Origin of the sequence: Polaribacter marinivivus (assembly GCF_042651285.1) — a bacterium.
Taxonomy (GTDB): Bacteria; Bacteroidota; Bacteroidia; order Flavobacteriales; family Flavobacteriaceae; genus Polaribacter; species Polaribacter marinivivus.
Map to the genome: position 1 here is coordinate 230,687 of NZ_JBHSCY010000002.1, position 57,671 is coordinate 288,357.

A 57,671-nucleotide genomic window follows, 5' to 3' on the forward strand; every position below is an offset into this window, starting at 1 on the left:
ATTTCATAGGATCTGCATTATTTACATATCTAAAATGTTCTGGTGAAAAACTTGGAATACCTCTAAAATTAAGTTCTTCACCTTCTGTTAATGTATCACCAATTTTAAAAGTACCTGTATCATGTAAGCCAACTATATCTCCTGGATATGATTCGTCTACTATTTCTTTTTTCTCAGCAAAAAAGGCATTAGGGCTAGAAAATTTTACTTTCTTTCCATTTCTAACATGTAAGTATGGTGAGTTTCTTTTAAAAGTACCAGAAACAATTTTAACGAAAGCTAATCTATCTCTATGTTTAGGATCCATATTAGCATGGATTTTAAACACAAAACCAGACATTTTTTGCTCTTTAGAATCTACTAAACGCTCTTCTGCTTTTTTAGGTTGAGGAGAAGGCGCAATTTCAATAAATGCGTCTAACAATTCTTTTACTCCGAAATTATTTAAAGCAGAACCAAAAAATACAGGTTGTAAATCGCCTTCTAAATATTCTTTTTGATTAAAAGGAGGATACACTTCATCAATCAATTCTAACTCTTCTCTTAATGTTTCTGCTGCAGTTTCTCCAACAACTTTATCTAATTCAGGATTTGATAAATCATCAAATTCTATTCCTTTAGAAATGGTCGTTTTTTTATCACCAGAAAATAAGTTTAATTTTTTCTCCCAAATATTATAAATTCCCTTAAAATCATAACCCATACCAATAGGGAAGCTCATAGGAGTTACTCGTAAACCTAATTTTTGCTCTACTTCATCTAATAAATCAAAAGCATCTTTACCTTCTCTATCTAGTTTATTAATAAAAACAAGCATTGGTATTTGACGCATTCTACAAACTTCTACAAGTTTCTCTGTCTGTGGCTCAACACCTTTTGCAACATCAATTACCACAATAACACTATCTACAGCTGTAAGGGTTCTAAAGGTATCTTCAGCAAAGTCTTTGTGACCTGGAGTATCTAGGATATTTATTTTTTTGTTTTTGTAATTAAATGCCAAAACAGAAGTAGCAACAGATATACCTCTTTGACGTTCAATTTCCATAAAATCGGAAGTAGCACTCTTTTTGATTTTATTATTCTTTACTGCACCAGCTTCTTGAATTGCACCACCAAATAAAAGTAACTTTTCTGTTAATGTAGTTTTACCTGCATCTGGATGCGAAATAATACCAAATGTTCTTCTACGCTCTATTTCTTTTAAAAAACTCATTTACAAAATTTGAGGTGCAAAGATAGGTTTTACAAAGACAATTATCAATCTAAAATTTCTATAGTAATTGGTATGTCATCAATAGGCCATTCATCTACACCTACTTTAACTCTAGAAATCTTATCCATTGTATCAAATCCAGAAATTACTTCACCAAAAACAGTATGTTCACCATCTAAATGATGAGCTCCACTTCTTTTATGAACCATATAAAACTCGAAAGGACTAGATAGTTTATCTGGATTGTTTTCCCATTCTCTAGCAGCTGCTAATGCTCCATATTTATGTGTTCTATGCTTTTTAAATTCTGGCTGCATTAAATAATTACCATACTTTCTTCTTTGTTTTTGAGTATACCAATTATCTGAATTACCTCCTTGAATTACAAAATTTTTTGCTACTCTGTAGATAACTGTTGTATTAAAATAACCAATTTTAGTAAGAAATATAAAGTTAGCTCTATGTATTGGCACATCTTCATATAAACGTAATTTTATATTGCCAAATTTTGTTTTTATAATAACTTTTGTTTCTGGGTTTTGTTTACCATATTCAGTTAAAAAAGCTTCAACATTAGAACTGTTTAAACTATCCCAAGATTTTTCAACCACTTTTTCTTTAACTTTTTTTATATTTTTTTCTGTTATTTGAGGTTGTATTTTCTGTTTCTGCTTTTCTTTTTGATGACAAGAACAAAGAATAATTAGAGATAGTAGTAGTGCTTTACTAAAAAATTTCACGCTTAGTATTTATTTGAATAGGTTTCAAAGATAGCCATCAAAACAAAAGCAAACAAAACAAATGGTTTTATAAAAATTTTAAGTTTTAAAGGTAAATGATTCTATATCTTTGCAACTTATGGAAGAACTTGTAGTTTTAGTTGATAAAAATGATAATCAAATAGGTTTAATGCCTAAAATGGAAGCTCATGAAAAAGCAGTTTTGCATAGAGCTTTTTCTGTTTTTACTTTTAATAATAAAGGAGAATTATTATTGCAACAAAGAGCAGCTCATAAATATCATTCACCTTTGTTATGGACCAATACTTGTTGTTCTCACCAAAGAGAAGGAGAAACTAATATAGAAGCTGGTAAGAGAAGATTACAAGAAGAAATGGGTTTTACAACAGAGTTAAAAGAAGTATTTTCTTTTATTTACAAAGCTCCGTTTGAAAATGGTTTAACAGAACACGAATTAGACCATGTTATGGTTGGTGATTTTGATGGTGAACCTAATATTAATAAAGAGGAAGTAGAAAGCTATAAATGGATGTTGTTAGAAGATGTTAAAAATGACATAGAAAACAATCCTGATATTTATACAGAGTGGTTTAAAATTATTTTTAAAGAATCTTATAAAAAACTAAAAAATGCCTAAAGTTACAGTTCATAGAAAAGCACATTTTAATGCAGCTCATAGACTTTATAGAAAAGATTGGTCTGATGAAAAAAACTTTGAAGTTTTTAGTAAGTGTAGTAACCCAAATTTTCATGGTCATAACTACGAATTAATTGTTTCTTTAACTGGCGAAATTAATGCTGAAACTGGTTATGTTTATGATTTAGGTAAATTAAAAGATATTATTAAATCTGAGATTGAAGATTGTTTTGATCATAAAAATTTAAATATTGAAGTGCCTGAATTTAAAGAACTAAACCCAACAGCTGAAAATATTTGTGTAGTAACTTATGATAAATTAAGAAAACATTTACCAGACAATTTAGATTTAAAAGTTACTCTGTATGAAACTCCAAGGAATTTTGTAAGTTATTCTGGAGATCATTAAACTTATCTTCTAACACCCGTTTTTCTAAAATTAAAAAAGTCTAAACTTTTCTTTAAATAGCTATAATTATAGTAAGTAAAGCCAGTAAAGTTTAATTTATTTTGGTCTGTATTTAAATAACTTAAAAGTTCTTTTTCTGCTTCATCTAAAGAGCTATATTTTAGAAAGCCACCCATATATCTTACTTCTGATGACAAAATTATAGAAAGTTCTATTTTAGCGTTATTTCTAATAAAAATATTTAATCTATTTTTTATGTTTTTAAATGCTTTTTTAGGAGAAGATTCATAAGAACTTATTAAAAGCCTGTCAACATTATTCGTTATATGTTTAATTTCTTTATTCTGATATTTTCCTATGTATGCCTCAACTTTTATTGGAGTATCGCTTTCTTCTGCGAGACAATTCATAATAGATAGTGTTTCTAAATAGTATTTATAACTACCTTCTCTTGTACAAGGAATACCATTTTTTCTTAAATAATTTTCACAATAATACCCACCCAAATCAGATTTGGTAGTTTTCCAATATTCATACTCTAAATTGTAAACATCAAACCTCTCTAAAGGGTCTTTTCTAGTTTTATTATATGCATCTATCTCATTAATAAAAAAACCTCCATTTTCACCAGAAGCACCAATTTCTTTTATTTTATAAACTGTTTTTGCTTTTTTTATAAAATTGATTAAAACATTGTTTTTAGTTGAGTCCGCTAAATGAAATAATTTTTTATCGATCTTATCTAAATCGTAAAGTATTAAACTTTTAAAATTGTTTTCGCTTGCAAGAGTAAGTAATTCGTTTTCTTTAGCTTTATTTCCTAAGATATCTATAAAACCATCAACATATAAAATTCTTTGTAGACCGTAAGAATTTATGGTACTAACAAAGATTATAAAGTACATTAACTTCTTCATAAACTGGGAGAATTTGATTTAAATATAATAAATTAAAAATTATTTTTGTTTTATTTTAATTATTATTTAACATTTTAATATCAAAAACTACCTAGAGGCTAATGTAAAATCTTGATTTTCTTTTTTGTTTTTATTAAAAGCTAAAGCTGATAATTTTTTGTAATATTTTAAAGATTTAGATAATTGGTTATAGTTATAATAAGTAAAATTTGTAAAATTAATTTTAGATAATAAGTGTCTATCTCTATTTTTCATAGTATCTACAAATATTTCTTCTCCTTTTTTTAATGAGTTAAATTTTAACCAACCTCCCATAAAAAGCGTTTCTGAAGAATATATTATAGAAACTTTAGGTTTGTTTTTTACTTCTGATAAATACTGTAACCTTTTATTTGCATAATTAAAACCACTTTTAGGGTTTCTTACATAAACATGAACCAATAATCTATCTACATAATTAGATATTTTCTGAATTTCGTGTTTTTTAAACTTTCCAACATAAGCTTCAACTTTAACAGGATGATTATTTTTATCAGCTAAAGTTCTCATGGTTTGTAATGATTTTAAAAAGAAACTAAAAGTTCCATTTCTATCACAAGATTTACCATTATTTTTTAGATAATTTTCGCAATAATAACCTCCATCTTTAGAGTCATCTTCTTTCCAATATTCATATTCTAAATTATAGGAATCAAATTTTTCTGCTGATATTTTTCTAGACTCATTGTAAGCATGAATTGCTTTTATAAAGAATTCACCACTTTCTCCTGAGCCTCCTACTTCCTTAATACCAAAGCTCTTTTTGGCTTTGTATATAAATTTAGCTAGTATACCATTTTTTGTTGCGTCAGCAAGCGGATAATCTCTATTTACCTTATGTAAATCGTATAAGATAATTTTATTAAATCCGTTAGAAATTGTAAAGTTTAATAAGTCATTTTCTTTGGCTTGGTTGCCTAATATAGAGTAGAACTGGTCTACATAAAGAATTCTCTCTGAGCTATATGTTTTAAAAATAGCACATAGCATTATGACTAGGATTGCTGGGGTTATCCTTTTCATTTTATAGGGGTTAAGGGGTTAAAAGTTATAGTAAAAGTATAAAAAAAATAATAAATCGATAAAAAACAAGTTTCTTTAAAAAATTTATTCAAAAAAAACGTTCTAGTTTTTTCTATAAGAGTAATAACTTAAAGATTTTTCTAAATCTGAATAAACATGATAACTGAAACTTTTTATGTTTACATTTTTTTCAATGAGTGAGTTATCTATATTCATTTCTCTAATAAAAAGAGATTCACCTTTGTCTAAGGAATCGAACTTTAACCAACGACCAAGATTAGACATTGTTGTAGAAAATAAAATTGAAGTTTTTATTTTGGATTTTGTTTTAAATAAATAATCTAAATTTCTTCTAGCTGAAGAATAACTTAATTTAGGATTTTTACCAAAAGCTCTTATTGATAATCTATCACAGTTTTTTATGATTTCTTTTATTTCATTAGGGGTGTAAAAAGATGCATAAGCTTCAACTTCTACTTTATGTTTACTGTTAGAGGTTAATTTTTTTAAATCTTTTAAATTATCGATAAAAAACTTAAAAGAACCTTCTCTTCCACAAGGAATCATGTTTTCTTCTAAATAATTAATGCAATAATAACCATCTATACCAGATGCTTTAGAAGACCAGTATTCATATTCTAAATTATAAATATCAAACTTTTCTTCTCGTTTTTTTCTAGATTTATTATAAATATCAATTTTATTTATAAAAAAAGAAGCAGCTTCACCAGAAGCGCCAATATTTGGAATTCCGAATTTAAGCTTAGCTTTTGAGATAAATTTAGCTAAAGTGCTATTTTTTATTGGGTCAGTTAAAGGGAACCTTTTATCTACTTTATTTAATTGATATAGAATTAGAGTATTGAAACTATTTCTTTCAGCAAACTTAAGTAGCTTATCTTCTTTCATTGGGCTACCAAGAATATTATTAAAACCATCTACATATAATGTTCTTTGTACAGCGAAACTGTGCAAAAATAAAAGAAAAAATATGCTAGTAAAAAGTTGTTTCTTTATCACTTTATCCCCCCAATAAATAGATGGTGTAAATATAACCAAAAATGCATTTTAAATAATGTTAAAAAACCAAGTAAAGTATTGATATTATTTAAAAATAACCTTAATCTTTCTTTTTACTTTTTTTGTACCCAATAATTAAACGAATTCCAAGTCTTGCAAACAATATTATTGCAATTATTATAATTATGTTAAATCCGTCCATATTGTCTTAGTTAATTATTTATACTGTATTTAACGTTCTATTTAGAAACTAAAAACCTGTTTTTCCATCACCATCAATATCTTTTTCTAGATAGTTTTCAAGAGCCATAAGTGTCTTTTTAAGAACTGTTTTAGTTTCTGATAATTCTTTCTCTAATATTAAAACTCTTTCCTCTAAATTTTTAGCTTTTTTGCTTTGTTCTTGAATTTCACTTTGTTGAATTAAATCCCAAAATATACCCATAGTTTCATTAATGTTAAATTATCTATTTACTTATATTTGTAGTAAATGTATGTAAAACGTTACACTAATGATCATTAATAAATTCATTAGTTTTATTAGTGATTTATATTTATAAACAATTGTTGCCTTATGGAAATTAATCAGTTACTGAAATTCGAACCTATACTAAAAGACAAAGTTTGGGGAGGAGAAAAATTAATAAAAACACTTCATAAAAAATCAAATAGAAAGGATATTGGAGAAAGTTGGGAACTGTCTGATGTTGAGGGTGATACTTCTATTGTTGTAAATGGTGATTTAAAAGGCACAGACTTAAAATCATTAATATCTGATTATAAATCAGCATTAATGGGTTCAAAAATTTATAATCATTTTGGAGATAAATTTCCTCTTTTAATAAAATTCATAGATGCAAAAAAAGCATTAAGTATTCAATTGCATCCTCATGATGATTTGGCTAAAAAAAGACACAATTCTTTTGGTAAAACAGAAATGTGGTATGTTATGCAAGCTGATGAAAAAGCTAATTTAATAGTAGGCTTTAAAAAAGAAGTTACACCTGAAGAATATTTACATCATCTAGAAAATAAATCGTTAACAGATATTTTAAATATAGATGAGGTTAACAAAGGAGATGTGTATTTTATTCCAACAGGAAGAGTGCATGCTATAGGAGCAGGAGTTCTTTTAGCTGAAATACAGCAAACATCAGATATTACTTATAGAGTTTATGATTGGGATAGACCAAACCCTGATGGAACTTTTAGAGAGTTACATACAGAAGAGGCCTTAGACGCTATTGATTATTCTGCACAAGAATCTTATGATACTAAATATACAAAAGAACAAAACACATCAACAGAAATAGTTTCTTGTCCGTATTTTACTACTAGTATATTGCCTATACATGGTAAAGTTGAGGTTAATCATGCTAATAAAGATAGTTTTGTAATTTACATGTGTGTAGAGGGTAAAGTTGATTTTTATTACAATAATCAAAAAGAAAGCTTACAAATGGGCGAAACTATTTTGGTGCCTGCTTGTATTAAAGAATTAGTAATAGAATCTGAAATTTCTTCAGAATTATTAGAAGTATTTATAAAATAAAGGTTCAGTAAAACTATTTCCTTTCTCATTTAAATTATAAAGAATAGTAATTGCTAATAGAATATAAAATAATTTTTTTCTAGTTAGTATAAAAACTAGATTAATAAAAATAAACTACATGAAATCTAATTGCTATCATGCTAAAAATAACTAGAATAGTGATTAGAAAAACAGCATTATAGATATAAATATTATCTTTAACGCATATAATAAAAAATCATTTATGAAAATAATTGCAATGATTCCTGCTAGATATCAAGCTTCAAGATTTCCAGGAAAATTGATGAAAGATTTAGGAGGTAAGCCAGTTATTTTAAGAACTTATGAAGCTGCTGTTAATACAAATTTATTTTCTGAAGTATATGTTGTAACAGATTCTGATATTATTTATAAGACTATAAGTAATTCAGAAGGTAATGCTATTATGAGTAAAAAAGAACACGAATGTGGTTCAGATAGAATAGCTGAAGCCGTTGAAAATATTGATGTAGATATTGTTGTAAATGTGCAAGGAGATGAGCCTTTTATAGATGAATTATCTTTATCTAAATTAATTGAAGTTTTTAAAAATGATTTTAAAAAAGAGGTTGATTTAGCATCTTTAAAAGTAGAAATAACAAATAAAGAGGATATAGAAAACCCTAATAATGTTAAGGTAATTACAGATGTAAATAATATGGCTATCTATTTTTCTAGAAGTGTAATTCCATTTCACAGAGATTCTTCTATAGACGTTAAATATTATAAACACAAGGGAGTTTATGCTTTTAGAAAACAAGCATTGTTAGATTTTTACAATACACCAATTACACCTTTAGAAGCAGCAGAAAAAATTGAAGCAATTAGATATCAAGAAATTGGTAAAAAAATAAAAATGGTTGAAACTTCTGTTGAAGCTGTAGGTATAGATACTCCAGAAGATTTAGAAAAGGCTTTAAAATTTATTAAAAATGTACAATAACATAAAAGTCATTGCTTTTGATGCTGATGATACTTTATGGGTAAATGAAACTTATTTTAGAGATGCAGAATTAGAATTTGCAAAATTGCTAGCTAAGTATGAAACTGCAAATAAAATAGATCAAGAGCTTTTTATAAAAGAAATAGATAATCTTAGATATTATGGTTATGGTATTAAAGGTTTTGTATTATCTATGATAGAATGTGCTTTAGAACTTTCTAACTATCAAATACATCCTAAAGCATTACAATCTATTTTAGATATTGGTAAAGAAATGATAGAAAAGCCAATAGAATTATTAAAAGGAGTTGAAGATACACTTCAATTTTTAGATGGTAAATATAGGTTGATAGTTGCTACTAAAGGAGATCTCTTAGATCAAGAAAGAAAATTAGAAAAATCAAATTTGCTTAAATATTTTCATCACATTGAAGTAATGAGTGATAAAAAGGAAAAAGATTACAAAAAATTAATAAAGCACTTAGATATAAAGCCATCAGAATTTTTAATGATTGGTAATTCTTTAAAGTCTGATGTTTTACCACTAATAAATATAGGTGCATCAGCAATACATATTCCATTTCACACTACTTGGATTCATGAAGAAGTAGATTTACAAGACTCAACTAAATTAGAATATAGGACACTAAATAATATAAAAGAAGTTTTATCACTTTTTTAAATATTTACCCTAAATTTGCAACTTAAAAGAAGTAATTATGGCAAGTATAAAAAACTTAAAAAAAGACATAAACTACGTATTGGGTGATGTAATAGATTATGCATTAAACGTAGCACATGCTAAAAACGAACCTAAAAAAGCAGAACCAATTATAGATGAAGCTATCCAAGCTTTTGATCATTTAATTGGTAAAGTAAATACAAAATTTTCTGGAAGTGCGAAGCAGCATTTTAAAGAAGTTAAAGCAGAACTAGAGACTAAAGCTAATGCAATTTTAGATAAAGCTAATAGTATTTAGTATTAACAATTTTTAAACATTATTTTAAGACCATCATTTTTTAAATGATGGTTTTTTTTGCTTAAATTTGAGATAATAAAAATTAATTTGTTACGTTTAATAAATTATAATTAATCATTAAAATTATGGCTAGAGCAATGTTTGAGTACACAAAAACTGTACTAACTAAAGTAAGTTTTAATTCAGAGTTGTTTTGCAGAGAGCTAGAGAAATCATTAAAAAGATTATTACCTTATGAAGTTGATGAATTAATCATTTGGTTAAAACAATTCACAGCAAACAAACCTGAATTGTACGTTTGTATGAATTTAATTAAATAAACAAAAAGGGGAGCTATTAAGCTCCCCTTTTTATTTTCTTCGTTTATACTTTCTCATTAGTTTTCTAGCAAACTCCATTTCTGCTATTTGAAGTTTTAGAATCTTTTTGTGAGATATAATTCTTTTTATTTTGTTTACAAAATCTCTTTGAGATTCATATAAAGCTTTATCATTTTTAAGTTTTAAAGAAATTAATCTTTCAGCATCTTTATCGCTTAAAGAGTCTAAATTGCCTCTTTGTTTTACAAGTTTTTTAATTTCATATCTATTTTTACCTCTTAAAGATCTTTGCACTTCATCATAAGCATTATAAATTGGCCAAAAATCTTGTGCTTCTTTTGCAGTAAGATTTAATTGCTCTGTAATATAGGCGATTTTTAGTGTTTTTATTTTTTCTCTACTTTCTTTATTTACTTGTGCAGATAATGAAAAAGAGAAAAATAATAAAAAAATTAAAGTAAGAATTTTACTATTCATAATCGTTTAGTTTATTTCGTTTAATAAAGAAGAATTATCAATTGAATTAATATATTCTTCGATGTTTTCATCATTTAAATTTGTTAAAGAAAAACCATTTTCTTCTAAAATATCATCATCTAAAACTAGTGCAACATCACTATCATGTATATCACTATTATTTAGCCAATATTCAATATCACTTTCTGTTAGATTATCTATGCTAATTTCATTATTCTGATTAAAGACAAAGGTGTTTAATCCAATAAAAAGTATAATTGATGCAGCTGCAGCAAAAGGAACCACTTTTAATATTCTATCTTTTAAAGAGATTACTTTAGTCTCTTTTTTTGTTGATGATACTTTTTCTAAAATAGAATCTTCTAATCCTTTAAAATAGTTTTCAGGTGTACCAAAACCACTTGAAACTGGGAGACTATCTTCATTAATTTTTGAGAAAATATTACTTTCTACATTGTTTAAATATCCTTTAGGTACTGAAAAAGGATTATTTTTCCCAATCTTAGAAATGATATAATTTTCGCTATTTTTTAATTCTTTATTCATCTTTAATTAGACATTAAAATTTATAAAAGGTTTAATGACTATTATTTTTTATATAATGTTCAATTTTTTTAACTGCATGAAAATAAGAGGCTTTTAGACCTCCAACTGAAGTTTCTAATATTTCTGAAATTTCCTCATATTTTAATTCATCAAAATATTTCATATTAAAAACTAATTGTTGTTTTTGCGGTAAAGTAGCTATGGCTTTTTGTAAAATAACTTGAATTTCATCACCTGTAAAAAAATCATCACTTTCTATAGTACTAGCTAAATGTTGTTGATAATCTGAAATATCTAGATTTCTTTCTTTAGCTCTTTTATTAATAAATGTGATAGACTCATTTGTAGCAATTCTATACATCCAAGAAAACAGTTTACTTTGCTCATTAAACTTATCTATATTGTTAAATATTTTAATAAACGTATTTTGTAAAACATCATCAGCATCATCATGAGAAACTACTATTTTACGAATATGCCAATATAATCTCTCTTTATATTGTTTTATTAATTCGCGAAATGCAATTTCCTTTGTTTGCTTATTCTTAAGTTGCGCTACTAATGTGATTTCTGCTACCAAAAAAACATGTTTTTTAATAAGACAGAAAATTATGAAAAAGGTTTAATTAAAAATAGATTTTTAATTGTTTTTAAATTTAGAGCGTGTATAACCAAAAAGACGTTTTTGTTTTATGGTTTCAGAAATTCCTTCTGGTAACATTTCTTCCCATCCATTTTCACCATCTCTAATCATTTTTAAAACAGTTCTAGAAAAAATATCTAAAATATCTTTATCAAAGTTTTTAATATCTAATACTCTTCCATTATTTTTAAAGAACTTGTATAGTTCTTTCATTCTTGGATGAACTTTAAGATTTTCACTATTAATATATTCATCTGCTTTCTGGTCATGATAAGGATACATGTAAACTTTTAAATCTCTGTAGAAAAGTTTTCCAAAAGCTTCTAAAATACCACCACTTAAATCTCTATAATATTTCTCATCAAAAATTTGAATTAAGTTGTAAACTCCCATAGCTAAAGCCATTCTTTCTTTAGTAAATTCACTAAAATATTCTACTAACTTAAAGTATTGTTGGAAGCTTGTAATCATTACATTTTGACCAAGAGAACATAATAATTCTGCTCTATCTAAAAAATCTCTTTCGTTAATTTTACCTTCTGCAGATAAGTTACTTAAAGTTATTTCAAAAATGATTTGTGTTTTAGATTCTTCAACTTTATTTTCTTCTAAAAACATTTTTTTAGACTGTTTAAACATATCCATGTTTACTTTAGTCACAGGCCTAAAACTACCCCTTAAAGCTAAAATGTTTTTCTTATAAAGAACTTGTGCAGGTAATAAGTTGTTTCCATCTGGTCCAAACATAACTGCATTAGTCATACCGTTTTTAAGTAGTTGTAGACTCATTAGTCTATTATCTACATACATAAAACGAGGTCCAGAGAAATTAATCATATCAATTTCTAATTGATGATTTCCTAAATTATCGTAAAAAGATTTTACTAATTCTTTAGGATTGTCATTTAAATAAAATGCCCCATAAATTAAATTCACACCTAAAACACCAAGAGTTTCTTGTTGTAAACGTGCATCAGTTTCTTTAAATCTAATATGAATTACAATCTCATTATAATCTTCTAATGGATCTAATTGAAAACGAATTCCAACCCAACCATGACCTTTAAATTTACGAGCAAAATCGATAGTAGTAACCGTATTTGCATAACTAAAAAACAATTTATTTGGGTGTTTTTCTCTGCTTAATCTATCTTCTATTAGATCTATTTCATGACCAAGCATTTTCTTTAAACGAGATTCAGTTACATAACGTCTGTCTTGCTCAATACCATAAATAGCATCAGAGAAATCTTTATCGTAAGCACTCATTGCTTTTGCAATGGTACCAGATGCTCCTCCAGATCTAAAGAAATTTCTAGCTGTTTCTTGGCCTGCACCAATTTCAGCAAAAGTTCCGTAAATGTCTGTATTTAAGTTAATTCTAAGTGCTTTACTTTTAGTAGTAGGTACACTACTGATTTTTTGATCTCCTTTTAAAGAAATGGCCATATATGCTTTGTTTAAAGTAACAACAAATGTACTAAATAAGAGTGCTATCAGTCAATTTTTATCTTATTTTTGTTGTAATGAATTCTAATAAAAAACTGTTAAAAATAACTTTTTTAGGTACAGGTACTTCACAAGGTATACCAATGATTGCTAGTAATGATCCTGTATGTTTATCTGAAGATAGTAAAGATAAAAGATTGCGTTCTTCAATACTTTTTTCTTTAGATAATAAAAATTATGTAATTGATTGTGGTCCAGATTTTAGACAACAAATGTTGCGTGAAAAAGTTCAATTAGTAAATGGAGTGTTATTTACTCATGAACATTCAGATCATACTGCAGGTATAGATGATTTAAGACCCTTCTGTTATAAAATTGGGGAGATGCCTATTTATTTAAATAAGAGAACTTTAGAAAGCTTAGAAAAAAGATTCGAATATATCTTTAGTAAAGAAAACAGATATCCAGGTGCACCAAGTGTTATGCCTACTATTGTTAATGATGATTCTTTTTTTATTGAAGATCTAAAAGTGATACCAATAGAAGTTATGCATGGTAAATTACCTGTTACAGCTTATAGAATTGAAGATTTTGCATATTTAACAGATGTTAAATCTATTACTTCTATAGAAAAACAAAAACTAATGAATTTAGAGGTTTTAGTAGTAAACGCCTTAAGAATAGACGAACATCCTACTCATTTTAATTTAAAAGAAGCTTTAGATTTTGTCAAAGAAGTAAATCCTAAAAAAGCATACTTTACCCATATAAGTCATAAGCTAGGTTTTCATAAAGAAATATCTAAAATACTTCCAAAAAATGTTTTTTTAGCTTACGATGGCTTAAAAATTGAAGTCTAGATTTTTAAAATATGTTTTTTAGTGTATATTTGTTTGTATAGCTATTATTTTCAGCAGTTTAATAAATGTTAGCTTAAATATCAATAATCAATAAAAAATTCATGGCAAAAAAATCTGAGGAATCAAATAGCAATCAAGTAGATAGTAGAATTGCTGCAGTAAGAGATTTAATTTTTGGAGAAAATATTCAGCAGTATAATACTGAGTTTTCTGATTTATATAAGAAAATTGAGAACTTACAAGAAGAAACTAGAAAAAGTTTATCTGATTCTGTAATTAACTTAGAAAACAAATTGGCTGATTTAGAAAGTCTTATGGAGCATAAAATTCAAGATTTAACAGAAGACTTAGATAAGAAAATTGCAGATTTAGATGATGAAAAAACAGATAGACGCAAATTAGGTAAGGCGTTAGAAAAAATAGCATTGATGTTACAAGAGTAAATGAGAGAAACGACTGTAGATAATAAAAAAGACAATCGTTTTGAAATACTCAAAGAACTTTTACTTACAGATGATAGACAAAAATTTGAGTCTTTAAGAGATCAGTTTTTAGAAAAAGACAAGATTCGTGAAAATATAAATCCTGTCGTAGATGAAAAAATTGATGATTTAAAAGCTAATTTCCCCGAACATTTTGGAGATCAAATAACAGAATCAATTAAAGTTCAGATCAGAGAATCTCAAGACGAAGTTGTTGAAGCACTATACCCAATTATGGGTAAATTGGTGAAGAAGTTTATTATTGCAGAAATTACTAAATTAACAGAGTCTATAAATCAAACAATAAATGATAAATTTTCTTTAACTCAAATTTTAAAAAGATTATTTAAAGGTAAAAGAACAGATGCAGATGATGTTTTACAAGAAGTTTTTGAACCAGTTATAGAAGAGGTTTTTGTTATAGGTGAAAAAACGGGTTTATTAATTGGTAGTTACAGTAGAGGTAATATTGCAGATAAAGATATGGTTTCTGGCATGCTAACAGCAATTAAATCTTTTGCAGAAGATGCATTTAAAAAAGAAGGGCAAGATTTAGAAGATATAAAATTTGAAACATTTCAGCTCTCAATGGTAAATTATAACTCAATATATATAGCAACTGCAACATCAGGTGTAATTACATCAGAATTTAAAGAAGAATTGTCCGATAATTTGAATACATTAGCAGAAAAAATTTTAAGAGATAGAACTTATCTAAATGATGAGGATAAATTAAACAAATTAATAGAAGATATCTTAATTTTAGATTAAGGTTGAAGAAATCGATTTAATGATAGCGAAAAAAGTTTTATTGATTGGTAGTTTTGGGGTAGGTAAGACCTCTTTAGTAAGAAGATTTGTTTTAAATGAATTTTCTGAAAATTATATCAGTACAATTGGGGTTAGAATTAGTACCAAAACTGTTGCAATAGAAGATGAAGAAGTTAAGCTAATGATTTGGGATGTAGCTGGTACAAGTGAAGAAGAAAATGTTCCTAAAGCGTATTTTTTAGGATCTAGTGCAGCTATGTATGTTTTTGATTTAAGTAGAGAAGAAACTTACTTAAATTTAGATAAAGAAATCGAATCTATTAAAAATCTTTCAGGTTTAGATGAAGTAATCATTGTTGGTAATAAACGAGATTTATTAAGCGATGATGAAATTTTTGAAATTAGAAAAATTGTACCTGTAACTATAGACTTTATTACTAGTGCAAAAGAAAACGCTAATGTAGAAGGCGCGTTTAATTTACTTACTCAACAATCTTTAAAATAAAATAAGTTTGGGGCCTACCAAAATTGAAAATTTATACATAGAATTTTTAATAGATTTAGAAGGAAAAGTCTTAGAAATTATTTCTGGTAAATTTGCTATTAATGATTTCTCTGTTGGAGAATCTATTTATGAAGTTTGTCCTTTTTTAATTGGTACAATTGAAGCATTACCTTTAAAAAAATCTTTACTTATAGAAGGTATGTTTATCAACTATGAAGATAAAGAATACAATGTAGATTTAGATTTATACAGGAATGATACAGAAATCAATGTATTACTACATGATAGAACAAACGTATATAAGTTTGTTAATTACTTAAATCAAGGAAGAAACGACTTATATTTTTTAAAGAGAGAATTAGCAAGTAAAAACAAAGAACTTGTAAAACTTAGGCAAATTGCAGATCAAGCAAACGAACAAAAGTCTCGATTTTTAGCGATGATGAGTCATGAAGTTCGTAATCCATTAAATGTAATCTTAGGGTATACAGAACTCATAAATAAAGAAGAGACATCTTTAATGGTTCAAGAGTATTTAAAATATTTAACCATTTCTGGACGTAATTTAAAGGTGATAGTTGATGATATTTTAGACCTCTCAAGAGTAGAAGCAGGTAAATTACAATTGGCAAAAGATCCTGTACATATACCTGATTTAATTGAGCAGATCGAAAATAATTACAAAAGCAGTCATAATGATTTAGATATAAAGCTAGTCTTTGAAGTTTCTGATGATATACCAGAGTTTGTCTTAGGAGATGATGTAAGGCTTATTCAAATTGTAACCAATTTAATCAATAATTCTATAAAGTTTACTCCTAGAGGTTCTGTAACTACAGTTGTTAAAGTAAATTCTTACAATAAAAAAGAAGCTACAATTTCTTTTAGTGTTAAAGATACTGGTAGAGGAATGACAGAAGAACAGGCTTCAAAAATGTTCGAAGAATATCAGCAAAATAGACTAAGTGATAATAGATTACATAAAGGGGTTGGTTTAGGATTATCAATAGTTAAACGTCTTGTTCAAGAAATGGGAGGTAAGATAACAGTTGATAGTTTTGTGAATTATGGAACTACAGTAATTGTTGAAATTCCGTTTATTATTCATAAAGAAAATGATGAAGATGATATTGAGAATTCTGAAAACTCAGGTTACAAATCAATAGAAGGTAAAAAAGTTTTAGTAGCAGACGATAATTTTTTAAATCTAACTATAGTTTCTCATATTTTAACAAAAGAAAAAACAGATTTTACTTTAGTTAAAGATGGTGTAGAAGCTTTAAATGCTTTAGAAAAAACTAAGTTTGATATTGTTTTGTTAGACATAAATATGCCTAATTTAACTGGTGAAGAATTAATAAAACGAAAAAAAGAATTAAATCAAGATAATTCTAAAACTCCTTTTTTAGCTTTAACAGGTAATAATTCTAAAGATGATATTGAAGGCTATAAAAATATTGGTTTCGAAGATGTTATACCAAAACCATTTACTGCAGTTCAATTTGTAGAAACTATTAAAAAGTATCTTTAATACTTTCTAAGATTCCTTAATTTTGTCTTTTAAAAATTATTTTTAAATAATGAAAAAGATAATAATCGTTTTACTGCTATTTCCAAGTATTGTTTTTAGTCAATTAAATGAAAGTGATACATTAAACTTTAAGGCAAGATTATCATTAACAGGTTTTTGGCAAGGAGGTAATGTAGAAACAATAATATTTAGAGCTACTTCAGATATTAGCTTTAAACCTTGGGAAAATGCTGTTTTTAAGACCAAAAACTCTTACGTCTATCAAGAGTTTGGAAAGGTAAAAGCAGATGAAGATATTTTAAGTTTAAATTTTTTATATCTAAATCCGAAGAAAAAAATTTATCCACTTATTTTAGGTTTTATTAGTACTAACTTCAGAAGAGAAATAGATTTAAGGTATTTGTTTGGAGCAGGAGTTACTTTTCAAGTTTTAAATAGTAAGAAAAACTGGTTAAAGTTTTCGGTTACGAGTGAATATGAGAACACAAATTTTTCAAAAACTAATTTTAATGACACTTCATATAATGGAGATGCTACAATAAATACAATGAGAGGAACAATATGGATGAATGGTAGATATCATTTATTTAAAGATAAATTAATATTAAACCACGAAAGTTATTATCAACCTTCATTAGAACAAAGAGGTAACTATAGGTGGCAGGCAGATGTTAGTTTAGAATTACCTATCTGGAAGTTTTTAAATTTTAAAATAAACTATTTACACACTTTTGAAAGTGTTGTTATAGCAAATCAAAAACAAGAAGATAGATTTTTAACTTTTGGTTTAACACTAAAAAGTTACTAAAAATTATAACCTTTCTTCAATCCAATTTTTAAAATGGTAAAAATTCTGAGGTGCAACTCCATGACCTACAGGATATTCAGAATACACGTTTTGTAAACCTAAGTTATCTAAAAAAGGTTTAGATTGTCTTGCCCAATCAATTGGTAAAACCTGATCTACAGTACCATGAGAAGTATAATATTGAGTTTTTATATTATTTACTATTTCTTTTGGTAGCAAATCTTTATTTATATAACCACTTAATGCTATTACATAGTTTACTTTATTTGGATAATGAAAACTTAATGCATAACTTAAAATGGCACCCTGACTAAAACCTAGTAAGAAAGTTTTGTCTTTGTTTGTGTTATACTTTACTTTAATTTCATCAATAAAACTGGCAATAGTATCAATAGAAGATTTAGCTTGATTTATATCTGAAAACTTTCCATTTACATCATCAAAATTAATAGCATACCAAGCATAACCTCCAAAACCCATAGAGTGGGGTGCTTGTGCACTTATTATTAAAAATTCTTCAGGCAATTCTTCTGCAAAAGAAAATAAATCTTGCTCATTACTTCCATAACCATGAAGTAAAATTAAAAGAGGTGGATTTTCAGTTTTTTTTAAAGGTTCTCTTACTAAATAGTGTAAACTCATAAAAGATTTAAATTATTTTAAATTCCTGCAAACCATTTTTGAAAGTACTCTCCAACAAAAGGAGCTTCTTTTTCTTCACCTTGTATAGCTCCAATAAAACCAACTATCCATAAAAAAAATAGAAACACACCAAAAATCCAGCCAGCTGTTGCTCCTAGCATATCATAAACAACATATTTATTTACCATAGAAAGTAGAAATAAGCCTATCATTTGTCTTATATGAAAACTAGCAAACGAATTCTTTTTACCAGCATTTAATATATATGCTATAATTGTTCCAAAAATAGTAATATAAGCAATAATAGCTGCTGTTTTACCTTCGTTTACAGTTTGGTTTTCCATGGTTAATTTATTTTAAAATTAATTGATTGTTAGCAAAAACTCCATAAACTTCTCCTTTTGTTTTTTTATTAATAAAAGGACTGTTGTTAGAAGTTGATAATATATGTTCTTGAGTAAATTTACTTTCAATTTTTGGATTGAAGAGAGTTATATCTGCTTTATTACCTTCTTCAATAACATTATCTACTAAGCCAAAAACAGTTTTTGGTTTGTTAGTTAGTAATGGAATAAACTCTTCTAGTTCTAAAAGATTATTTAATATACCAAATGCAGATTCTAAACCAATAACTCCATCTTCAGCTTGACTAAATTCTACTTTTTTATTTTCGATATCAATTGGGTTGTGATCAGAAGTAATACAGTCTATTATGCCTGATTTAACTCCTTTTATAAGCGCTTTTCTATCTTTCTCTGACCTAAGAGGTGGGTTAGTTTTAAAACGACTATCAAAGCCATGTAATTCATCATCTGTTAATGCTAGGTGATGCACAGCAACACTACAAGTTACTTGTAGTCCTTTTTTCTTTGCTTCTTTAATTATTTCTACAGATTTTGTAGTTGTAATTGTTGGTATATGTAGTTTGCCTCCTGTATATTCTAATAAAAATAAATCTCTTACTATTTGAATATGTTCTGCTAAAGCAGGTATTCCTTTTAAGCCTAATTTTGTACTGTTTATCCCTTCATTAGCAATACCAACTCCTGCAATTTTATTATTTTTTGGAAAACTTAATACTAAACCATCAAAATTCTGAGCATATAACAATGCAACTTTCATTAGATTATCATTCTCTATTGGTAAGTTGTAATCCCCAAATGCAATGGCTCCAGATTTTTGCATATCATACAATTCTGCAAGTTCAATACCTTTACTTTGTTGTGTTAATGCTCCAATAGGATAAAGAGAAGTTGCTGTATTAAAAGATTTACTTTTTAAATATTCTACATCAGACTTAGAATCTACAATTGGGTTTGTATTAGGATTAACTGCAACTTTAGTAAAACCACTTTTTGCAGCTACTAATAGTCCGTTTTCTAAATTTTCTCTTTCTTCATAACCTGGCTCACCTAAAGAAACACTACTATCAAACCAGCCACAAGAAACATGTAAATTATCTAATTCAATAACTTTAAAATGGTCTTCTGTTTTAATGGTTTCAGCAATTTTATGAATTTGCCCATCAATAATTAAAATGTCTTTTTTTTGAAGATGATATTGACTAGAGTTGTCAAAAATGGTAGCGTTTTTTATAAGCGTACTCATGGTTTGTAGAACTTTAAAATTAAAATTTCTAAAAGCAAAGATACAATTGCCAAAGCTAAAAACCATTTCCAAAGCCAATGAACTTCATTTTTTTTGTTTTGTTCTTTAAAATAATCTTCGACAGAAGTATAAAACACAACATTTTTATTTGTAAAACTTGTTGTTTTTACATCTAAAAATTCTAATAAGCTTTCACTCTTTGGTGGGTTTAAAGCAAGTGTTTGAATGGTGTCTGTATCTTTAGTTACATAAAAGTAATCAGGCTCTAAATCAAGATTATTTAAAGATAGGACTACTTTATTTTGATAGGTTTGTTGTTGAGGTATGAAGGATGAATTTTTATTCTTAATTGATACTATTTCGTCTTTATTGAGTTTAACATTAACATCTATTTGGTTTATTTTACCAATTTCATAATATAGTTGTGTGTTTTTAAAACTAAGTTTTGCAAAATTGTAAAAAACAGGAACAATTAAAGGTGACTTTGAGAAATTAGAAATATTATCTGTTAAACTATTAGCAAACCAGTATATTTTTTTTCCAGTACTATTTATTTGTCCTATAAATGGTGTATTGTTTTCAAAACTAATAATTGATGAAATATCTCTACTATTACTATTAAAATATTCTTTAGTACTTGGGTATTGAAAATTATTAACTTTTTTAGAAAAAACATTTTTAAATATTGGATGATCGTAATTGATAGATGTAATTTTTAAAGAATCTGTTTTTTTAGTTTGTATTTTAAACGAAGATACTTTTCTAAAAAAAGAATTATAAGAACTAATATTGATTATAGTATTTGGTATAATAACTACTGAACCTCCTTTATTTGAAAAATCAACTAAAGTATTTGCTAAAGTTGCAGGTATATTTTCAATCTCATTTAATATGATTAATTCTTGTTTTGATATTGCGTTATAATCTAAATTTTGAAGGCTAGAAAATGTGAAGTTAAATTCATTTTTTACATAAATTTTTGATAAAAATTTGTTTGTTTTACCAATGCTTAAAATATTTATTTTTTTAGCTCTATTTAAAGTGAAAATTTTAGAGTTGTCAAATGGAAAAATATCGCTATAAGTTATTTTAATTTTACCTTCTAATTCAGTTGAGTTTTGTAAAGAAAACGAAAGGGTAGTGGTTGAGTTATTTTCTATAGAGAAAGATTGTTTGTTTATTAGTTTCTCCTTATCATATAATGCAATTGGTATGCCTTCTTTTTTCTTGCCTTGATTTTTTACAATTGCATTAACAGTAATAATATCGTTTGTGTTTTTAGAAATGTAAATACTGTCTAAAGAAATGTTATTTTCTTTATTGTTTCTAAGTTTTATTGCACTAAAACCAGCTGTTACATTTGTAAACATATTTTCATAAGTATTCTGAAAATCAGATATTAATATTGACTTATGTAAACCTTTTATTTTATTATTTTGAATTTTGCTTATTTTTAGTAAAATTGACTCAAAATCAGGTGAAATTGATGAATATTTTACTAAGAGTAACTTATTTTTTAATTCTTCATAAGACAAATTTTCAAAGAATTCTGTATTTGTAAGTAAAGAAAAAGTTTCTTCAGCAGATGTGTTTTCTATAATTTCTTGAATTGCATTTTTTAGTAAAACTCCTTTTTCACCCTCTGCAATTGTACTTAAAGAATTGTCTAAATAAATGAAATTAGTTAATTTTTTGGTCGTGTTTTTATTACTAAAATAAGGTTGAGAAAAAGCAAAAAGTAACGATAAAAATAACAACAGTCTTGTAGCTAAAATCAACCATTTTTTTACCTTAGAACTCTTTCTATTTTCTTGAAATATTTTTTGTAAAAAAGCAACATTTGTAAATGGTACTTTTACAAACTTTTGTAATTGAAAAAGATGTACTATTATAGGTATAATTAATAACCACAAAAAATAAAAAATGGAAGGGTTTTGAAAATGCATTCAATTAATATTTTGCAGCCTTACCATTAGACAAACTATTTTGTATAAATGTTCTTAAATCGTCATTTGCTTTTTGTAAATCTTCGTTTCTAAGATACATCATATGTCCACTTCTATACCCTTTAAAATAAAATCTATCTTTCATTTTTCCACTTGGGTCTGTTTTCCACATGGTATATTTTGCTCCAAAATAAGTTGTAGCACCATCATAATAACCAGATTGCACTAATACTTTTAAATATGGATTTTGTGCCATCGCTTTTCTTAATCCTTCTCTGACATTATTATTTCTATTGTCCCAAGGACCTACAGGTCCAAAGACATTGTATTTTACATCTGTTTTAAAATTTAAATGTTCTCTTATATAATAATTAATAGCAGGTGTAAAAGAGTGTAACCAAGAAGTTATTTCTGGGTTAAAATCTGTACTAATACCTACTTCTTTTTTATCTAAGCCTAAGTATCTTGAATCTAATCTTCCTATAGTCTGCCCTGTTTTCTCTCTTAATAATTCCTTCCAAAAATAGCCAGGAGAAACTTCTAAATTATTTTGCAATATTACCTTTTTACTTAAACCTGAATATTTTGCAAAGTTTTCTGCAACTTTATTTTTTTCATATTCTGTGATGAAACCACCTTTTGCTATTGCTGGTAAAAGATTATTTATTGCATAATTTTCAGCTTCTGGTAATATTTCTAATAAATCTTTTTGTTGAAGCTCATTAGGTAACATCTTATGATACCAAGCTGCTGCTGTAAAATAAGGAAGGTTGATAGCATAATCTACAGACCCTTGTGTTCTTAAAACTTTATAATCAGCAGGAGATACCATGATAACTCCATTTAAATACATCCATTGGCTGTTTTGTAATTCAGCTGCAAGCCCCATAACTCTTGTACCTCCATAACTTTCGCCAATAATATATTTAGGAGATTTCCATCTGTTGTTTCTCGTAATAAAAGTATTTAACCAACTAGCCAAGTATTTTACATCTGCATTTATTCCAAAAAACTTTGATTTATCGAGTTTTTTACCTTTTGCAACTACAGGTCTAGAATATCCTGTATTCACTGGATTTACATAAACAATATCTGCAACATCTAAAATAGAATTTGGATTGTCTTTAACTCCATAAGGTTGTACAGGGTAACCTTCATCATCAATTTTTAAAACTTTTGGTCCAGTATACGCAATATGCATCCAAACAGAAGCAGAACCTGGCCCTCCATTAAAAGACATAATAATTGGTCTATTTTCATCATTTTTAACATCTGTTCTCTTATAATATGTATAATATAAAGATGCAATTATAGTTCCATTATCATCCCAAACAGGTTGCATACCAGTTGTAGCTTTATAAGGTACAGTTTTACCTTTTATTACAACAGAGTTTGTGGTAACAACAGTAGTGTCTAAAGGTATTCTATGATCTTGAGCATAAAAAGAAATTGCAACAAAATAAATAAGAATTAAAATGCTTTTTTTCATGATAAAATATTTTTCGGATGTCTAATTTATCATAAAAAAAGGAAATATTTACAAGTTGTTAGTTTCTATTTAAAACTTTTCGAAAACTCCTAATCCAAACAGCGCAAAATCATATTTCACAGGATCGTTTTTGTCCATTTTTCTTAAATTGAAATCAAGTTCTTCAAGAGCCTTCCAATCGTTTTGTTTTCTTTTTAAAAGTTTTAATTTTCTAGCTACATTACCTGAATGTACATCTAAAGGACAAGATAAATTTGCAGGGTTGTGTGTTTTCCAAATACCAAAATCAACTCCTGTTTTATCATTTCTAACCATCCATCTTAAAAACATATTAATTCTTTTTGCAGCAGAATTTTTTAATGGGTCTGATACATGTTTTTGTGTTCTTTGTTGGTGATTAATTTCAAAAAACTTTAATTTAAATTCGTGAATGGCTTTTTGATAAGTTTTTGAATTATTTTTTACTGATAAACTTTCCTCTAAACCACCATGATTTTTGTATATATGTTGAGTAGACTTTATAAACTGCTGTAAATCAATATGATTAAAGGTTCTATGAACAAAGCTATTTAGATGTTCTAAATCTTTATTAGTGTGATTTAGAACAAAATCATAAGGAGCATTGTCTAAAAGTTTCATCAATTTTGTAGCATTATTAATAATCATTTTACGATTACCCCAAGAAATGGTTGCTGTTAAGAATGCAGAAATTTCTATATCTTCTTTTTTAGAAAATAGATGAGGAATTTGAATAGGATCTGACTCAATAAATTTTGGATGGTTGTATTGTAAGACTTTTTCGTCTAAAAATTCTTTGAGTTCTGTTTTATTCATACTAACTATCAAAAATTAAAGCAATGGATAAAAAGAAAATATTGTAGATGCAATGAAGAAAAACTGACCATCTTAACCCAAAACGAATTCTTAAAAAGCCTAGAGCAAAACCTGCAAATAGTTGTGGTAAAACTAAAATTGGTGTTAATAATAGTACTGTAGAAGTAATTTCGAAATTGGTAATATGAATTAACCCAAAAACAATAGCAAAAAAGTAAAAAGCTATTTTAAAAGATTTTGGTTTTTTAAATAATACAATAGGTGCTCTAAACATTAATTCCTCTATAAAAGGGATTAAAATACCACCCACTAAAATTACAGCATAAAAGGGTAAATCTTTAAAAACTTCTTCTACTTTATGGGAATCTAAATCTATCCAACCTAAGTCTTCTAAAAGTGTAAACAGTGGAGTAATAATAGATGCAAAAATGGCACAAAATAAAAACATATGAACCAATACTTTTAAACGATGGTTTAAAGTAGTATTAGTATCTTTTTCTAAAATAGGGTTTTTTAAATAATTTATAAACTCATAAAAAGTTTCTTTCATAGTATATTTTTTCAATTAATTGCTTTTAAAATAATTATATAAATTAAATTATTTTACCATCTTTCATGGTTAATTTTCTATCTGCCATATTTGCTAATTCTTGGTTGTGAGTTACAATAACAAACGTTTGCTGAAATTCATCTCGAAGTTTAAAGAATAATTCATGTAAATTTTTTGCAGAAGTACTATCTAAATTACCACTTGGTTCGTCAGCTAAAATCACAGAAGGTTTATTAACTAAAGCTCTAGCTACTGCTACTCTTTGTTGCTCACCACCAGAAAGTTCATTTGGTTTGTGATTTTTTCTATGAGATAAACCTAAATAATCTAATAGTTCATTAGCTCGTTCTTCTGCTTCTTTTTTAGATTTTTTTGCAATAAAGGCAGGAATACAAACATTTTCTAAAGCAGTAAACTCAGGTAATAATTGATGAAATTGAAAGATAAAACCTATATGTTGATTTCTAAAGTCTGATAATTCTTTATCTGTAACATTTTGTAAAGATGTATTATTAACCAAAAGCTCATAATTATGTTCTTTATTTGGTTTATCTAATGTTCCAATAATTTGTAAAAGTGTTGTTTTTCCTGCTCCTGAAGGACCAACAATAGCAACTATTTCGCCTTTTTTTATCTCTAAATCAACACCTTTTAATACTTCTACATCACCATAATATTTATGGATATTCTTAGTTTCTATCATCCTTTTGAAAATCTTAGTACGAATTTATAAAAAAACAGATACACTTTGATAAGTATATCTGCTTAATTAAAAGTGGGGGAAATAAATTAAAAAATATTTTTTAGTTTATTATAATCTATAAAATACACAAATCTTACAGAAATTGTATGCCTTTGTGATTGTTCGAATAAATTGTCTAAATTTTCGAAAAAATTAAGATTTGCATTATTGTTGAAATTAAAAATAGAATTTCTGTAAAACGCAATTAACTGACTGCCAGGTGCAAATTGCCAAATGTAGTTTAAATCTAAATTCCAGCTATTAAAGTTTACATTATCACCCACGTAAGAATTATTTGGATCTAAGCCTCCTTCAGCATTTAAATTGTTGAAACTGTTATAACTTACAGCTTCCCAGAAATGTCTAAAACTCAATGATATTGATGAGTTTGTGCTAAAACTATATTTACCAGATATTGTATTTGTATAGCTTTTACGATCTCTAAAACCAAAAATAATATTGTTAGCAGTTTGATCTACAAAGCCTTGGTCATCATTTGTATTGTTAGAACGTAATCTATAACGTAAAGAAAATTGATTATTAAATCTATGACGTAAGCCTATACTATAGCCAAAACCTTCTTTAGGGTTATTACTAAAACTTGTGAAATAAGCATTACCACTTAATTCAAATTTCTTTTGTGAGTTTGTTTCGAACCAACCATTAAAATTAATTCGTTCTGGTTGTAGAAAAAATACGCCACTTGTAGTACCTTGTCTAGGTTCAAAAAAGTCTTTTTCTTCTGTTCCATAATTTAAATTACCTCCAAAAGAAAATCTACTTCTTGTTTGTGCACTACCACCAATACCAGTAAAATAGCCAGTATAGATGCCAGAGAAGTGCTGAAAATTCAAGTTATGGTAAGAGTTTACCCAAATTCTATTAAAATTTTTAGTGGGCTGTACAGTTCTCCAACCTACATTACCATAAATTGTTTGTTGATCATTAGTAAAAAGTATTCCTAAATCATTTGGGTTAAAATCTTTGCTTTCAAAATTATAACCAACTTCCCAAAACCAATTTCCAGAATTGTAACCAAAACTATTGTCAAAAGTCCAACCAGTATTTGGGTTGTTTGGATCATCAGAAATATTACTCATTCTCACAGATCCATCTGCATTATATCTACTATCTTTAGTTTCTATATGCCAATCTAAGGCAGTTACATTAGCATCTCTAAAACTACCATTTCTAGTAACATTTGTATTGATCAATGAGACAGTTGAATTTTGGTTAAATTGTTGGTCTAAAACAAGAATATTAAAATTTGTAAAAGGATCTATGACTTCTTTTCTAATATCTCCTGATTGATTATCTCTAATAGTTGCTTCTGTTTTTTGAGTAATAGCATTAAAAAAACCAATACCTAAACCTTTTTTAGTCCTACCAGAAACTTTTATGGCGTTAATCATGGTAGTTTTACTAGGATAATCAATAACTTCTTCATTAGCAGATAAATTTCCATAGACATCAAATTGATCAATAGGAGGGCCTCCAATTCTTCTCGAATAAAATAAATTAGCAATATTAAATAGCTCTGTACCTTCTGTAAAAAATTGTCTTTGTTCTGTGAATTGTTGTTCAAAAGGGCCTAAATTTAAGACTACATCATCAAAACCAACTTGACTAAAATCGGGTACTAAAGTAGCATCTAAAGTAAAATTTTCTGATAGCCCATATTTAATATCCATACCAACATTCCAATCAAAATCTGTTTGACCCTGGAAAACATTGGTGACTGCAGATGCATAAGGATATAGGTTTAATCTAGTTGGTGGTTTAATGTTGGCTAATTCTGTAATTAAACCATCATATTGTGTCCATCTACCTACTGTATTATCAATATGAGTCCAAGTGTGTTGTTGATTTAAAAGCTCTAATCTTCTATGAAAATTAAATCCCCATTCTTGTATATCTCTATTAGCAAAACGTAAAGCTCTGTAAGGTATTTCTATTTCAACAGTCCAGCCTTTTTCATCAATTTTTGCAGCACTGTCCCAAACAGCACTCCAATTAAAATCTTCATTACCATTAGAAACTTTAGCATCAGCTTGGTTTCCTGTAGATTGTACTATAAATTCAAATGGATTTTGCCCATCGTCATTTGGGTTAATTGTAACTAGAAAGAAATCTGCAATTGCAAAATTATCTCTAACAGCAAATTCTTTTGGAATTTCAGAAGGATTAGGATCATTCATTTGTGCAGAAATAAAAATGGCATTATCATCATAAACAATTCTAACTGTTGTCTGATAATCTTCTGTTACTGCTTGTCCATTTTCTGGTCTAAAGATAACAAAGTCTGTAGCCAACTCAGCATTTTTCCAAGCTTCATCATCTAATACACCATCTATTTTTGGTTCTTTAGTAATTCTGATAGCTTTAATTTTTTTTCGTTCTTTTTTATCTTGAGAAAAGCTTGTATGCAAACAACATACAGCCATAAATAGAAGTGAAATTTTTTTTAACATGTAGCTTTTGGTTGATTATGTTTAAAAAACACTCTGCTAAAATATCTTGTATTATAGATGTAAAATCACAAAGTGTTGTTAATTAATAGTAAAGACATCATAAAATTTAAAGCGTTACAGATTAATACTGTTAATAAAATCATAAAACCTTTAACTTTTTTTATAGGGAACTTTTGTTTTTGATGTAATTAAATGTTTTATAGGATGTTGAGACAAATTCTAGTTGATTTAACTCTCAATTTTTGATTCATAATTTTTTACTATTTATTTATAAAAATTCTTCTTTGAATTCGTATTTTTGTCAACGTTTAAAAATTAGAACACAAATGAATTTACACGAATATCAAGGAAAAGAAATTTTAAGCAGTTTTGGAGTAAGAATTCAAAGAGGAATTGTTGCAAGCACACCAGCAGAAGCAGTTGATGCTGCCAAAAAATTAACTGAAGAAACTGGCACAGGTTGGCATGTGATTAAAGCTCAAGTTCATGCTGGAGGACGTGGAAAAGGTGGAGGAGTAAAATTGGCTAAAAATTTAGAACAAGTAGAAAGCATTTCTGATGATATTCTTGGAATGATGTTGGTTACACCACAAACTTCTGCAGAAGGTAAATTAGTTAACCAAGTTTTAATTGCAGAAGATGTGTATTATCCTGGAGATTCTGAACCCGATGAATTTTACATGTCTGTATTATTAAACAGAGCAACTGGTAAGAATATGATTATGTATTCTACAGAAGGAGGTATGGATATCGAAACTGTTGCTGAAGAAACTCCGCATTTAATTTTTACTGAAGAAATAGATCCATTATTAGGGATTATGCCTTTTCAAGCACGTAAAGTTGCCTTTAATTTAGGGTTAACTGGAACTGCTTTTAAAGAAATGACAAAATTTGTTACTGCATTATATACAGCTTACATTAAGTCTGATTCTTCTATGTTCGAAATTAATCCAGTATTAAAAACATCTGATGATAAAATAATGGCTGTAGATGCTAAAGTTACTTTAGATGATAATGCTTTATTTAGACATAAAGATTATGCTGCAATGCGCGATTTACGTGAAGAAAACCCAATTGAAGTAGAGGCTAAAGCTGCTGGTTTAAACTATGTAGATTTAGATGGTAATGTTGGTTGTATGGTAAATGGAGCTGGTTTAGCAATGGGAACTATGGATTTAATTAAAGAATCTGGAGGAGAGCCTGCAAACTTTTTAGATGTTGGTGGTACTGCTGATGCACAAAGAGTAGAAACTGCTTTTGGTATTATTTTAAAAGACCCAAATGTAAAAGCTATTTTAGTAAATATTTTTGGAGGTATAGTAAGATGTGATAGAGTAGCACAAGGTGTTGTAGATGCTTACCAAAGCATGGGAGATAAGATTACTGTACCAATTATTTGTAGATTACAAGGTACTAACGCTAAAGAAGCTAAAGAATTAATTGATAATTCTGGTATGAAAATTATTTCTGCTACTGAATTTCAAGAAGCAGCAGATAAGGTTGCTGAAGTTTTAGCAAGCTAAGAATTTAATAATATAAATAAAAAGCCTCGCAATTTTGCGAGGCTTTTTTTATGCTTTATGAATAAATATATTATTCTTTTTCTTCAGCTTTATCTACTACTATTCTTGCTTCTCTATTAGCAACTTCCCAAGCAGTATGGAATACTAAACGTGCTCTGTTTTCCATTAAATCATAGTTGATTTTATCTGGTGTGTCACTGATTTTGTGATAATCATCATGTGTACCATTAAAATAAAATATAATTGGAATGTTGTTTTTTGCAAAGTTATAATGATCACTTCTATAGTAAAAACGATTTGGATCGTTCTCATCATTATAAGTGTAATCTAAAGCAATGTTAGTAAACTCTTTATTAACTTCTTCAGAAATGTTATGTAAATCTGTACTTAATTTATCACTACCAATTAAATAGATATAGTTTCTATCTCCTTCACGTTTTGGATCAATTCTACCCACCATATCAATATTTAAGTTTGCAACAGTATTTGCTAATGGAACTAATGGCTCATAGTCTGTATAATAACGAGAACCTAATAATCCTTTTTCTTCTCCTGTTACATTTAAAAAGATAATAGAACGCTTTGGACCATGACCTTTGTCTGCAGCAGTTTTAAAAGCTTCAGCAATTTCTAAAATAGAAACGGTTCCAGAACCATCATCATCTGCTCCATTAAATACATTACCATCTGCATCCATACCTACATGATCTAAATGAGAAGAAATAATGATGTATTCTTCTGGCTTTTCAGATCCTTTTATAATAGCTGCTACATTTTCTGATGGTTTAAGTTCAGTAATGCTAGTATAGCTCATTTCTAATTGAGTTTTAACTACAGCAGGTTTTTCTGATTTGTCTATGTTGTTAACCATAGATTTTCCCATTTCTTCACTAGCTAAGAAAAAGTAAATTTCTGCAGGTTCGTCTTTTTTAGTTGGTAGAGACAATCTGCTACTACCACCTCTTTCTTCACGACCTCTATAAAAATCTGAATATCTTTTAAATAAGGCATCATCTATAAAGAAAACAGCTTTGGCACCATTGTCTTTTGCAGCATCTCTTTTAGATGATAATGCTTGACGACCATTAGACCATTTAGAAACAGTTTTAGCACCAGTAATCACATTGTTACCAGCTTTGTCTTTAGGTTCGCCCATTTTTACTACAACAACTTTTCCTTTTACATCTAAATCTTTGTAATCAGAATACTTTTCGTCATCTATACCATAACCAGCATAAACAACCTCTGAAGCAGATAATGTACCTGTTTCTGCAGCTGTTAAAGAAATGAAATGATCAAAATAAGTATAAGCTTTACCATCGATTTTCATATCAATCTTTGGTGTTTTTACAATATTTAAAGGTACATTTTGAAAGTAGTTGCCTTCTATAACAGGAGGGATACCTAATTTTTCATATTCCTTTTTAAGATATTCTACAGCTTTCTTTTGTCCTGGGTCGCCAGTATTTCTTCCTTCGAATTCATCAGAAGCATAGATGTAAAGATGTTCTTTTAACTCTTCTTCTGTTATCGTTTTTGCATAATTTACAATATCTTCTTTAGAGGCCTCTTTTTTACAAGAATAAGCAACAAACAAGATACTTAATAATAAAAGTGTTTTTTTCATTGGTGTATGTTTGATTTGAATAAGCAACGAATTTACAAAAATGAAAGTAAAAGTTTTTGTTAATTCTTAAAATCAAAAAAATTAATCAGGTAAAGTTCTACCAGAAATTTCAACTTTAGCATTAGATAATGTTGAATTAGGTGTATTGTTTGGTAATGTTACATTTTCTGATTGCTGTACACCACCTTCTGGAGTCCAATTTGCTGTAATACTTAAAGATCCTTGATAGGGTATGTCTCCAAATGCAGCAGCTTCTAAACCTAGGCCAGCTCTTACATTTAAATTAATTGTCCAAGGTGAACTAACATTATTCAATTCAACAAGGTCTCCTTGACTATTTCTGTATGAAACTTTGTTAATAGTAGCGCCATTAGATGCTACAACACTATATGTAATATTATACATTAGTCTATCTTGATCATCACTACTAGAGCAAGATAAAAACAATACTGTGATTGCTAGGAATAAAATTTTTTTCATTTAAATTGAATTATAATTTCAACTAAAATAATAAATATAATTCAGATAAGTTTTTATTTTTTTGTAGAAGCTTCTTAATAAAAATGAGCTTTTAGAGTTTTTTATTTTAAACCTTTTAAGGTTTCCAATTTAAATCTATTGGTTCCATTTTTCCAATATAGCCAAAATTAAAAGTTATCCCTTTATTATTTTCACCAATTTTTAAGCAAAATAACATGAGAAAAATTTCAGACAAATATTCTAAACTTTTAGTAATGATTGTTGTTTTTCCTAAAAAAATAGCTTCATCTATTGCAGCAATTTGAGTGTTATTATAAAAAAGCGATTTTTTATTTCCTTTATGGAGTTTTAATTCAAATATATTTTCATCAATTTTTAATACATAAATCGAATGCTTTTTATTTTTACCATAAATTTCTAACGATTTCCCCCACTTATCTGTTATAAAATAATTTACTTTAAGTTTCCAAATATTAATTTTCTTTTTGATTAAAAACAACTCATTACCTTTATAATCAAATATTTTTCCTTTATAATTACCAAATAACATTGACCATTTTCCATACATGATCATTCTAGAATCTCCTTTTTTAGTTAGTGTTAAATTATTGATATAATATTCCAAAATGAGAATTATAAATTTACTTTAATTGTTATTTTGTAGTTAATTACTTAATTAAATGTATAAAAAAACTTTATACTTTCTCTTTTAAAACAGCTATTTCATCACGTAATTTTGCAGCTGCAATAAAATCTAATGCTTTTGCTGCAACTTCCATTTGTTTGCGTTTTTGCCTTATGCGTTTTTCAATTTCTTCTTTTGGTAAGTATTCTAAATCTTGCTCAGCTGCCACTTGCTTTGCATTATCATAATGAAAACTAGAAACAGCAGATTTAGATAAAGTATTGTCTATTTTTTTATTAATTTGAGTAGGAGTGATGTTGTTAGTTGTGTTATAAGCAATTTGCTTTTCTCTTCTTCTATTGGTTTCATCTATAGTTTTTTGCATGCTATCTGTTACTTTATCAGCATACATAATTGCTAATCCATTTACGTTCCTAGCAGCCCTTCCTACAGTTTGTGTTAAAGATTTATTGTTACGTAAAAAACCTTCCTTATCAGCGTCTAAAATAGCAACTAAAGACACTTCAGGTAAATCTAATCCTTCTCTTAATAAGTTAACTCCTATTAAAACATCAAATAGACCTTTACGTAAATCTTGCATAATTTCTACACGCTCTAAAGTATCAACATCAGAATGTATGTATCTACAACGTATATCTACTCTAGTAAGATATTTAGTTAATTCTTCTGCCATTCTTTTAGTAAGTGTGGTTACTAAAGTACGTTCATCTTTTTCGACTCTAACTTGTATTTCCTCAATTAAATCGTCTATTTGATTTAAACTTGGACGTACTTCTATAGGAGGATCTAATAATCCTGTAGGTCTAATAATTTGTTCTACAAACACTCCTTCTGATTGTTGTAGCTCATAATCTGCAGGAGTTGCAGAAACATATATCACTTGATTTTGTATGGCTTCAAACTCATCAAATTTTAAGGGTCTATTATCCATAGCTGCAGGTAATCTAAAACCATATTCTACTAAGTTTTCTTTTCTGCTTCTATCTCCACCATACATAGCATGTGTTTGTGGAACAGTAACATGACTTTCGTCAATTACCATCAAATAATCATCAGGAAAATAATCTAATAGACAGAATGGCCTTGTACCTGGTTCACGACCATCTAAATAGCGTGAGTAGTTTTCTATACCAGAACAATAACCTAATTCACGAATCATTTCTAAATCGAACTCTGTTCGTTCTTGTAAACGTTTTGCTTCTAAAGGTTTACCAATTTCTTTAAAATAGTCTACTTGTTTAACCATATCATCTTGAATTTGATGAATGGCATTTTGTAATACATCTGGAGAGGTAACAAAAAGGTTTGCAGGGTAAATAGTTAGATGCTCAAACTGTTCTATGACATTATTGTTTTCTAAATCAAAAGATTCGATTTCTTCAATTTCATCTCCAAAAAAATGAACTCTATACCCATGATCTCCATAAGATGGATAAATGGTAACAACATCTCCTTTAACCTTAAATTTTCCACTTTTAATTTCAATTTCTGTTCTAGAATATAGACTTGTTACTAGTTGATGTAGAAAAGTAGTTCTTGATATTTGTTGACCAACATGAATTGGAATCACATTTTTCTTAAATTCTGTTGGATTACCTATACCATATAAACAAGAAACTGAAGCAACTACTAAAACATCTCTTCTGCCTGATAATAAAGAAGAAGTAGTACTTAATCTTAAACGTTCTATATCTTCATTAATAGATAAATCTTTTTCGATATAAGTACCTGAAACTGGAATGTAAGCTTCTGGTTGATAATAATCGTAATAAGAAACAAAATATTCAACTGCATTTTTTGGAAAAAACTGTTTAAACTCAGAATATAATTGTGCAGCTAACGTTTTGTTATGTGCCAAAACTAAAGTTGGTCTATTTACATTTTTAACCACATTTGCAATGGTAAAGGTTTTACCTGAACCAGTTACACCAAGAAGTGTTTGATATTTATCTCCAGAAACAATTCCGTTTGATAATTCTTTTATTGCTTGAGGCTGATCTCCAGTAGGAGAGAAGTCAGATTCTAATGTAAAATTCATGTAGTAAAAATAGCTATAATCTTATCAAATATCAATTTCTAAGAAGGCTAAAATTACCAGATTTACTCATTACATTATCATTTTTATCAATAATTTCTGATGTAAACCAATAGTTATTTTCAGGTAAAGGCTTTCCATTATAATTTCCATCCCAACCAAGTGTATTAAAATCAGTAATTGTGGCTACAGTTTTTCCAAATCTATCAAAAATAACAACATTTACAGATTTAAAATTAGCTGCATCTAAGCCTTTAATATTCCAGAAGTCATTTTCTCCATCACCATTAGGTGTAAAGTATTTTTTAAAACCAATTACAGAAACATTGGTTTGAATTGGTTGCTCACAATTATTAATATCTTTAACGTAAACCGTTTGTAAACCTGCTTCTACATTAGAAAATGTATAAGAAGTTGAGTTTCCAAAAAAGTTAATATTATCTAGAGAAAATTCATAATTACTATTTCCATTAACATTAATTGTCACTATGTTATTTGTTTCATCTTCAGTATTTACGATTATATCAGAAAAAGAAGGTGCTTCAGGATTTATTACAGTAAAAGATTTTGAATTAGAACATTCAATTCCGTTTTCAGATTTGTAAACAGTTAAAGAAAAATTACCTATGGTAGCTAAGATAAAATCTTGACTTGTACTTAAAATGTTACCAGTAGCATCTTTCCATTCAAAACGATTAAAAGTGCCATTTGCAGAAACAACAACTGGAGGTTTTAAAGAAGGATCAAAACAAATGGTATACAATTCTTCTAAATTTATAGTTAAAGCAGCGTTTACAATAACTTCAAAAGATTGAATTCCTGCACAAGATAAATCTGCTTCTTGACCTTTTACAAATAGGGTTGAAGTAGCAGATGTAAAAGTGTTTTCTAAAGGATTTGTATTGGTTTGTGCATCTAATCTTGTTCTGTAAAAAGACAATGTAGTACTCGAAGGTATATTTAATTGAACTCTTATAGAAGTTTCAATATCTGAGGCATTAAATTGGCCAATATTATTACCAATAATCCCATCTGAATCTTCACAAGTATAAAAATTACTAATGTTATTTAGAGGTACAAATTTAGCAGAAATGAAAAAAGAAGTTGTTTCAAAACAACCATTTTCATTCACAACTTTTACAAATATTTCTTGGTTTTGAGAAGAGTTTTGAAAATTTTCAGGATTAGGAATTTGAATATCATTATTTAAATCATCTAGAGTTAAATAAAAAAACAATTCTTCATCTAAAATTGGGTTTGTTATTTTACTTCTTATTGAAAAGAGATTAAAAATGGTAGATCCATCAGCATCATCATCACATTCTACAAGTTCTTGATTGCTTGTTAAAACTGGTAATTCATAAGCTGTAACTGTTTTATAAATTCTTGTTTTGGTATTGTTTGATAAAGTTAACAATGCTTCTACAACATAATTTCCTGGAGCAGAATACGTGTGGTTTACATTAACACCAGATGCAGAATTACCATCACCAAAATCCCAATCTATATTAATAATATTTACATATGATGCTGCTGAGAATGAAAATGGATCTACATAACATTGATTTTCACCAGAAATTTTAGATGCAAAAAGATTTGGAATAAAATTAGGCAAACCTCTAGAAACTGATAAGGGAGTTAAATTTAAGTCTGCTCTTTGGAAGTCGCATTCTATGCCTAAAACATTTGGAAAATTTATAACAGCAACTGTATTTGAATTGGTTTCATCTTCATCACTAAATGCTTTTGCCATATAAATTTTTCCATTAGAAGCTAGTTGTAGTGATCCATAATTTTCGCTAGTAGAACTAAATATATTTGTGGGTTCACCAGTTGCTTCTAAAGGAATTTGTCTTAACAAACTACTATTTCCAGAATTTAATGTGCCTGTATAATATAATATTTTAGAATCTTGAGAAAATTCTAATCCATAAGGAACTGTCCATACACCAGGACCAATATTCATAGAAAGTTTTCTTCTATATGTGATAGCTCCATTTGTTCTATCAAAATCAAATAAGTAAATTCCTTCTCGATCTTCAAAATCATAGACAGCTAAAGCAATTGTTTTTCCATCTGGAGAAGCTTTCATTACACCTTTAGACGTTGGGCTACTTGCTTCAGAAACTTCTATAGTTTCTCTTCTCGAAACTCCAGTTGCATCAACTTTATAAACACTTAAGGTATTAAATGGTTCGTTGTTTTCACTATTTTTTGTACCAAAAGCAATAACATAAACAGTATTACCATCAGCACTATACACTGCAGTAATCTTTTCTGTATAAAATATATCTAAAGGTGCATTTTTGGTAATAACTTTACCTAAAGGAAAAGTTGTAGAAATTTCGATTTCTGAATATTTTAAACCAGCAACATGACTGTTTGAATTTTCTCTTCTAGCTGTAAATAAATAATAATTAGTAGAACTACCAGGTTTTGGCACAACTATAGAATTTTGAGTATTAGAGGTTTCACCTGATAAATTATTACCATTTTCCATAACCTCATTGTTTCTATTCCAAACAGTTTCTCCATTAGAATAAAATAGAACTTGTCTGTCAACATCAGAAAAGGCAGTACAACCAATTGTAGCTTCTATTTTACTTCCATTAGAAATAGAAACAATTGTAGGCCTAAATTCTAAACCAGATTCTGAACCAAAAAACCAATTATCAGTTTGAGATTGACCAAAAGAAATTATAGGTAATAGAGATACTATTAAAAATACTATTAATATCCTCATTACCTATAATTAATTACTTTCTTAATAAAGAAAAGTTACCTCTTTTATTGATAGTCGGTTTAGTTATGTCTGAAGGAACTAGGGTAACATTGTACCAATAATCATCAGATGGTAAAAGAGTACCATTATAAGTTCCATTCCAGCCTGGACCATCAATTTGTATTTGTGCTACTAGTTTTCCATATCTATTAAATATGTTAATACTACTATTAGGGTAAAAAGTTCTATTTGCTCCTTTTACAACCCAAGTATCATTTTGTGTATCTCCATTTGGTGTAAAGAATTTTGGAAATTGTAATACAGAAACTAATAAAGTTGTATCTGGTGAACAACCATTTTTATCATTTACAATGATTTGATAAATACCACCTTCTAAATTTTCGAAAAGTGGCTCGTCTTGAAAACCTACAAAAGGTGTTCTTGTGTTTGTATCTGTATTAAGTATTGCAAATTGATAATCTCCAGGTCCTAAATCATTATTAATAGTATCTATAGAAATTGATAAATTACTTTGACTTCCTAAATTATTAGCTTCGTCTACAACAGTAACAAAACTAGGATCTAATGTTGCTACATTAGAAGGGTTTACAACAATTGTTTCTTCTCTTTCACAAAATGTAACATTATCTGTTGCAATTACTTTATAAGTACCTGCTCTTGCTACATCTAAATTATCATTAGTGCCTAAAACAGCACCAGCTTCATCTAACCATCTGTAAGAATAAACATCTCCAGGATTTTCTACAAATATGTTTAAAGGAATATCATTTAAACAAATAATTTGAGGTGTAGTTACTGTAAAATCTGGAAGAGAATTTATGATTAACTCAAAAGATTCATTAGCATTTACACATAAACTTGTTTTGTTCTGAACTCTAACAAATATAGTTTCTGTTCTATTAGAATTCGTATATGGAGAAGGTAAAGCATTAGCTGAAGAGCCAGTTTGTGCATCTGAAGCTGATAAATAGAAACTAACATTATAATCGTTTACATTTCTATTAGATCCTAAGATTTCTGGTATTTTTCCGTTTAAATCTATATTCTGAATAATTCCGTTTGTATCATCTCCATCATCATCATTGTCACAATCAGAATAAACAGATATTGGGCTTACAAATGGTTCTGGATATACTAATAATTGAAATGTTGAAAATACAGAAGGACATTGTAATCCGTTTTCATCAACAATAATAAAAAAGATGGTCTGTATTCCAGGATCGTCTGTATTAAAGTCTGCAGGAAAAGTAGTTTCTGCAGTTGTATTTTGGAAATTTGTAGGGTCAGAAATCACATTAGTTCTGTTTTCAGCATCTTGTTGAGTGATATAATATTCAACTCTAAGACCAGTTCTACCATTTAAAATTTCTGCATCTCTAGAAGTTAAATCTATATTTTGTGCAATTCTATTTCTTGGATCTGCATCTGTAACAGTAACCACATCACAAGCAATTAAATCTGTAATATTTGCTGGTACTGTTGGTATAGGCTGAATTATTATTTTAAAACTAGTATTGGCATTATAACACATGCTACCAGTTCTGTTTTCTACTCTTACAAAAATGGTTTGCTCACTTGTTGTTCCTGGTGTAAAACCAGCAGGAGCTTCATTTGTATAGTTGGTATCATTTACAATAATATCTGTGTTATTCATAGCTCCACTTTCTGTGGTATGAAAAGTTACACTGTAATCTGTTTCAGATTGGCCTAAACCTAAAATTTCTGCAACTTTACTTCTTAGATTTAAATTTGCATTTCTTCCATCAGAAGTAGTACCAGATAAAGCATCATCACATTCTTCTATATCTGTAACTGTATTTGCATTTGGTACACTATGTATTTGTAAATAAAATTCTCCTAATCCTTGGCAATCATTATTAATTGTACTAATTATTTTATAATAAATAGGAAACTGAATTCCTTCTGGAATAGTAGTGATGTCTATTTTATTTATATCGTTTCTATAATTTGTAATATCAATTTCATTTAAGTTATTATTTCTATCACTTGAATTTTCATAAAAGAAAACCTGAGTATTTGCAGGCGGATTTATGCTATTGATTATAGCAGTTCTATCCAACATAAAATTAGTGATAAAGTCTGTATCATCGTTTGCACCAGGAGTATCATTACCATCTGCATCTAATAAATCATCACAAACAGGAGGTTGTATATCATTGTAAGGATTATCTGGAGTTTGACCAACATTTATTCTTAATTCAACTAATTCATTAGAACATCCTTGGTCTGAAATTACTTTTACATAAACTACTTCAACAGTATTAACTTGAACAGGATAAGATGTAGCATCTGTAATTTGATTAGTACCATTAACATCTGTATAGTACTCGAATGTAATACCTGTAGTTTCAGAAATATTACTTTCTGCTGTGGTTAGATTTACTGTTGGATTTGTATCATTAGCATCTATACATTGGTCTATTTCTGCAGGGTTATTTTTTATAATTGGTAAAGGATTAACAGTAAGTGTAACTGCATTAGATTCTTTTTCTATACAAGTATTACCAGCTTTACTTAATAGAACTCTAAACTGATAATTATTAAAGCTTAAAGGAGTGTCTGTAATTTGTAAGTCTTTTGTAGTAACTCCATTGTAAACTGCGTCATCAATTAAATTGGTCCAATTTGCTCCATTGTCTGTAGATAACTGCCATTGAAAAGTATCTGCATTAGAATCTATAGACATTATTTCTGTGTTTAGTTCACAAAAAATAGGGTCTACAAAACTATTAATAACAATAGGTGCACTTGTAATATAATCTGCATTTGGAGTTGTATATCCATCTGTATTATTTATTACTTTTCCTTGTGCATTAACAGCAAAAGGATTAGCAAATAAAATACCAGATCCATTACCTGTAAATCCAGCCTCTATAACATCAAAACAATCATCACCATCTGCATCTAAATCTACAAAATCGAAAAAGTTATCTTGATTGGCAACTACTACAGAAGTTGCATCAGAATTTCTTAGAGCAACAGCTAATACACCTGAGTCAGGAGAAGTTTCTAAAGCATCTAAAAGTCCATTAGTACCTACATTAGCTGCAGTTGCATTGTCAATTATACCATCGTTATTGGCATCTGTTACAGTAAGTCCAGATTCAACTAAATCGTAAATACCATCATTATCTGAATCTAAATCTATAGAGTTTGGAACACCATCATTATCAGTATCTGTATTTAATGTAAAAGAATCAAAAACATCATCTAAACCATCTAAATTATTATCTGTATTAAGTAAAGTAATGGTCTGATTTGCATTTTCTAATAAGTCAGGAATTCCATCATTATCTGAATCTAAATCTAGAGCATCTTCAATTCCATCTCCATCAGTATCTCTTGAAAAGCAAGTTAATTGAATATTACCACTAAATGTAGTAGGGTTTGCTAACCCATTTGATTTAAATTCAATCGAAAATTGATTTACTTGATTTGCTACAAATTGATAAGTAGCAGTACCTGATGTAAAGGTTGGGTTTATTTTAAAATGGATTTCTGAAGCAGAAAGGTTTGTAACTCCTGGTTCAAAAGCGCCATCAAAATTTGTGTCTATTAAAAGTTGATCATCTGGATCTACTAAAGTGATATTTTTTGAATTTGGCCCAATTTTTACAATATAAAATACGTCATCGTTATTAGTAGCATCTGCAGTTTGTGTAAATTTTACATTTACATTTTGTGTAAAATCTAATTGATACAATAAATCTGAATCACTAGCATCTGGTTCTATTGTTGCTACAAAATCACCTGTATTTGTGCCTGTAAAAGAACTTGTAACTAGAGTAGAAGTCTGAGTTGCAGAGATTATTGCACTATTAGTAGTGTTATCTTGAAATATAATACTAGGACTGGCACTAGTAGTCAAATCAATATTTGCATTGCCTAAAGATTCATCACAATTTAAAATACCATCATTATCTAAATCTACATCTAAATTGTCTATTATTAAATCTCCATCAAAATCGTCTGGACATAAACTTACAGGGATTTCTGTAGAAAAGAATTGTGCACCTGTACAATTAACTGTACCTATTAATCTATATCTACCAGGTTCATTTGAGGTAGGTTTGTAATTAGCTGTTGTACTTCTTTGTTCCCAAGTATTTGTGTTTTCATTAAAATATTGCCATTCAAAACTATCAAACAAATCTGTATTTGCAGCTTCTAAAGTAACATTTGGTATACAGCTCCCTAAGGTTGCAACAGTTGTATTAAAATTTATTTCTGGTGCTGATGGAAAACCTGAATAAAATGCGCCTGTAGTTGCAAATACATTTGCATTAAAATATGCACAATATAATTCTTGATCACTAGTTACTTTAATATTACCTGATAATCCCCCGATTTTATATGTTACATAATTATTGTTACCTATTACATTAAAAGGACCAGAGACATTATTAATATTATTAATTGATTGGCCATTAATTTCTACATTAGCACCAGTATTTGTAACTATTGAAACTGTACCATCAAATATTGCATTATCAATGCTGTTTATAAAAGGAATATTATCAACATTACCCTTATTCTCACAGCTTAATGGCGGAACAAAGAATAAACTTTGGTTTGCTCTACTTCCTGTTCCTCCAATTCCTTGATATACAAAAACAGGTTTTGAAGTAGATACATACATATTACCATCAGTGCCATAACTTTCACCTTCAATAACTTGGTATTCACCTGCATTTATATTTGTAACAAAATTCCCATTAATATTTATTGCAGTATTATCTTCATGACCAACGACTAATACGTTTTCAATTTCATTAGTACCACTTCCTCTTACTAAAATATATTCAGTACCAATTTTATCAGCTCCAACAATTTGGTCAAAACCATAATCTTGGCCACCTTGAGGAGGTCTATTTATACCAAAACTTCCAGTAGCAGAACCAGAATTTACAACTATTGGTTTATCACTAGTTAATAAGGTACCATACAATGTAGCTGGATCTTCATTACCACCCATAGCTATAATAAAGCTTTCACCTTCATTTAGAGTTACTGAATTAGGTATTGGGTCGCCTGTAGGATATTGAGAACCAGTTGGGAGTCCTGAAATTAAGACAGTTGTATTATCTTCAGTTGCCATAAAAGAACCAAAAGAAGTGTGTGCAGCAGGAATATCTGGTTCATTAACCATGCCACCAAGCCTAAATACTGTTCCTAAAGCTGAACTCCCTTTACTTACAAGAGCACCAGCGTGAACAGGTATTCCATTATTTAAAGCAGAGGTTCTAACTCTAATAGAAACATAAATTACATCACTAGCTTCTATAATAAAACCTTTATCAGTAATAACACTAGAAATACCTCCATTGGTTCTGTTAATGTGTAATTGAGTATTAGGGTCAATATCTATATTACCATTAGAATCTAATATAGGTTGTTCAACTGGGTTTGAGTTAGATACTGTTCCACTATATGCTGGTAAATCAGGATTTCCAATAGGTGTTATTTTATAGGATATAGCATTAGCCTTTGGTGTTGAAATATAAATGAATTGCTCTCTAAAATTATCTCCTGAAGTTAAAGGAGGTATGTAATGTTTTTTACTAAGTTGGCTATAGGTAGATGCAAAAAAAAATATTGAGAATATAAAAAGTAAGTGCTTAAATTTCATGTTGACGTTATCAAAATCTTAATAACGTCAAATATATTTAAAAAGTATTACAAATCCCTCTTTTTTAACAATGCATATGACAAGTAAATAAAGATAAATGTCCAAACAGAAACCACCAATATTGTTGTAAATTCTACAGAGTAACTTTTTGTAAAAGTTTCACCCATAGTATTAGCTGCAGACCTTACTGCACCTAATCTAGAGAATGGTTCTTTAATAAGGTTTGTCATAGCTTCTAAAGGTAAAAATTGCATAATACTATCAACTCTATCACCTGTGTTTTCTATGTCTTTAAATTGCCAATATAAATAGCCTTTAAACATACTTTCTGCAATTAGCCAAACAAACATTGCACCTACTGCAAATGCAGAACGTTTTACTAAAATGCCCAAGAATAATCCAAAAGAAAAGAAACCTACTAATTTTATAAAAAAGGCTAATAAGTATTCTAAGTCAGATGTAATTATTGCCAATTCATTATAATCTGAATAAATTAATCCTAAAACTAATGAAACAATAAAAACAAACACTGTAGATATTGCAGCAAATGCAATTACTGTGTAAAATTTAGATAATATAAATTCTTTTTTACTTAAACCATCTATTAAATTTTGTTTTAAAGTTTTGTAACTATATTCATTAGACATCATAGAAACAATAACCAAAAGCAAAAAGAATTTTAATATGGCAGCAATGTAAGTATTAAAATGCCAGATATATGGAAAATTAAAAATCCCTGCATCTGCTAGATGTAATTTAAAATCACCAAATTCAAATTTAATGGCTGCTATTAATGCAATTGAAGTTAATAAGCCAAAATAAATAATAGATAAAACTTTACTAGCTTTATTGTATTTTAATTTATGAAATTCTATAGTAAGTAGTCTAAACATGACTTTATTTTTTGTTGATTAATTGTTGTTGGTTAAATCTAAGAATTGCTGTTCTAAGCTTGGTTTACGTTTTACTAAATGCGATAAAACAAAACCTTTTTCAAACAAAAATTTATTAATTTCTGTTGCAGTAATCTCTTTACCTAAAGTAGCAATAACAGTTTCTTGTTCTTTGGTAACTTTACTTATAGCTTCATGTGTTTCTAAAAGCGCTATTAATTTTTCTTCATTAACATCAACTTTTAGTTCTAATAAACCATTAGAAGCTGTCATTTCATCAACTCTACCACTATATAATTTTATGCCTTTTCTAATTACAACAACATGAGAACATACTTTTTCTACTTCATCTAATAGGTGAGAGGCTAATAAAATAGTGGTTCCATTTGCTGCAATTTTTTTGATGATTTGACGAATTTCATGAATTCCTTGTGGATCTAAACCATTAGTTGGTTCATCAAGTATTAAAATTTCTGGATCATTTAACAATGCAGATGCAATTGCTAAACGTTGTTTCATACCTAAAGAATAGGTTCTAAACTTACTATCTCTTCTTTCAAAAAGGTTTACAATCTTTAATTTCTCATCTATCTTATCTGAAGAAACTCCTTTAATTTTACAAATTAAATTTAAGTTTTGAACAGCAGTCATGTATGGATAAAAGTTAGGACGCTCTATAATTGCACCTACTTTTTTTAAAGCTTCATGCGTAGATAATTTACCATCAAACCAAGAAAACTCTCCTGATGTTCTATTTACCACATTTAAAATGATACCTAATGTGGTTGATTTTCCACTTCCATTAGGACCTAAAATTCCATACACATTTCCCTTTTGTATGTCAAAAGATAAATTGTTTACTGCATGAACTTTACCGTATTTTTTATCTAAATTTTTGAGAGATAAGATTGTTTCCAAAGAAATTGATTTAGTCAGTTATACAATGTAAGACGACTAATTTACAATTTTGTTACGAAAAAGCTGAATGTTTGTTGCAGGATGTTTGGAGCTGAATTTTGATTGATAAAAGAAAAATGTTAGCTACACTAATAAAGAAATATGATTTTATTGCAAACTTTATTTTTGAGTATAGATTTTAAAAAATATAATGAAATTTTCACACATCACACATCACACATCACACATAATTAATACTCATTAAAATCAAAATCGTCAAAATGGTCAAATTCGTCATTTAAATCATCTTCCTCTTCTAAACTTTCGGCTTTAAATTCCTTTTCTGGTGCAGTTTCTGGTACTTCACCCACTGTTAATATAGTTTGTGGTAAATCTTCTCTTTTTTCTGAATTTATTTCTACAACATCTACATAAAATGTCCACATATTTAGAAAATCATAAACATAAATAAGCTTATCATTTTCAAGAGGTAAAGTTTCATTTAAAATACAGGTTTGCATAGAAACTTCTTCACCTGCTTCAGCCATATTAAACAAAGGAATTTCTTCACCTTGGTTCCATTCATCATCAGTTCTATAAAAAGAAGCCATTTCTTGGCCATCAAAACCAAAAGCATTGGTAATTGTATTGTGTAAAGTTTCAAGATTTATATAATCATCAACTAAAATAGTTCTTATAACATCTTCTTTAGTATCTAAAATAACGCGTACTTTATACATATTTTTTGTTGGGAATTAGTTAACAAAAATACAACATTTTATGCGTATTTTTACTCTGTAAATCTTTATAAATGGATAAACAAAAAACACTCTCTATTTTAAATAGTATGAACAAAAATACGTTAATGGAAACATTAAGTATTGAGTTTATAGATGTTGATGAAAATATGGTTATGGCTAAAATGCCTGTTAATGCTAAAGTACATCAACCTTATGGAATTTTACATGGTGGAGCAACAGCTGCTTTAGCAGAAACTGTTGGAAGCTGTGCTTCAGCTTTATTTATAGATACAAAAAGCAAAATAGTTAAAGGTATTGAGCTAAGTATAAATCATTTAAAAAGTAAAAAAGAAGGTACTGTTTTTGGTATTGCAAAACCTATTCATAAAGGAAGAACTACTCATCTTTGGGAAATTAGAATAGAAGATGAAGCACAAAATCTTATTTCTTTATGTAAACTAACCAATATAGTTTTAGATAAAAATTAATTAGAAAAATTATTGATTTGAAGATTTTTGATAAAATTAATAAAAACTATCATCTAAAATTACCATTTGTAGCCTACAGGAAACCTAACAAAAATAAGGTTTTAGGTAAATTTTTAAAAACCGATGATTTAGTTTTTACATCTTCTTTTACTGAGTCTGGTTTTGTTTTTGCTCCTTTTGACGAACAAAGAAATACAATACTTTTTTTAGAAAAAGAAGCTGAATCTTTAGAAGAGGATTATATAGAATCTGTAAATACGACTGAAAATTTTTCATTTACTGAAAATAATTCATCCAAAGAAGAACATATAGCATTAGTAGAGAAAGCAATAAAGCAAATTGAAAATTCGGATCTTAAAAAAATTGTAGTTTCAAGAAAAGAACAATTGCAATTAAAAGAATTTGATATTATTAAGATCTATCAAAAACTACTTGATAAATATAAAACTGCTTTTGTATATGTTTGGTATCATCCAAAAATAGGTTTATGGTTTGGTGCTACACCAGAAACGTTATTAGAAATAAAAGATAATAATTTTAAAACCATGTCTTTAGCTGGCACTCAACCCTATAAGAATGAAGAAAATGTAGTTTGGGGAAATAAAGAAATTGAAGAACAGCAATTAGTTACAGATTTTATAGAAAATCAAATTAAAGACATAGCAGAAAATATATTTATAGAAAAAGCGAAAACAGTAAAAGCAGGAACATTACTACACTTAAAATCAAAAGTTAAAGGAGAACTGAGTAAAAGTTCGTCTTTTATTAGTTTAATAAAAGCATTGCACCCAACACCAGCAGTTTGTGGTTTGCCAAGAGAAAAAGCAAAAGCATTTATTTTACAAAATGAAAATTATACAAGAAGCTTTTACACTGGTTTTTTAGGTGAAATTAATAAAGTAGATGACCAAAATTCATCTCATCTTTTTGTTAATTTAAGATGTATGGAGGTAACTAACAATATCGCTTCTATTTATGTTGGTGGTGGAATTACTAAAGATAGTATCCCTTTAAAAGAGTGGCAAGAAACTATTTCTAAAACTGCCACAATGAAAAACGTATTACAATAAAAAACCGCAAGCAATTAAGCTTACGGTTTTTAGTGTAAATCGAATTTGAATTAATACGTAAAATTATATAGAAAATTTTCTTGAAGACTAAATATCGTCAAAAGAAATATCTGTAAAACTTTCTGTAGATTTTTGCTCTGTTGATGTTTCTTCTTTTTTGAAGTCTTTTTGATGACGTTCGCTAATCACTTCATCACCTTTTTCATCAACAATATAATCTGTTGCTTTTTTTAACATCTCTTTAAAGTCTGTAAAGTCTTCTTTATAAAGATATATTTTATGCTTTTGATAATGGAATGAACCATCATCGTGAGTAAATTTTTTGCTTTCTGTTATAGTTAAATAATAGTCTTCTGCTTTTGTTGCTCTTACATCAAAAAAATAGGTTCTTCTTCCAGCTCTTAAAACTTGTGAAAAAATTTCTTCCTGTTCAACTCTCTCAGCCATAATTTTTAAATAATCGTTATCATTAATCAGTTACAAACACAAATCTAATAAAATATTTTACTTGGCAAAGCGTAAGATTAATTTTCTTTTTCTAAAAGTTGTTGTTCATATAAATCTTTATAGTATCCTTCTTGGTTTACTAATTGATTGTGAGATCCTTGTTGTATAATTTTACCATCGTCTAAAACAATTATTTTATCTGCATTTTTAGCAGATGACACTCTATGACTTATGATAAACGTAGTTTTACTTTTAGAAACTCTTTCTAAATTTGATAGTATTTTTTCTTCGGTTTCTGTGTCTACAGCAGATAAACAATCGTCAAAAATTAGAATTTTTGGATTTTTAATAATTGCTCTAGCAATAGAGACTCTTTGTTTTTGACCTCCAGAAAGTGTAACACCTCTTTCACCTAAAACAGTTTCATATCCTTTAGAAAATTCAACAATGTTTTTATGTACATCAGCATTTTTAGCTGCAGTAATTATTTCTTCTTCTGTTGCATCTTGCTTACCAAATTTTATATTGTTTCCTATAGAATCAGAAAATAAAAATGGATCTTGAGGTACAAAGCCTATTTGATTTCTTAAATCGTTTAAATTTACTTTTTCGATACTAATGTCATCCAAAAATATTTCTCCTTCAGTAGTATCATAAAGTCTAGCTACAAGCTCTATAATGGTTGATTTACCAGAACCAGTTTTTCCTAAAATGGCTAAAGTTTCTCCAGATTCAACTGTAAGATTTATATTCTTTAAGGCAGTTATATTAGTGTCATCATAAGTAAAACTAACATTTTTAAATTCAACCTTACCATTTATTTCTGAGGCATTTGGATTGGTGTTACTGATTTCTGGTTTTTCGTCTAAAAATTCATTAATTCTTGCTTGTGAAGCTTCAGCTTGTTGAATCATAGAAGTTACCCAGCCAACAACAGCAACAGGCCAAGTTAAAATGTTTACATAAAGTAAAAATTCTAAAACTACACCAATTTTAATTTCGTTATTAATGTATTGCATACCACCAACATAAATAACTATTAGGTTACTAATACCAATTAGTAAAATCATTGTTGGAAAAAACAATGCATTAGCTTTTTGTAAATCAATATTTTTCTCTTTGCTTTCATTGGCAATTTCATCAAAATCTCTAATGATAGAAGTTTCGATTCCATAAGATTTTAATACACCTATTCCAGAAAAAGTTTCTTGATTAAAAGTGGTAAGTTTAGATAAATATTGCTGTACAATTGTACTCCTTTTATGTATTACTCTGCTTAAAATAAATATAGAAACAGACAATAAAGGAAAAGGAATAAGTGTATACAAAGTTAGCTTTAAATCAACTTGAACCATTTGTGTAAAACCAACTACGAAAAGCACAATCATATTCATGCTATACATAATTGCAGGTCCCACATACATTCTTACTTTAGAAACATCTTCACTAATTCTGTTCATTAAATCTCCAGTCCTATTTTGTTTATAGAAATTAAGAGATAGTCTTTGGTATTGAGCATAGATTTCATTTTTTAAATCAAACTCAATTAATCTAGATGTTACTATTATAGTTTGTCTCATTAAAAAGGTAAAAAACCCACTTAAAAGCGCAACACCTATAATAATAAGAACATTAATAAGTAAATCGTGTTTTACTTCATCAATAGTAATATTTGCTCCGTTTTTATATTCGTCTACTGTGTTTAGAGAGTTACGAATAATTTGAGGAATTTTTAATGCCAATAACTTAGAGAGTACTGTAATTAGTAGCCCTAAAAGTATTCGCCATTTGTATTTAGAAAAGTATTTATTTAGATACTGTAAAGCTTTCAATTAAAAAGTTTTAAAATAGACAACGAAGATACAAGTTTAAAAAAGAATTTTTTACTTAAAAAAGACTTAAAAATTAAGGTCTAAATTTAAAATAATAGTACTTTTGTCCTGCAAAATTAAAAAGCAATTCTATAAGTTCTTTATAAGATGATAAACAGAAGACACATTCGTGTAAAAGTAATGCAATCTGTATATGCTATGCAGCAATCTAAAAATGATGACCTTTTAAAAGAGGAAAAGTTTTTGAAGCATAGTATTTTAAAAATGTTTGATTTATACGTACTAAACATTCAACTTTTAGTTAAAGTACAAGATTTAGCAGCTAAAAAGATTGAACTTTCTAAGAAGAAAATTTTAGCAACAGCAGAAGATTTAAAGCCCAATACAAAATTTGTAAACAACTCAATTATTAATGCAATAAGAGAAAGTGTTAGTTTAGAAAGTTATTTACATGTTAATAAATTAGAAAATTGGGATTTAGATGATGAGTATGTAAAAATTATTTTTGAAGAATTACAAAAGAGTGATTTGTATCAAAAATATTTAGATACTGTAGAAAACTCTTTTAAAGTAGATAAAGCTTTTGTAATTGACTTTTTTAAAGAAATAATAGCTCCTAATGAAAAATTAGCTGAGTATTATGAGGATAAAATGATTTCTTGGGTAGATGATATTCCATTTGTAAATACTTGGGTAGTAAAAAGTTTAAGTAAACAAAAACCTAATAAGCCATTTTTGTTAGGGTCTTTATATAAAGATAAAGATGATGAAGATTTTGTTTCTGATTTGTTTAAAAAAACAATGCTACATCAACACACATTTGAAGAAGATATAGCAGAAAAAACGCCAAATTGGGAAAAAGAAAGAATTGCAGAGATCGATATGATTTTAATTAAAATGGCAATTACAGAATTTTTACACTTTGCATCTATTCCTGTTAGAGTTACAATAAATGAGTATATAGAAATTGCAAAAGATTACTCAACCCAAAAAAGTGGTTACTTTATAAATGGAGTTTTAGATAAATTATCAAAAGATTATTTATCTCTTAAAAAAATTAAAAAAATAGGAAGAGGTTTATTATAAAATTGTAAACGCGAATTAATTTATTATTTTTACTAAAATTTTTAAAAAATGAAAAAAATAGCAATTCTAGTATGTTTTTTAGTTAGTGGATTAGTATTAACTTCTTGCGATAATGGTAAAGCAGCAGCAAAAATTAATGCAGACAATTTAGAAAACGCAAAAAATAGAGACGTAGAAATTAAAAATGGAGCAGCATTAATTGCTTTTGATAGATCTGTGCATGACTTTGGTACAGTTACAGAAGGTGATGTAGTAGAAACTGTTTTTAAAGTAACTAATTCTGGTAAAACAGATTTAATTATAACAGACGCACAAGTTACTTGTGGTTGTACAGTGCCTGTTTGGCCAAAAGCACCAATAAAGCCAGGACAAACAGAAGATATTAAAGTTAAATTTAATACTAGTGGTAAAACAAACAGACAACAAAAAAATATTACATTAATTACTAATACTGAATCTGGAAGAGAAATTTTAACTCTTAAAGGGATGGTTTCACCAAAAGAAAACTAATTTATGATTTTCACAAAATTAATATTGCAAGCAGATTCAGGTTCCTTAGCTAGCATGTTGCCTTTTTTGGCAATGATTGCTGTCTTATATTTCTTTATGTTAAGACCTCAAATGAGAAAACAAAAGAAAGAAAAGTCTTTTCAATCTGAATTAAAAAAAGGATCAAAAGTAGTTACTTCTAGTGGAATTCATGGTAAAGTTGTAGATATACATACCAATGACAATACAGTAACTATAGAAACAGGAGCAGGTAAAATTAAATTTGAACGTTCTGCAATTTCAATGGAACTGAGTAAAAAATATTTGCCAGAAGTAAAAAAGTAAAACAAATACATTTTAAAAAAGAGCTTTTGTAATATTACAAAAGCTCTTTTTTTTATTATCTATTTTGTTTAGATTGCATTAAAATGATAATAACTTGAAAGCTAAAAATAAAATACCAAAAACCTTTTTTATATTTCTTATTGCTTCTGGCTTTATTTGGCTTTTAATAACTTTCTCTAAAGAATATTCTAGTAGAATAACTTACAATATTAATTACAGTAAAATTCCACAAAACAAACTATTACAAGAAAAGCCTTTACAAGAGTTAACTCTTGCTATTAAAGGAACTGGTTTTAAGATATTTACTTCTAACATAAATAAAAAATCAATAACTTTAGATGCCTCTAAATTAACAAGCAGAGGTAATTCTAAATATTATTTTTTATTAAGAAATCAGATTACTTCTATTAAGAATCAGGTTCCTTCTGGTATAGAGGTTTTAAACTTAGAAATAGATACAATTTATTTGAATTTAGGATCTTTAAAATCAAAAAAAATTGCCTTAAAACCTAATTTAGATTTAGAGTTTCATATTGGTTATGATTTATTGAATGAAATAAAAATAACTCCAGATTCTGTTTTAGTTTCTGGTCCAGAAAATCAAATAGATACTTTACGTTTTTTAAATTTAAAAGAACTTTCTTTAATAGATGTAAAAAATGATTTTACAAATACAGTTGATATAGAAATTCCAAGTAGTTTATCTGGACTAAAATTAAGGTTAAAAAAGGCAAGTATTTCAGGAGAAGTAGATAAGTTTACAGAAGGTTCTTTAACTGTACCATTTACAATTAAAAATGTACCAGATAGTATCAATATTACTACACTTTCTGAAAAAGTTAATGTAAAATTTGTTACTGCACTTTCTAATTTTAATAAAATTTCTGAGAATTCTTTAAAAATTGAATGTGATTATTTAGCTACAAAAGAAAATAATTTAAATTACTTAATACCTAAACTTATTTTTAAACCAGATTATATTAAAAGTTATAAAATAATACCAAATAAAATTGATTTTTTAATACGTAAATAGCTTATGATAGTTGGTTTAACAGGTGGTATTGGAAGTGGTAAAAGCACTGTAGCAAAAATGTTTGCTGAGCATAATAATGTGGCTATTTATATTGCAGATAAAGAAGCAAAAGAGTTAGTAAACTCCTCTAAAACAATCAAAACTAAAATTATTGATGAATTTGGAGATAAGTCTTACAATAAGGATATTTTAAATAGAGAGTATATCTCTAATATTGTTTTTAAAAACCCAGAGAAACTTCAAAAATTAAATAAAATCATACATCCAGAAGTTAGAAATCATTTTTTAAATTTTAAAAAATTAAATGTAAACAAAAGCTACATTGTATACGAAGCTGCAATTTTATTTGAAGCAAAAGCTGATTTACTTTGCGATAAAATAATTACTGTTTTTACAGATAAAACTACACGTTTAAAAAGGGTAATGCAAAGAGATAATATCTCTAAACATGAAGTGGAAAACAGAATGCAAAATCAATGGGATGAAAGCAAAAAAATATTGTTATCAAATTACGTTATTTGGAATGATGATTTAACAAAAACACAACTTCAAGTTAAAAAAATCCATAATATTTTAACAAATAATCGTAAATTGGTTTAAATATATTCAATCAATTTGTTAAATTTCTCTTAAAACCATAGAGAAATTGTTAATCAACGTTAAAAAAAATAACTTCAATTTTTAATTAGTTTAATTTTGATTTATGGGTAAGAAAATGTTTATCCTTATTGTTATTTTAATGAGCATTTCCTTAATAGGAATTATTGCTGTGCAACTGTATTGGATTAATAATGCAGTAGAAAGTAAAAAAGAACAATTTAAGAATGAAGTTCAAAAATCTTTAGGAAGTGTAGCTGAAAGAATTAATACTAAAGAAAAAGATCTTTTCGAAAAAAAATTAGAAGGAATTTTAAGTAAACAAATTCTTGCGAGCGAGGCTCAAATTAAGAGTTTATTTTTTCAAGAAATAGATACAGTAAACAAACAAAAACTATCATTTGGTTCTACCATTTTAGAAGAGAATTTTGAAATACCTGTAGATTTTTTAGATAATGACACCATTATTTACAAAAGAGTTACTGGTAAAAAAGATTTTTTTCAAACAAGATTAATAAAAGGCCCTGATAACTTATTTGCTAGTGTAGATGAAAAAAAATATTCATTTACCAAGCGATTAAGTAACATGGAGCAAAGTCAAATAGATGATTATTTTAAAGACTATAACAATATAAAACCTATTCATCAAAGAATTAGCAATAGAGAATTAAATGCAACAATAAAAGATGAATTAAGAAAAAGAAATATAGATTTAGATTTTAAATATGGAGTTTATGGTTCAGATGGTTTAGCTACAAAATTAAAGTCTGGTTATTATACAGTTAGTAAAGCAGATAGTTATCAATATCCATTGTTTTTTAATTATGATAATGATCCAGAATTCATATTGTATGTTACTTTTCCTAAGAAGAACAAGCATATTTTATCTGGTATTTCTAATATTTTATTACTATCTCTATTTTTCATATTCATTATAATAGTAGCTTTTTCAGGATCATTATATCAGTTAATAAAGCAGAAAAAAATATCAGAAATAAAAACAGATTTTATCAATAATATGACACATGAATTTAAAACGCCAATTGCAACTATTAATTTGGCATTAGATTCGATTAAAAATCCAAAAATCATTAGTGATAATGAAAAAGTGATGCGTTATGTAAAAATGATAAGAGATGAAAATAAAAGGATGCATACTCAAGTAGAAAATGTATTAAGAATATCTAGATTAGAAAAAAATCAATTAGAAATTAGTAAGGAAATTATAGATATTCACGACGTAATAGATGATGCAATCAATCATGTTAGTTTAATCATAAACGATAAAAAAGGGACAATTAAAACACATTTTCAAGCAATTACAACAGAATTGCCAGGTAACGATTTTCATCTTACAAACGTCTTAGTAAATATTTTAGAAAACAGTATAAAGTATTCAGAAGGTGCACCAATTATAGATGTGTATACAGAAAGTACAAATAAATTCTTCATCATAAAAATAAAAGATGAAGGTATAGGAATGAGCAAAAATGTACAAAAACATGTTTTTGATAAATTCTACAGAGAACAAAGAGGAAACATACATGATGTTAAAGGTCATGGTTTAGGTTTAGCTTACGTTAAAGAAATTGTAGACAAACATCATGGAACAGTTTTTGTAGAAAGTGAAAAAGGAAAAGGAAGCATATTTACAGTGAAATTACCTTTAATTTAAAACAATAAAAATGGGAAGTAAAAAGATTTTATTAGTTGAAGATGATCCAAATTTTGGAACCGTCTTAAAAGATTATTTAGCATTAAATGATTACAATGTTACACATGCCAAAGATGGTATAGAAGGCTTAATAATGTTTAAAAATAGCGATTATGATTTATGTATTTTAGATGTTATGATGCCACGTAAAGATGGTTTTTCTTTAGCACAAGATATTAGATCTACCAATAAAGATATTCCAATTATCTTTTTAACGGCTAAAACTTTAAAAGAAGATGTTTTAAAAGGTTATGCTGTTGGTGCAGACGATTATTTAAATAAGCCTTTTGACTCTGAAGTTTTATTACATAAAATAAAAGCAATCTTACAACGTAAAGAAAAAGATACAACTGCAGAATCAGAACAATTTGAATTTAATATTGGTTCTTTCTTCTTTAATTCTAAATTAAGACATCTTTCTAAAGGAGAAGAAGGTGAGCCAACAAAATTATCTCCAAAAGAAAGCAAATTATTAAGAATGTTAGCTATTCATAAGAATGATTTAATGCCTCGTGAATTGGCATTAACAAAAATTTGGAGAGATGATAATTACTTTACATCTAGAAGTATGGATGTATATATTGCAAAATTAAGAAAGTACCTAAAGTCTGATGAGAATGTAGAAATTTTAAACATTCATGGAGAAGGTTTTAGGCTAGTAGATAAAACTTAAAAAATAAACTTCCCCAAATAATAAACTCAACTTACTATTTAAGTTGAGTTTTTTTATCTTTATACTATGGCAGATTTTATTAAAATTTATAATGAAAACCCAAATGCTAAAGAAATTGCAAAAGTTGTAAAGGTCTTAAAAGCAGGTGGTTTAGTAATTTACCCAACAGATACAGTATATGGCTTGGGATGTGATATTATGAATTCTAAGGCACTAGAAAAAATTGCTAAGATTAAAGGAATAAAGATAGAAAAGGCAAAACTTTCTTTTATCTGTAATGATTTAAGTCATCTATCTGATTATGTTAAGCAGATAGATTCACCAACTTTTAAAATTTTGAAAAGAGCTTTACCTGGTCCATATACCTTTATATTACCTGGTAGTAATAATTTGCCAAAAATCTTTAAAAAGAAAAAAACAGTTGGTATAAGAATTCCAGATAATAATATAATTAGAACTTTAGTTAAAGAGTTGGGTAATCCAATAGTTTCTACTTCAATTAGAGATGATGATGATATTTTAGAATATACTACAGACCCTGAATTAATTTTTGAAAAATGGAATAACTTAGTTGATGTTGTTATAGATGGTGGTTATGGAGGTAATGAAGGCTCTACAATTGTAGATTTAACAGACTCTTACCCAGAAGTTATAAGAGAAGGAAAAGGAAGTTTAGATATTTTATAAGTCTATTTAAGTTGATGGTATTTCTTTCTGCCTAGTACAAAATATTGCCAAACAATACTCTTGTGGTTGTAATAATCAGTTTTCTTCTTTTTATTTTTTCTTTTCCTAAGAAATTTAAAAAACAAACTATAAAAACTTAAATGAGCCTTTAAAATAGCAAAAGTGTGTTTAGGTTTTAGTTCTAATAAAAACTTAATTCCAGCAAATCCATCTAAAATTAATCTTGATAGAATTAAAAAAATCAAATAACGATTAGGAACATTCTTTAAAATATTTAGCAAACTATTTCTAAAATTTAAAAAAGTCTTTTTTGGATTTAAATTACTTAAAGTTGCACCTCCAACATGATATACAATAGAATTAGGAATGTATTTTATTTTAAAACCAGCATTCTGAACTCGCCAACACAAATCAATTTCTTCTTGATGTGCAAAATAATCTTCATCAAAACCATTTAATTCTCTAAAAAGATCAGATTTTATAAAAAAGCAAGCACCAGAAGCCCAAAAAATATCACTAATTTTATTAAATTGATTTTTATCTTTTTCAATATCATTAAATATTCTTCCTCTACAATAAGGATATCCAAAAAAATCTAAGAAACCACCAGCTGCACCTGCATATTCAAACTTAGTTTTATCTTTAAAATCTAAAATTTTAGGTTGTAAAACACCTATATTTTCGTCATTTTTAAACTCATTTAAAATAGGATTTAACCAATTTTCTGTAACCTCAATATCAGAATTTATTAAGCAAAATATATCTGCATCTATATGTTTTAAAGCATCATTATACCCTTTTGCATAACCACCATTTATAGCATTTTTAATAATTTTTACAGAAGGAAAGTTTTCTGTAATAAAATCAATAGAATTATCTGTAGAATTGTTATCTGCAATATAAATTTCTGCTTGTTTTGCAGTAAATTCTACAACAGATGGTAAAAACTGTTCTAATAGTTTTTCTCCATTCCAATTTAATATGATAATTGCTGTTTTCAAGAGTACGAATTTACATTTTAAAAGTTAATTTAAAACAAAAGTATTTAGTTATAACTTGGTAAATCTTTTAAAAAAATATAAGTTTCATTTTCAAAATCCATTTTACAATAGAAATGATGTAATCCATTTGTAACTACTAAAAAATTAGCTTTTAATTTTAAGTTATATCTAGCAATTTGATCAAAAGTAGATTGATTTATAGTTACAGAAGGTGCTTTACATTCGACAATAATATCTGGTTCGCCTTTATTATTAAATACTAAAATATCACTTCGTTTTTGGATGTTATTTATTGATAATTGTTTTTCTATGGCAATTAAAGAAATTGGATATTTTTTTTCTTCAACTAAAAAATAAGAAAAATGCTGACGAACCCATTCTTCTGGTGTTAACACAATGTATTTTTTTCTGAATTTATCAAAAATAAGCGTCTTATTTTCTTTACTTTTGAGTTTAAAATTATACGTTGGTAGATTGAGTTTTTGCATCAATCAAAAATACTAAAATGAACGAAATTAATGCCATAGTTGCTGATATTAAAAAAGGAAACACCAAACCTATTTATTTTTTAATGGGAGAGGAGCCTTATTACATAGACCAGATCTCTGATTTTATAGAAGATAATGTTTTAGATGAAACAGAAAAAGGGTTTAATTTACAGGTAATGTATGGAAGAGATGTTGCAATTGATGATATAATTTCTGCTGCTAAAAGATATCCAATGATGTCAGAAAAGCAAGTGCTTATTGTTAAAGAGGCACAAGATTTAAGTAGAAGTATAGAAAAATTAGATTCTTATGCAGAAAA

The 57,671-nt window shown here is 27.7% G+C and carries 57 protein-coding genes (2 of these 57 running past the window's edge); 25 read left to right on the forward strand and 32 right to left on the reverse strand.

Going from position 1 to position 57,671, the window contains the following annotated elements:
• Both ACFOWD_RS09085 and ACFOWD_RS09090 read right to left on the reverse strand, forming a co-directional pair.
• Window positions 1-1,216: the 5' portion of a peptide chain release factor 3 gene (locus ACFOWD_RS09085; protein WP_377409951.1), read on the reverse strand. Its footprint begins 377 nt before the window's first position; the window shows 1,216 of its 1,593 coding nt (coding positions 1-1,216); it begins with the start codon at window positions 1,214-1,216; its stop codon lies beyond the left edge, outside the window.
• 44 nt (window positions 1,217-1,260) lie between these two features.
• The gene (locus tag ACFOWD_RS09090; protein ID WP_377409953.1) at window positions 1,261-1,956 is read right to left on the reverse strand and encodes a peptidylprolyl isomerase; all 696 of its coding nucleotides are present in this window, start codon (window positions 1,954-1,956) and stop codon (window positions 1,261-1,263) included.
• 118 nt (window positions 1,957-2,074) lie between these two features.
• Here ACFOWD_RS09090 and idi point away from each other — a divergent pair, with 118 nt between their 5' ends.
• Window positions 2,075-2,593 (forward strand): isopentenyl-diphosphate Delta-isomerase, encoded by a 519-nt coding sequence (gene idi, locus ACFOWD_RS09095; RefSeq protein ID WP_298993625.1) that lies wholly within the window; start codon window positions 2,075-2,077, stop codon window positions 2,591-2,593.
• The gene (locus tag ACFOWD_RS09100; RefSeq protein ID WP_298993623.1) at window positions 2,586-3,002 is read left to right on the forward strand and encodes a 6-pyruvoyl trahydropterin synthase family protein; all 417 of its coding nucleotides are present in this window, start codon (window positions 2,586-2,588) and stop codon (window positions 3,000-3,002) included. Before idi ends, ACFOWD_RS09100 begins: the two co-directional genes overlap by 8 nt.
• Before the next feature lie 2 nt (window positions 3,003-3,004).
• Here the strand turns inward: ACFOWD_RS09100 and ACFOWD_RS09105 are convergent, their stop codons facing one another.
• The 4 genes from ACFOWD_RS09105 to ACFOWD_RS09120 form a co-directional block, all read right to left on the reverse strand.
• Window positions 3,005-3,919: a hypothetical protein gene (locus tag ACFOWD_RS09105; RefSeq protein WP_377409956.1), complete on the reverse strand. Its 915-nt coding sequence runs from the start codon at window positions 3,917-3,919 to the stop codon at window positions 3,005-3,007.
• 87 nt (window positions 3,920-4,006) lie between these two features.
• The gene (locus tag ACFOWD_RS09110) at window positions 4,007-4,981 is read right to left on the reverse strand and encodes a hypothetical protein (RefSeq protein WP_298993620.1); all 975 of its coding nucleotides are present in this window, start codon (window positions 4,979-4,981) and stop codon (window positions 4,007-4,009) included.
• Between the two features lie 102 nt (window positions 4,982-5,083).
• Complete coding sequence (locus ACFOWD_RS09115) at window positions 5,084-5,956, reverse strand: hypothetical protein (protein ID WP_377409958.1); 873 nt, start codon at window positions 5,954-5,956, stop codon at window positions 5,084-5,086.
• Between the two features lie 295 nt (window positions 5,957-6,251).
• Window positions 6,252-6,446 carry a hypothetical protein gene (locus ACFOWD_RS09120; RefSeq protein WP_377409960.1) on the reverse strand — a complete coding sequence of 65 codons (195 nt, stop codon included), beginning with the start codon at window positions 6,444-6,446 and terminating at the stop codon, window positions 6,252-6,254.
• 129 nt (window positions 6,447-6,575) lie between these two features.
• On the opposite strand from ACFOWD_RS09120, the gene ACFOWD_RS09125 reads away from it, so the two are divergent.
• The 5 genes from ACFOWD_RS09125 (at window position 6,576) to ACFOWD_RS09145 (ending at window position 9,814) form a co-directional block, all read left to right on the forward strand.
• Window positions 6,576-7,553, forward strand: a complete 978-nt coding sequence (locus tag ACFOWD_RS09125) for a type I phosphomannose isomerase catalytic subunit (protein ID WP_377409962.1) — start codon at window positions 6,576-6,578, stop codon at window positions 7,551-7,553.
• Window positions 7,554-7,776: 223 nt separating this feature from the next.
• On the forward strand, window positions 7,777-8,514 hold the full coding sequence (gene kdsB / locus ACFOWD_RS09130) for a 3-deoxy-manno-octulosonate cytidylyltransferase (protein WP_377409964.1): 738 nt from the start codon (window positions 7,777-7,779) through the stop codon (window positions 8,512-8,514).
• Window positions 8,504-9,196, forward strand: coding sequence for an HAD family hydrolase (locus ACFOWD_RS09135; protein WP_377409966.1), 693 nt, complete (start codon window positions 8,504-8,506; stop codon window positions 9,194-9,196). The genes kdsB and ACFOWD_RS09135 overlap by 11 nt, the downstream gene beginning before the upstream one ends.
• Before the next feature lie 37 nt (window positions 9,197-9,233).
• Entirely contained in the window at window positions 9,234-9,494 is a 261-nt protein-coding gene (locus ACFOWD_RS09140; RefSeq protein WP_298993611.1) for a hypothetical protein, read from the forward strand.
• A 125-nt stretch (window positions 9,495-9,619) separates the two neighbouring features.
• Window positions 9,620-9,814, forward strand: a complete 195-nt coding sequence (locus ACFOWD_RS09145) for a hypothetical protein (RefSeq protein ID WP_298993610.1) — start codon at window positions 9,620-9,622, stop codon at window positions 9,812-9,814.
• 30 nt (window positions 9,815-9,844) lie between these two features.
• Here the strand turns inward: ACFOWD_RS09145 and ACFOWD_RS09150 are convergent, their stop codons facing one another.
• Genes ACFOWD_RS09150 through ACFOWD_RS09165 form a run of 4 tightly spaced genes read right to left on the reverse strand, consistent with a single transcriptional unit; the run spans window position 9,845 to window position 12,929 of the window.
• A complete protein-coding gene (locus tag ACFOWD_RS09150; protein WP_377409968.1) occupies window positions 9,845-10,291 on the reverse strand; it encodes a sensor of ECF-type sigma factor in 447 nt (148 codons plus the stop codon).
• 6 nt (window positions 10,292-10,297) lie between these two features.
• Window positions 10,298-10,837 (reverse strand): hypothetical protein, encoded by a 540-nt coding sequence (locus tag ACFOWD_RS09155; protein ID WP_377409970.1) that lies wholly within the window; start codon window positions 10,835-10,837, stop codon window positions 10,298-10,300.
• Between the two features lie 31 nt (window positions 10,838-10,868).
• Window positions 10,869-11,417 carry an RNA polymerase sigma factor gene (locus tag ACFOWD_RS09160; protein WP_377409972.1) on the reverse strand — a complete coding sequence of 183 codons (549 nt, stop codon included), beginning with the start codon at window positions 11,415-11,417 and terminating at the stop codon, window positions 10,869-10,871.
• 60 nt (window positions 11,418-11,477) lie between these two features.
• Window positions 11,478-12,929, reverse strand: coding sequence for a TonB-dependent receptor (locus tag ACFOWD_RS09165; protein ID WP_377409974.1), 1,452 nt, complete (start codon window positions 12,927-12,929; stop codon window positions 11,478-11,480).
• A gap of 77 nt (window positions 12,930-13,006) precedes the next feature.
• Between ACFOWD_RS09165 and ACFOWD_RS09170 the strand changes: the two genes are divergently transcribed.
• From ACFOWD_RS09170 to ACFOWD_RS09195, 6 genes are all read left to right on the forward strand, one after another.
• Window positions 13,007-13,789, forward strand: a complete 783-nt coding sequence (locus ACFOWD_RS09170; RefSeq protein ID WP_377409976.1) for an MBL fold metallo-hydrolase — start codon at window positions 13,007-13,009, stop codon at window positions 13,787-13,789.
• 101 nt (window positions 13,790-13,890) lie between these two features.
• A complete protein-coding gene (locus ACFOWD_RS09175; protein WP_298993599.1) occupies window positions 13,891-14,232 on the forward strand; it encodes a hypothetical protein in 342 nt (113 codons plus the stop codon).
• Window positions 14,233-15,042 carry a cell envelope biogenesis protein OmpA gene (locus ACFOWD_RS09180; protein ID WP_298993598.1) on the forward strand — a complete coding sequence of 270 codons (810 nt, stop codon included), beginning with the start codon at window positions 14,233-14,235 and terminating at the stop codon, window positions 15,040-15,042. It abuts the gene before it with no gap.
• A gap of 19 nt (window positions 15,043-15,061) precedes the next feature.
• Entirely contained in the window at window positions 15,062-15,547 is a 486-nt protein-coding gene (locus tag ACFOWD_RS09185) for a Rab family GTPase (protein ID WP_298993596.1), read from the forward strand.
• Between the two features lie 7 nt (window positions 15,548-15,554).
• Window positions 15,555-17,078, forward strand: coding sequence for a hybrid sensor histidine kinase/response regulator (locus tag ACFOWD_RS09190; protein WP_377409979.1), 1,524 nt, complete (start codon window positions 15,555-15,557; stop codon window positions 17,076-17,078).
• 49 nt (window positions 17,079-17,127) lie between these two features.
• A complete protein-coding gene (locus tag ACFOWD_RS09195; protein ID WP_298993592.1) occupies window positions 17,128-17,886 on the forward strand; it encodes a DUF481 domain-containing protein in 759 nt (252 codons plus the stop codon).
• A gap of 3 nt (window positions 17,887-17,889) precedes the next feature.
• Here the strand turns inward: ACFOWD_RS09195 and ACFOWD_RS09200 are convergent, their stop codons facing one another.
• The 9 genes from ACFOWD_RS09200 to ACFOWD_RS09240 form a co-directional block, all read right to left on the reverse strand.
• Window positions 17,890-18,528 (reverse strand): alpha/beta hydrolase, encoded by a 639-nt coding sequence (locus ACFOWD_RS09200; protein ID WP_377409981.1) that lies wholly within the window; start codon window positions 18,526-18,528, stop codon window positions 17,890-17,892.
• A 17-nt stretch (window positions 18,529-18,545) separates the two neighbouring features.
• Window positions 18,546-18,872 carry a DUF4870 domain-containing protein gene (locus ACFOWD_RS09205; RefSeq protein ID WP_298993588.1) on the reverse strand — a complete coding sequence of 109 codons (327 nt, stop codon included), beginning with the start codon at window positions 18,870-18,872 and terminating at the stop codon, window positions 18,546-18,548.
• Between the two features lie 7 nt (window positions 18,873-18,879).
• Window positions 18,880-20,136, reverse strand: a complete 1,257-nt coding sequence (locus ACFOWD_RS09210) for a dihydroorotase (protein ID WP_377409983.1) — start codon at window positions 20,134-20,136, stop codon at window positions 18,880-18,882.
• Window positions 20,133-22,082 (reverse strand): BatA domain-containing protein, encoded by a 1,950-nt coding sequence (locus ACFOWD_RS09215; RefSeq protein ID WP_377409985.1) that lies wholly within the window; start codon window positions 22,080-22,082, stop codon window positions 20,133-20,135. The genes ACFOWD_RS09210 and ACFOWD_RS09215 overlap by 4 nt, the downstream gene beginning before the upstream one ends.
• 4 nt (window positions 22,083-22,086) lie before the next feature.
• Window positions 22,087-23,571, reverse strand: a complete 1,485-nt coding sequence (locus ACFOWD_RS09220) for a S10 family peptidase (RefSeq protein WP_377409986.1) — start codon at window positions 23,569-23,571, stop codon at window positions 22,087-22,089.
• A 69-nt stretch (window positions 23,572-23,640) separates the two neighbouring features.
• Window positions 23,641-24,405, reverse strand: coding sequence for a TIGR02757 family protein (locus tag ACFOWD_RS09225; RefSeq protein WP_377409988.1), 765 nt, complete (start codon window positions 24,403-24,405; stop codon window positions 23,641-23,643).
• Between the two features lies 1 nt (window position 24,406).
• Complete coding sequence (locus ACFOWD_RS09230) at window positions 24,407-24,955, reverse strand: CPBP family intramembrane glutamic endopeptidase (protein WP_377409990.1); 549 nt, start codon at window positions 24,953-24,955, stop codon at window positions 24,407-24,409.
• A 43-nt stretch (window positions 24,956-24,998) separates the two neighbouring features.
• The gene (locus ACFOWD_RS09235) at window positions 24,999-25,658 is read right to left on the reverse strand and encodes an ABC transporter ATP-binding protein (protein WP_377409992.1); all 660 of its coding nucleotides are present in this window, start codon (window positions 25,656-25,658) and stop codon (window positions 24,999-25,001) included.
• Window positions 25,659-25,744: 86 nt separating this feature from the next.
• Window positions 25,745-28,168 carry a DUF5916 domain-containing protein gene (locus ACFOWD_RS09240; protein ID WP_377409994.1) on the reverse strand — a complete coding sequence of 808 codons (2,424 nt, stop codon included), beginning with the start codon at window positions 28,166-28,168 and terminating at the stop codon, window positions 25,745-25,747.
• 326 nt (window positions 28,169-28,494) lie between these two features.
• Here ACFOWD_RS09240 and sucC point away from each other — a divergent pair, with 326 nt between their 5' ends.
• Window positions 28,495-29,691, forward strand: a complete 1,197-nt coding sequence (gene sucC, locus ACFOWD_RS09245; protein WP_298993576.1) for an ADP-forming succinate--CoA ligase subunit beta — start codon at window positions 28,495-28,497, stop codon at window positions 29,689-29,691.
• Between the two features lie 70 nt (window positions 29,692-29,761).
• On the opposite strand, the gene ACFOWD_RS09250 is transcribed toward sucC, so the two are convergent.
• From ACFOWD_RS09250 to ACFOWD_RS09290, 9 genes are all read right to left on the reverse strand, one after another.
• Complete coding sequence (locus ACFOWD_RS09250) at window positions 29,762-31,318, reverse strand: M28 family peptidase (RefSeq protein ID WP_377409996.1); 1,557 nt, start codon at window positions 31,316-31,318, stop codon at window positions 29,762-29,764.
• Between the two features lie 81 nt (window positions 31,319-31,399).
• Window positions 31,400-31,798: a hypothetical protein gene (locus ACFOWD_RS09255; protein ID WP_298993573.1), complete on the reverse strand. Its 399-nt coding sequence runs from the start codon at window positions 31,796-31,798 to the stop codon at window positions 31,400-31,402.
• 115 nt (window positions 31,799-31,913) lie between these two features.
• Window positions 31,914-32,423 (reverse strand): hypothetical protein, encoded by a 510-nt coding sequence (locus tag ACFOWD_RS09260; protein ID WP_377409998.1) that lies wholly within the window; start codon window positions 32,421-32,423, stop codon window positions 31,914-31,916.
• A gap of 70 nt (window positions 32,424-32,493) precedes the next feature.
• Window positions 32,494-34,482, reverse strand: a complete 1,989-nt coding sequence (gene uvrB, locus ACFOWD_RS09265; protein WP_377409999.1) for an excinuclease ABC subunit UvrB — start codon at window positions 34,480-34,482, stop codon at window positions 32,494-32,496.
• A 31-nt stretch (window positions 34,483-34,513) separates the two neighbouring features.
• A complete protein-coding gene (locus tag ACFOWD_RS09270; RefSeq protein ID WP_377410001.1) occupies window positions 34,514-37,222 on the reverse strand; it encodes a T9SS type B sorting domain-containing protein in 2,709 nt (902 codons plus the stop codon).
• Between the two features lie 13 nt (window positions 37,223-37,235).
• Window positions 37,236-42,872 carry a T9SS type B sorting domain-containing protein gene (locus ACFOWD_RS09275; protein ID WP_377410003.1) on the reverse strand — a complete coding sequence of 1,879 codons (5,637 nt, stop codon included), beginning with the start codon at window positions 42,870-42,872 and terminating at the stop codon, window positions 37,236-37,238.
• Window positions 42,873-42,919: 47 nt separating this feature from the next.
• On the reverse strand, window positions 42,920-43,765 hold the full coding sequence (locus ACFOWD_RS09280; protein WP_377410005.1) for an ABC transporter permease: 846 nt from the start codon (window positions 43,763-43,765) through the stop codon (window positions 42,920-42,922).
• Window positions 43,766-43,783: 18 nt separating this feature from the next.
• Window positions 43,784-44,683 (reverse strand): ABC transporter ATP-binding protein, encoded by a 900-nt coding sequence (locus ACFOWD_RS09285; protein ID WP_377410007.1) that lies wholly within the window; start codon window positions 44,681-44,683, stop codon window positions 43,784-43,786.
• A gap of 230 nt (window positions 44,684-44,913) precedes the next feature.
• Entirely contained in the window at window positions 44,914-45,402 is a 489-nt protein-coding gene (locus ACFOWD_RS09290; protein WP_377410009.1) for an IS1096 element passenger TnpR family protein, read from the reverse strand.
• Window positions 45,403-45,473: 71 nt separating this feature from the next.
• Between ACFOWD_RS09290 and ACFOWD_RS09295 the strand changes: the two genes are divergently transcribed.
• On the forward strand, window positions 45,474-45,890 hold the full coding sequence (locus ACFOWD_RS09295) for a PaaI family thioesterase (protein WP_377410011.1): 417 nt from the start codon (window positions 45,474-45,476) through the stop codon (window positions 45,888-45,890).
• Between the two features lie 17 nt (window positions 45,891-45,907).
• Entirely contained in the window at window positions 45,908-46,960 is a 1,053-nt protein-coding gene (locus tag ACFOWD_RS09300; protein ID WP_377410013.1) for an isochorismate synthase, read from the forward strand.
• Between the two features lie 87 nt (window positions 46,961-47,047).
• Here ACFOWD_RS09300 and ACFOWD_RS09305 read toward each other — a convergent pair whose 3' ends face one another.
• Together ACFOWD_RS09305 and ACFOWD_RS09310 are read right to left on the reverse strand one after the other, a co-directional pair.
• A complete protein-coding gene (locus tag ACFOWD_RS09305; protein ID WP_298993557.1) occupies window positions 47,048-47,407 on the reverse strand; it encodes a PUR family DNA/RNA-binding protein in 360 nt (119 codons plus the stop codon).
• A gap of 77 nt (window positions 47,408-47,484) precedes the next feature.
• The gene (locus tag ACFOWD_RS09310; protein ID WP_377410016.1) at window positions 47,485-49,239 is read right to left on the reverse strand and encodes an ABC transporter ATP-binding protein; all 1,755 of its coding nucleotides are present in this window, start codon (window positions 49,237-49,239) and stop codon (window positions 47,485-47,487) included.
• 147 nt (window positions 49,240-49,386) lie between these two features.
• Between ACFOWD_RS09310 and nusB the strand changes: the two genes are divergently transcribed.
• The 8 genes from nusB (at window position 49,387) to ACFOWD_RS09350 (ending at window position 55,863) form a co-directional block, all read left to right on the forward strand.
• Window positions 49,387-50,325, forward strand: coding sequence for a transcription antitermination factor NusB (gene nusB, locus ACFOWD_RS09315; protein WP_298993554.1), 939 nt, complete (start codon window positions 49,387-49,389; stop codon window positions 50,323-50,325).
• A gap of 48 nt (window positions 50,326-50,373) precedes the next feature.
• The gene (locus tag ACFOWD_RS09320) at window positions 50,374-50,835 is read left to right on the forward strand and encodes a DUF1573 domain-containing protein (protein WP_298993552.1); all 462 of its coding nucleotides are present in this window, start codon (window positions 50,374-50,376) and stop codon (window positions 50,833-50,835) included.
• Window positions 50,836-50,838: 3 nt separating this feature from the next.
• Window positions 50,839-51,159, forward strand: coding sequence for a preprotein translocase subunit YajC (gene yajC, locus ACFOWD_RS09325; protein WP_377410018.1), 321 nt, complete (start codon window positions 50,839-50,841; stop codon window positions 51,157-51,159).
• A gap of 94 nt (window positions 51,160-51,253) precedes the next feature.
• Complete coding sequence (locus ACFOWD_RS09330; protein WP_377410020.1) at window positions 51,254-52,192, forward strand: hypothetical protein; 939 nt, start codon at window positions 51,254-51,256, stop codon at window positions 52,190-52,192.
• Window positions 52,193-52,195: 3 nt separating this feature from the next.
• The gene (gene coaE, locus ACFOWD_RS09335; RefSeq protein WP_377410021.1) at window positions 52,196-52,792 is read left to right on the forward strand and encodes a dephospho-CoA kinase; all 597 of its coding nucleotides are present in this window, start codon (window positions 52,196-52,198) and stop codon (window positions 52,790-52,792) included.
• Window positions 52,793-52,895: 103 nt separating this feature from the next.
• Window positions 52,896-54,464 (forward strand): sensor histidine kinase, encoded by a 1,569-nt coding sequence (locus ACFOWD_RS09340; RefSeq protein ID WP_298993547.1) that lies wholly within the window; start codon window positions 52,896-52,898, stop codon window positions 54,462-54,464.
• 10 nt (window positions 54,465-54,474) lie between these two features.
• A complete protein-coding gene (locus tag ACFOWD_RS09345; protein WP_298993545.1) occupies window positions 54,475-55,176 on the forward strand; it encodes a response regulator transcription factor in 702 nt (233 codons plus the stop codon).
• 66 nt (window positions 55,177-55,242) lie between these two features.
• Complete coding sequence (locus ACFOWD_RS09350) at window positions 55,243-55,863, forward strand: L-threonylcarbamoyladenylate synthase (protein WP_298993543.1); 621 nt, start codon at window positions 55,243-55,245, stop codon at window positions 55,861-55,863.
• Window positions 55,864-55,865: 2 nt separating this feature from the next.
• Here ACFOWD_RS09350 and ACFOWD_RS09355 read toward each other — a convergent pair whose 3' ends face one another.
• Window positions 55,866-56,864, reverse strand: a complete 999-nt coding sequence (locus tag ACFOWD_RS09355; RefSeq protein WP_377410024.1) for a glycosyltransferase family 2 protein — start codon at window positions 56,862-56,864, stop codon at window positions 55,866-55,868.
• A 44-nt stretch (window positions 56,865-56,908) separates the two neighbouring features.
• Window positions 56,909-57,352, reverse strand: a complete 444-nt coding sequence (locus ACFOWD_RS09360) for a type I restriction enzyme HsdR N-terminal domain-containing protein (protein WP_298993540.1) — start codon at window positions 57,350-57,352, stop codon at window positions 56,909-56,911.
• Window positions 57,353-57,369: 17 nt separating this feature from the next.
• Between ACFOWD_RS09360 and holA the strand changes: the two genes are divergently transcribed.
• On the forward strand, window positions 57,370-57,671 hold the start of the coding sequence (gene holA, locus ACFOWD_RS09365) for a DNA polymerase III subunit delta (protein WP_377410025.1). Its footprint extends 700 nt past the window's final position; only the first 302 of its 1,002 coding nucleotides appear in the window; the start codon lies at window positions 57,370-57,372; its stop codon lies off the right edge, out of view.

Bases quoted from the DNA above. Each gene is read 5' to 3' on its own strand.
- idi (WP_298993625.1), top strand. From the start codon at position 2,075: ATGGAAGAACTTGTAGTTTTAGTTGATAAAAATGATAATCAAATAGGT.
- ACFOWD_RS09100 (WP_298993623.1), top strand. From the start codon at position 2,586: ATGCCTAAAGTTACAGTTCATAGAAAAGCACATTTTAATGCAGCTCAT.
- ACFOWD_RS09105 (WP_377409956.1), bottom strand. From the start codon at position 3,919: ATGAAGAAGTTAATGTACTTTATAATCTTTGTTAGTACCATAAATTCT.
- ACFOWD_RS09110 (WP_298993620.1), bottom strand. From the start codon at position 4,981: ATGAAAAGGATAACCCCAGCAATCCTAGTCATAATGCTATGTGCTATT.
- ACFOWD_RS09120 (WP_377409960.1), bottom strand. From the start codon at position 6,446: ATGGGTATATTTTGGGATTTAATTCAACAAAGTGAAATTCAAGAACAA.
- ACFOWD_RS09125 (WP_377409962.1), top strand. From the start codon at position 6,576: ATGGAAATTAATCAGTTACTGAAATTCGAACCTATACTAAAAGACAAA.
- kdsB (WP_377409964.1), top strand. From the start codon at position 7,777: ATGAAAATAATTGCAATGATTCCTGCTAGATATCAAGCTTCAAGATTT.
- ACFOWD_RS09135 (WP_377409966.1), top strand. From the start codon at position 8,504: ATGTACAATAACATAAAAGTCATTGCTTTTGATGCTGATGATACTTTA.
- ACFOWD_RS09140 (WP_298993611.1), top strand. From the start codon at position 9,234: ATGGCAAGTATAAAAAACTTAAAAAAAGACATAAACTACGTATTGGGT.
- ACFOWD_RS09145 (WP_298993610.1), top strand. From the start codon at position 9,620: ATGGCTAGAGCAATGTTTGAGTACACAAAAACTGTACTAACTAAAGTA.
- ACFOWD_RS09150 (WP_377409968.1), bottom strand. From the start codon at position 10,291: ATGAATAGTAAAATTCTTACTTTAATTTTTTTATTATTTTTCTCTTTT.
- ACFOWD_RS09155 (WP_377409970.1), bottom strand. From the start codon at position 10,837: ATGAATAAAGAATTAAAAAATAGCGAAAATTATATCATTTCTAAGATT.
- ACFOWD_RS09165 (WP_377409974.1), bottom strand. From the start codon at position 12,929: ATGGCCATTTCTTTAAAAGGAGATCAAAAAATCAGTAGTGTACCTACT.
- ACFOWD_RS09170 (WP_377409976.1), top strand. From the start codon at position 13,007: ATGAATTCTAATAAAAAACTGTTAAAAATAACTTTTTTAGGTACAGGT.
- ACFOWD_RS09175 (WP_298993599.1), top strand. From the start codon at position 13,891: ATGGCAAAAAAATCTGAGGAATCAAATAGCAATCAAGTAGATAGTAGA.
- ACFOWD_RS09180 (WP_298993598.1), top strand. From the start codon at position 14,233: ATGAGAGAAACGACTGTAGATAATAAAAAAGACAATCGTTTTGAAATA.
- ACFOWD_RS09185 (WP_298993596.1), top strand. From the start codon at position 15,062: ATGATAGCGAAAAAAGTTTTATTGATTGGTAGTTTTGGGGTAGGTAAG.
- ACFOWD_RS09195 (WP_298993592.1), top strand. From the start codon at position 17,128: ATGAAAAAGATAATAATCGTTTTACTGCTATTTCCAAGTATTGTTTTT.
- ACFOWD_RS09200 (WP_377409981.1), bottom strand. From the start codon at position 18,528: ATGAGTTTACACTATTTAGTAAGAGAACCTTTAAAAAAAACTGAAAAT.
- ACFOWD_RS09205 (WP_298993588.1), bottom strand. From the start codon at position 18,872: ATGGAAAACCAAACTGTAAACGAAGGTAAAACAGCAGCTATTATTGCT.
- ACFOWD_RS09210 (WP_377409983.1), bottom strand. From the start codon at position 20,136: ATGAGTACGCTTATAAAAAACGCTACCATTTTTGACAACTCTAGTCAA.
- ACFOWD_RS09215 (WP_377409985.1), bottom strand. From the start codon at position 22,082: ATGCATTTTCAAAACCCTTCCATTTTTTATTTTTTGTGGTTATTAATT.
- ACFOWD_RS09220 (WP_377409986.1), bottom strand. From the start codon at position 23,571: ATGAAAAAAAGCATTTTAATTCTTATTTATTTTGTTGCAATTTCTTTT.
- ACFOWD_RS09225 (WP_377409988.1), bottom strand. From the start codon at position 24,405: ATGAATAAAACAGAACTCAAAGAATTTTTAGACGAAAAAGTCTTACAA.
- ACFOWD_RS09230 (WP_377409990.1), bottom strand. From the start codon at position 24,955: ATGAAAGAAACTTTTTATGAGTTTATAAATTATTTAAAAAACCCTATT.
- ACFOWD_RS09235 (WP_377409992.1), bottom strand. From the start codon at position 25,658: ATGATAGAAACTAAGAATATCCATAAATATTATGGTGATGTAGAAGTA.
- ACFOWD_RS09240 (WP_377409994.1), bottom strand. From the start codon at position 28,168: ATGTTAAAAAAAATTTCACTTCTATTTATGGCTGTATGTTGTTTGCAT.
- sucC (WP_298993576.1), top strand. From the start codon at position 28,495: ATGAATTTACACGAATATCAAGGAAAAGAAATTTTAAGCAGTTTTGGA.
- ACFOWD_RS09250 (WP_377409996.1), bottom strand. From the start codon at position 31,318: ATGAAAAAAACACTTTTATTATTAAGTATCTTGTTTGTTGCTTATTCT.
- ACFOWD_RS09255 (WP_298993573.1), bottom strand. From the start codon at position 31,798: ATGAAAAAAATTTTATTCCTAGCAATCACAGTATTGTTTTTATCTTGC.
- uvrB (WP_377409999.1), bottom strand. From the start codon at position 34,482: ATGAATTTTACATTAGAATCTGACTTCTCTCCTACTGGAGATCAGCCT.
- ACFOWD_RS09270 (WP_377410001.1), bottom strand. From the start codon at position 37,222: ATGAGGATATTAATAGTATTTTTAATAGTATCTCTATTACCTATAATT.
- ACFOWD_RS09275 (WP_377410003.1), bottom strand. From the start codon at position 42,872: ATGAAATTTAAGCACTTACTTTTTATATTCTCAATATTTTTTTTTGCA.
- ACFOWD_RS09280 (WP_377410005.1), bottom strand. From the start codon at position 43,765: ATGTTTAGACTACTTACTATAGAATTTCATAAATTAAAATACAATAAA.
- ACFOWD_RS09290 (WP_377410009.1), bottom strand. From the start codon at position 45,402: ATGTATAAAGTACGCGTTATTTTAGATACTAAAGAAGATGTTATAAGA.
- ACFOWD_RS09295 (WP_377410011.1), top strand. From the start codon at position 45,474: ATGGATAAACAAAAAACACTCTCTATTTTAAATAGTATGAACAAAAAT.
- ACFOWD_RS09305 (WP_298993557.1), bottom strand. From the start codon at position 47,407: ATGGCTGAGAGAGTTGAACAGGAAGAAATTTTTTCACAAGTTTTAAGA.
- nusB (WP_298993554.1), top strand. From the start codon at position 49,387: ATGATAAACAGAAGACACATTCGTGTAAAAGTAATGCAATCTGTATAT.
- ACFOWD_RS09320 (WP_298993552.1), top strand. From the start codon at position 50,374: ATGAAAAAAATAGCAATTCTAGTATGTTTTTTAGTTAGTGGATTAGTA.
- yajC (WP_377410018.1), top strand. From the start codon at position 50,839: ATGATTTTCACAAAATTAATATTGCAAGCAGATTCAGGTTCCTTAGCT.
- coaE (WP_377410021.1), top strand. From the start codon at position 52,196: ATGATAGTTGGTTTAACAGGTGGTATTGGAAGTGGTAAAAGCACTGTA.
- ACFOWD_RS09340 (WP_298993547.1), top strand. From the start codon at position 52,896: ATGGGTAAGAAAATGTTTATCCTTATTGTTATTTTAATGAGCATTTCC.
- ACFOWD_RS09345 (WP_298993545.1), top strand. From the start codon at position 54,475: ATGGGAAGTAAAAAGATTTTATTAGTTGAAGATGATCCAAATTTTGGA.
- ACFOWD_RS09350 (WP_298993543.1), top strand. From the start codon at position 55,243: ATGGCAGATTTTATTAAAATTTATAATGAAAACCCAAATGCTAAAGAA.
- ACFOWD_RS09360 (WP_298993540.1), bottom strand. From the start codon at position 57,352: ATGCAAAAACTCAATCTACCAACGTATAATTTTAAACTCAAAAGTAAA.